This is a genomic window from Eikenella sp. Marseille-P7795 (genome assembly GCF_916618725.1).
In the GTDB taxonomy this organism is placed as follows: domain Bacteria; phylum Pseudomonadota; class Gammaproteobacteria; order Burkholderiales; family Neisseriaceae; genus Eikenella; species Eikenella longinqua.
The window spans coordinates 1-56,438 of sequence record NZ_CAKAJZ010000007.1 but is presented as its reverse complement, the minus strand read 5'-3'; the positions used below and the strand labels follow the sequence as shown (position 1 = coordinate 56,438).

Sequence of the window (56,438 nt, the reverse complement as noted above, 5' to 3'; positions counted from 1 at the left end):
CTGGCCGCCTTCCACGGCCACGCGCAGGGGTTTGCCCGGGCCGATGAGGTGCTGCTGGCCGACAACGTCGTCGAGCGAATGGGGGCGCAGGCGTTCGGCCAGCGGGGCGGCGGGGGCGCGGGAGAAGAGGTCGGGTGCGGTGGTGTCGGTCATGGCGGGCTACCTGAAAGTGCGGCTGCAAGGAAGTTTTGCGAGGCCGAAGCGTAAGGGGCAGGGTGGGGATTTTAGCAAATTCTGCGCGGCGGCTTGTGGTATCATGCGGCGCTGTGGCGGAGGAGGGGTTGCTTTTTTCAGGTAGCCTCTTGCTTTTTCAGGTAGCCTCAGGCAGATGCCGCCGAATCATCCGAATCATCGTCAGCAGCCCCGGGCGGGCTGTTGTTTCTACTGTATTGAATCCATGTTTATGAAATTCCGTTCTCCTTTGATGGCGCTGTATGTGTTGGTGGGGCTGAATGTGTTGGCCTTTGTGCTGATGCAGCTGCCGGGTTTGCCCGATTGGGAAATCCTCGGCTCGCTGTGGCCGATGGCGCATCCCTACTACCGCCCTTGGCAGTGGCTGAGCCATTTGTTTTTGCATGCGAGTTTGACGCATTTGCTGTTTAATATGATTGTGTTGTGGTCGTTTGCGCCGCCCTTGCTGGAGCGCTTCGGGGTGCAACGCTTCCTGCTGCTGTATCTGGCCAGCGGGCTGGCGGGGGCGCTGCTCTACACGGGCTGGAACGAATATTTGATTGCGGGTGGGGTGCGCAATGTGGCCGAGCAGCTGGGGCTGGATGCGGCCACGGTGCGCTCGGCGCTGATTTCGGGCGGGCTGCCGAATGTGCCGGAGGGCTTGGCGCGGGCGTTTTACACGCACTTGCTGGGCGCTTCGGGTGCGGTGTTCGGCGTGCTGACGGCGTTTGCGCTGTGTTATCCGAACGCGCCGCTCACGATTATGTTTCTGCCGATGCGGATTAAGGCCAAGCATTTGGTGCCGGTGGCGGTGGGCTACGAGCTGTTTGCGCAGTTTGGCGGCGTGTCGCTGTTTGGCGACAATATCGCGCATCTGGCGCATGTGGGCGGGGCGGTGTGCGGCTCGTTTTTGGCTTGGTATTGGCTCAGCAGCCGCGAGCCGGTGTCGTTTGCGGATTACCGCAACCGGCGGCTGTGAGGCAGATTTTCAGGTAGCCTCTTGGGCAGTGATACAGGCTACCTGAAAAATATATTGGATGAAAATCAGAATGGGACAGGACAAATCAACGCGGTAGCATTCTGATTTTAATTCACGATAATGGTTGGATTGGAATAGCAGGAAGCAAATATGAAACAAGCCGTCATCGCGCTGGGCAGCAATCTGGAGCAGCCCGAACAGCAGCTGCAAGCCGCGCTGGACAAGCTGGCCGCGCAGCCCGAAGTGCAAGTGCGCGCCGTGTCGTCGTTTTACCGCACCGCGCCCGTGGGTTATGCCGATCAGCCCGATTTTGTGAACGCCGCGGCGCTGCTGGCAACGGATTTGCTTGCAAGCGAGCTGTTGGCGCTGCTGCAAAGCATCGAAGCCGCCGCCGGCCGTGTGCGCACCTTCCGCAACGCCCCGCGCACGCTGGATTTGGACATCATCGACTACGCCGGCCAAACGCTCGCCACCCCCGATTTGCAGCTGCCGCACCCCCGCGCCCACCAGCGCAGCTTCGTGATGATTCCCCTGGCCGAAATCGCCCCGCAGCACATCCTGCCCGGGCAAACCGCCACCGCCGCCGAGCTTGCCGCCGCATTGGGCAACGAAGGCGTGCAGCGTATCGGAGCGGGCGGTTAAACTTTTTCTGCTTCGCAGCAACCCACTTCGTTTATTTCAGGTAGCCTCAGGCGGCACGGCAAAGGCTACCTGAAAAATCCAAACAGAAAGCAAACCATGCAAACAGACTACCGCTACATCGTTGTAGAAGGCCCCATCGGCAGCGGCAAATCCCCGCTCAGCCGCAAGCTGGCCGAGCATTTCGGCTGCACCCTCCTCAGCGAGCAGCCCGAGCAAAACCCCTTCCTCGAACAGTTCTACCTCAACGCCGCCAACCACGGCCTCGCCACCGAGCTCTACTTTCTGCTGCGCCGCGCCGAAGTGCCCAAACTCATCGCCGAAGCCGACGAAATCGGCAACGCCAACCACGGCATGCACCGCGTGGTGAGCGACTTCCTGCTGGAAAAAGACCAGATATTCGTGCCCACCATCCTGCGCGAAGACGAACAGGCGCTGTATTGGCAGCTCAAGCAGAAAGTGATGCCCGAAATCCCCGTGCCCGATTTGGTGATTTATCTGCAAACCAGCGCCGGCGCCGCCGAACAGCAGCTGCGCCAGCGCGGCGACAACCACATCAACCTCTTCCCGCCCGGCTACCTCCAGCAAATCCACGACGAATACCACCGCTATTTCTACCTCTACGACCGCGCCCCCCTGCTCATCGCCAACACCGACGAGCTCGACTTCATCAACAACCCCGAGCACTTCGATCTCTTGCTGCACGCCATCGCCAACCTGCGCGGCAGCCGGCATTACCTCAACCTGAGCGAGCGCTGATTCCGCGCCGGCAAACGCGCCCCGCGCCGAAGGGCTACCTGAAAACGGCAAAGCCGATATTCCCGCCTCACCGTTTTCAGGTAGCCTTTGGTTTGCGCACACGCAGCCGTTTGCCCCACATGCTACCTGAAAAATCCGCAAGCGATTCGGGCGGGATATTTTCAGGTAGCCTTTCTTTGCCTGCGGCATCCGCCGCCGTTTGCCCAAGCGCTGCCGCAAAGCAACCGCAAGCCGGAAAAATCCATCGCGTATTTACTTGTTCTAACATAAAACCCCCGCTGTGGGCTGCGGGTTTTCGTCTATACTTCGCCCTGCATTATCAAAGCTGGATTTAAATTTGAGCGTTGCGCTCGCCATGAGCCGCAAACTTTGTTTAACCTAAACTGAGGGAACTTTGATGAACCTACATGAATATCAAGCAAAAGAGCTGCTTGCCGGCTACGGCCTGCCCGTGCAGGGCGGCATTTTGGCCGTGAACGGCGAGGAAGCCGCCGCCGCATTCGACAAGCTGGGCGGCAAATTTGCCGTGATTAAGGCTCAGGTGCACGCCGGCGGCCGCGGTAAGGCGGGCGGCGTGAAAGTGGTGAAAAGCCGCGAAGAAGCCAGGCAGGTGGCCGAAAGCCTGATCGGTACCAATCTGATTACGTATCAAACCGATGCCAACGGCCAGCCGGTAAACAGCGTGCTGGTGTGCGAAGATATGTATCCGGTGCAAACCGAGCTCTACTTGGGTGCGGTGGTGGACCGTGCCGCCCGCCGCGTGGTGTTCATGGCCTCTACCGAGGGCGGCGTGGAAATTGAAAAAGTGGCCGCCGAAACCCCGGAAAAAATCTTCAAAACCGTAGTAGACCCGCTGGTGGGCCTGCAACCCTGTCAGGCGCGTGAAGTGGCCTTCAAGCTGGGCTTGAAAGACAAGCAGGTGAACCAGTTTGTGAAACTGATGACCGGCGCCTACCAGGCCTTCATCGAAAACGATTTCGCCCTGTTTGAAATCAACCCGCTGAGCGTGCGCCAAGACGGCAGCCTGGCCTGCGTGGACGCCAAAGTGGGCATCGACGGCAACGCCCTGTACCGCCTGCCGAAAGTGGCCGAGCTGCGCGACAAATCGCAAGAAAACGAGCGCGAGCTGAAGGCTTCCGAATTCGATCTGAACTATGTGGCATTGGAAGGTAACATCGGCTGTATGGTAAACGGCGCCGGCCTGGCGATGGCCACCATGGACATCATCAAGCTCAAAGGCGGCCAGCCGGCCAACTTCCTCGACGTGGGCGGCGGCGCCACCAAAGAGCGCGTGGTGGAAGCATTTAAGCTGATTTTGGAAGACAAATCGGTGAAAGGCGTGTTGATCAACATTTTCGGCGGCATCGTGCGCTGCGACATGATTGCCGAAGCCATTGTGGCCGCTGTGAAGGAAATCAACGTGGGCGTGCCGGTGGTGGTGCGCTTGGAAGGCAACAATGCCGAATTGGGCGCCAAGATTCTGAACGAATCCGGCCTGAAACTAACTTCCGCCGACGGCCTGAACGACGCCGCCGAGAAAATTGTTGCCGCGGTAAACGCCTAAGGAGAACAGAATGAGCGTATTAGTAAACAAAGACACCAAAGTATTGGTACAGGGTTTCACCGGCAAAAACGGTACTTTCCACTCCGAACAGGCGATTGCCTACGGCACCAAAGTGGTGGGCGGCGTAACCCCGGGCAAGGGCGGCCAAACCCATCTGGGCTTGCCCGTGTTCAACACCATGAACGAAGCCGTGCGCGAAACCGGCGCTGATGCCTCAGTGATTTACGTGCCCGCGCCCTTCGTGCTCGATTCCATCGTGGAAGCGGTGGATTCCGGCGTGAAGCTGGTGGTGGTGATTACTGAAGGCGTGCCCACGCTGGATATGCTGAAAGCCAAGCGCTATCTGGAAACCAACGGCAACGGCACCCGCCTGGTGGGCCCGAACTGCCCCGGCGTGATTACCCCCGGCGAATGCAAAATCGGCATCATGCCCGGCCACATCCACCAGCCCGGCAAAATCGGCATCATTTCCCGCTCCGGCACGCTGACTTATGAAGCCGTGGCGCAAACCACCAAGCTCGGCCTCGGCCAATCCACCTGTATCGGCATCGGCGGCGACCCGATTCCGGGCATGAACCAAATCGACGCGCTGAAGCTGTTTGAAGCCGACCCGCAAACCGAAGCCATCATCCTGATTGGCGAAATCGGCGGCACGGCCGAAGAAGAAGCGGCGGAATACATCCAATCCAACGTGTCCAAACCGGTAATCGGCTACATTGCCGGCGTTACCGCGCCCAAAGGCAAACGCATGGGCCATGCCGGCGCCATTATCTCCGGCGGCAAAGGCACGGCGGAAGAGAAATTCCGCGCCTTCGAAAAAGCCGGCGTGGCCTACACCCGCAGCCCGGCCGAATTGGGCAGCACCATGCTGGAAGTGTTGAAAGCCAAAGGTTTGGCTTAATCCGGCCTGATTGCCTGCCAAACAGAGGCTACCTGAAAACGCAGCGCAGCGAAGTTTCTGCGCAGCTAGAATTTTCAGGTAGCCTTTTCTTTGCACGGCAGGTATAGTGCCGGTCGTTATTGACACACACAAGGGAGCAAGCAATGTTGTTCTTGATTTTGGCTGTTTTCGCGCTGGGCTTGGCCGGCCTGGGCTATCTATATAAGAAAACGCAGAAGCTGGGGCAAACGGTGTTTGCCGGCATGCTGGCCGGTTTGGCTTTCGGCGCGCTGCTGCAATCATCTGCTGCGCCGGAAACCACGGCGGCGGCGCTGGATTGGATCAACCTGGTGGGCGGCGGCTATGTGCGCCTGCTGCAAATGATCGTGATGCCGCTGGTGTTCGTGTCGATTTTGTCGGCAATCACGCGCCTGAACCAGGCCAGCGCCCTGGGCAAAATCAGCTTCAGCGTGCTTTCCGTGCTGCTGATTACCACGGCGATTGCCGCCTTTATCGGCATCATCATGGTGCAGGTGTTCGGTCTCACGGCGGAAGGCCTGATTGCCGGCGAGCGCGAAATGGCGGCGCAGGCTAATGTGGTGGGGCGCGTGGATCAGGTGAGCAACCTCACCATTCCGGCCATGCTGCTTTCGTTTATTCCGAAAAACCCGTTTGCCGAGCTCACCGGCGCCAACCCCACTTCCATCATCAGCACGGTGATTTTTTCCGCTTTCTTGGGCGTGGCCGCCTTGAGCCTGCGTAAGGAAGACCAAGCATTGGGCGAACGCATCGCGCAGGGCGTGGATACTTTAAACAAGCTGGTGAGCCGCTTGGTGCGCTTCGTGATCCGCCTCACGCCCTACGGCGTGTTTGCCCTGATGCTGAAGATGGCCGCCACCTCGAAATGGACGGATATTTTAAACTTGGGCAGCTTCATCGTGGCTTCCTATCTGGCGATTATCTTGATGTTTATCGTGCACGGCGCGCTGCTGGCACTTTCCGGCATCAACCCGCTGGGCTACTTCAAAAAAGTGATGCCCACCCTGGCTTTTGCCTTCACTTCCCGCTCCAGCGCCGCCTCCATCCCGCTGAACATCGAAACGCAAACCGACAAACTGGGCAACCATTCCGCCATCGCTAACTTCTCCGCCACTTTCGGCGCCACCATCGGCCAAAACGGCTGTGCGGGCATTTATCCGGCCATGCTGGCGGTGATGATTGCGCCCACCGTGGGCGTGGATCCCTTCAGCATGAGCTACATCGCCACTTTGGTGTTTGTGGTGGCCGTGTCTTCCTTCGGCATTGCCGGCGTGGGCGGCGGCGCCACGTTTGCCGCCATCGTGGTGCTCTCCACGCTCAATCTGCCGCTGGAACTGGTGGGCTTGCTGATTTCCATCGAGCCGCTGATTGATATGGGCCGCACCGCGCTGAATGTGAACGGCGCGATGGTGGCCGGCACGCTGAGCAATAAATGGCTGAAGCTGAAAGAATAGGGCCGTGGCCATGAAAAACCGCACCGGAATCGGGTGCGGTTTTTGTTTGAGACAAAGGCGGGGTGATTAAATGCCGGACTGCTTCAGCGCTTCGTAGCCGCCGCGGTTTTGTACATTGGTGTAGCCCAGGCTTTCCAGCGCCTGTTTGGCCGCTTCGGCGCGGCGGCCGCTGCGGCAGTAGAGCTGGATGGGGGTGTGTTTGTCGGGCGCGACGGCGGTGATTTGCCGGGCGATTTGGTCGTGCGGCAGGTTGTGTGCGCCTTGAATGTGGCCTTGGGCGTATTCGGCGGGGCTGTGCACGTCGATCCACACGGCCTGCTGGCGGGCGGCGGCACGGGGCGGCTGGCTGTGGGCGTGGCGCTGGCTGCCGTGGGCGGATGCGGCGGCGGGCAGGGCGGAGAGCAGGACGATGGCGGCGAGGGTGGGGAGTTTGTGCATATTCATGGCGAATCCTTGCGTGGGCGGTTTAAATTTTCAGGTAGCCTCTGGCGTTGCCGTGGAGGCTACCTGAAAGCGTTAGCTTCAACGTAGTTAAAACGAACTGGATTGCTACGGGATTAAAGCTATGGCGGTTTAAAGCGATACGGCTCGGTTTGGTAGTGAGTGTTCTTTTGCGCGTTGGCGTGAGCCGTATCGCTTTTTTCAGGTAGCCTCAGGCGCAGTGCAAGAGGCTACCTGAAAAATGTGGGCGCGGCTTATTCGCGGTTGGCTTCCACGGCTTCCATGGCGCGCAGCGAATAGGTGTAGGCGGCGCCGGCGTTCAGCGAGATGGCGGTGGCGAGCGCGCCGGCAATTTCGCTTTCGGTGGCACCGGCTTTCACGGCGGCTTGGGCGTGCACGGCGATGCAGCTTTCGCAGCGGGTGGTCACGGCCACGGCGAGGGCAATCAGCTCGCGGGTTTTGGCATCCAGCGCTTCGGCTGCGGCGGCGCTATCCAGCGCGGCATAGCCGGCCAGCATTTTCGGGTGTTTTTTGCCCAGGTTGCCGAAGGATTGTTTAACGTGGGCGGCGTGTTTCTTCCAATCTAAAAACATGATGATGCTCCTTGTGTAATGGGGTGAGTTGGAGTAAATATAGCCTGAACGGGTTGTAGCGTCCGTTCGGCTGTTTGATGCGGCGTATTGTGCTACGGAAAATGGAGCGAGGCTTGCCCGATTGTCTCATTCTGTTGCCCGCTTGGATGGCGGGCGGGAAAGCGCGGGCGGAAGGGTAAACTAGGGGGAGGGAATCATGGATGTGTCGGATAAATTGATGTATCTGGCCAGATTGCGCGGCCGGATAGACGTGTGCTGCCGTTTGGGCGGCGGCTTCCATCTCGGGCACGAGGGCGAGCCAGAAACGGCGCGGCTGCACTGGGTGCTTTCCGGCGGCGGCTGGCTGCGCGTGGGCAACGGGCCGGCGGTGGCGCTGCACAGCGGCGACGCGGTGCTGCTGCCGCATGATGCGCCGCACAGCATCGCCGACAGCCTGGAAGGGCTGCGCCAGCCGCCTGGCAGCCCGCATTTGAGCGAACGCGGCGTGTTTACCATTAAAGACTGTGGCGGCAACAGCCTCCAGCTTTTGTGCGGCCAATACCGCTACACGCGCCATGCCGCGCTGTGGCTGGGCATGCCGGAATACCTGCTGCTGCCGTTGCCGGAAATGCGGCAGGTGGCGCTGACCATGCTGGAGGAGGCCGACGGCGCGCGCTACGGCAGCGGCACGGTGGTGAACGCTCTGTCGCAGGTGATGCTGGTGGCGGTATTGCGGCACTACCGGCAGCAGAGCAGCGATCCGTCGTTTTTGTCGCAGCTGGCCGACCCGCGCCTGAATGCGGTGTTGCAGGCGGTGTTGGTGTCGCCGCAGGAAGATTGGCCGGTGGACAGGATGGCGGAGGTGGCCAAGCTTTCGCGTGCGCAGCTGATGCGTTTGTTTAAGGCCGTGGTGGGGGTGAGCCCGCACCGCTTCGTGCTGTCGATCCGCCTGCAGCAGGCGGCGGTGCAGCTGGCCGACAGTGCGGATACGGTGCTGCGCATTGCGCTGGACAACGGCTTTGTGTCGGAATCGCATTTCAACCGGGCGTTTAAGCAGTATTTTGGGCAAACGCCGAAGCAGTATCGGGTGGGGGCGAACCGGTCGGGCTGAGGGGTGTTTTTCAGGTAGCCTTTGGGCTGCCTGATTGCTTGCTGCATCCTTAGTCTGCGAATACATAAAAAGGCTACCTGAAAACCAAATTTCGGTTTTCAGGTAGCCTTTTGCTTGCCAAATTGCTTTAAGAATCAGCGTTTCTTAAATTCTTGCAGGCTGCCGTCCAGTTTGAAATCAACTGAGTATTTGGCGCGCGGGGTTTCGATGGAAGAGGTAATCCAGCGGCGGTTTGGTTGGGCACCCACAGTTGGAAGCTCACGAAATCGAGCTCGGCTTCGGTGGCTTCCACTTCCTTGGCTTTCTCGGCCCAGGTTTGGGCGATGGTGGCCACGGTGGCAAACTTGATGTCGGCCAAGGGGGTAACGTTGTGTTTCATGTCGCCGCCTCCGGAAATCTGCACGGGCTGGGGCTCGCTCCACTGGCCGTTTTCGTAGGTGTAGTGGTCGATGTTTTCCGGCTTGTTCGGGTCTTGCACGTCGATTTCGATGCGCGGGCGGCTGCCGCCGTAGAACTGGATGTTTTGGAAGATGCTCAGGGGCTTGCCTTCAAATTGGGGCAGGGCTTTGAGCGAATCTTCGGCGGCTTGCAGGGCTTCGGCGTTGCTCAGGAAGTTGTCCATAGCGGCAGCTTCGGGCTTGCTTTCAGCTTCGGGTTGGGCGTTGTCTTGGCTTTGTGCCTGGGGTTGGCCTTCCTGCTGGGCAGGAGCCTGGCCTTCGCTTTTGCCGCCGCAGGCGGAGAGGCCGAGCACGGCGGAAAGGCACAACAGCCACAGGCTTGTTTGGATTTCATCAGTTGATTCCTTTTTTGGTTGTTTACTGGGCAGCATCGCTGCTGGGGCGCCATTGTAAAGAATAATCGTTAGTTTTTCAAAAATGGGGAAACCGGCGGAAGGCTACCTGAAAAAATAAAACAGCTTTGCGGCAAGGCAGGGTTGTTTTGTTGTTACGGTCGCAGCATCCTAAAAACTACCCTTTAGTGCTATTGAAAATAATTCTTAATTTTAATAGTATGCCAGTTAATTTAACAAAAGTTAAAAATACACTGATAAAAAATAGGGAAATAAGCTGCTTTGTTTGATTGTTGATGACTATTCTTTGCAGGATATTAACATGAAGCCCCAAGCATTCCGCCCCCGTTTGTTAGTTTTGCTGCTTTCCGCCGCCTTTGCCCATATGCAGGCTGTGGCCGATTCGGCCGTAGCCAAGAACGATGGTGCGTCGCCCGCCGCCGGCGAGCTCGAAACCATCGAAATCAAAGGCCGCAGCCGCGACCAGCGCGGCGCAGACGATGTGTACCGTAAAAACGTGTCCAGCGTTTACGCCGGCCGCGAATACCTAGAACGCTACCGCACCGATGCCGCCAGCGACGTGTTCAAAGGCCTCAACGGCGTGTACAACATGAATACCCGCAATGCGGGCAGCGCGATTACGCCCAATATACGCGGCATCAGCGGCAAAGGGCGCATCCCCGTTACCATCGACGGCACGGAGCAGACCGTGGACGTGTGGATGAACAACTACGGCATTGCCGACCGCAACTATGTCGATCCCGCCCTGTTTCGCAGCATCACGGTGGAAAAAGGCCCGGCCATGACGCGCGGGGTGAAATCCGGCGTGGGCGGCGCGGTGTCCATCCGCACCATCGAGCCTGCCGACATCATCCCCGAAGGCAAGAGCTGGGGCGTGGAGCTGAAAACCGAGTTTTCCAACAACACTGCCGAGCAGATTCAGAATTTCAACGACTACTTGGGCAAAGACTACCGCACCATGCCCGGCAACCCCACTGCCGATGGCGCATCCGGCATGTTGGGAGGCGGCGTACCTTTCACCGGACTCAATTTCTATGGCTCGGATGCCGACAAACCACGCCAAAGCAGCCGTTTTAGCGAATTTAAAAACGACCGTAACCTATTGTTCTCTAACGCCTTCAAACCGATGTTTCAGACGGCCTCATCGCCTACAGCGACCGCCGCAAAGGTACTTATTTCAGCGGCAAGCGCGGCGTGAGCAGGCTACCTGAATAATGCCATATACGACAGCGAAGATCCGCGTGCCTACCTTTCCAACGTCCTGATTCCCGACATGGCCGCGCTCTACCGCCCAGGCGAGCAAGTGCCCAACAGCAACGTGGCCAGCCGCAGCCTACTGCTGAAAAACAACTGGTATCTGCCGCACAAGCAGCAAATCAACCTGCACTACATGGACACCAAAATCCGCTTCGGCGAGATGAACCCCTTCATCAACGCCCTGCTGCTCGGCTACAGCAGCGAATACAATATGCGGCGGCAGCGTTACGACATCGCCCCCGTGCAGGGTATCGATTCCGACATCCGCAACCGCACCTACAAACTCGGCTACCAATGGCAGCCCGAAGGCAGCCGCTGGATAGACCTTAAAGCCGACATCTGGCGCGTGCGCACTAACAGCACCCGCCACCAAAGCGGTGGCCCCGATTTGGCCGTGCCATACGGCGATGCCAAATACGATGCCTGGGCACGCTGCTTCCGCCACAACTTCCAGCCCGACCCCGCACGCGGCATCGCCAGCTGCCAAGAACTGATAGACGAAGGCTATGACCGCAACAATCCGCCCAACAACCCGCCCGTTATCGACGGCGCGAACACCGTATTTTCCGGCGCGGTGCAAACCACCAAAGCCACCCGCACCGGCTTCAACATCAGCAACCGCATGCGCTTGAGCGACAATTTCAGCTTTACCCTTTCCGCCTGACACCAATACGAGAAGCTGGATGAAAGCAGCGAAGTGGCGCAAAACGATAAAGACTTCTTCGGCATCATGGATGCCGTAACCGCGCTCACCAAGCTTACCGGCCTGCGCTCCGGACGGCGCAAGGAATGGGGTGCACAACTGAGTTTCGACTGGCGGCCGACCGAACGCCTGAAAATCGAAGCAGGCGTCCGCTACGACCGATTTTGGGCGTTCGACGACCTGCTCGCCCGCGCCAGCGCCAGCCGCAACCCCGCCTATTCCGTTACTTACAGCGCGGACGGCGGCGACGTGATCAGCGGTATCGCCCTGCCGTATCTGCAAGTGATGACGCCCGAAGAAATCGCCGCCTACAACCGCGCCCGCGCCGCCATCGCCGCCGACCCCGACAATTACGAACCCATTTACCGCGAATTTGAGCAACGCTACGGCTTCTATCCCGACGAGAGCCTGTCGCGCCACGACCAAAACGGCAACACCGGCTATATCGACGGCAACGGTGATTATCAGGCTTTCGATGAAAGCCGCACCGTACTTTACCGCCCGATGCGCCCCAAAATCGTGGAATACGGCAACCGCAAATTCCACGGCCCGGCCTTTGAAAACGGCTTTTTCGACCAGCGCGTGAGCAACCCGCAGGGCAGGCAGGGCAGCTACTACCGCTACCTGCGTATCAGCCGCAGCGCCCGCTTCGGATATTATCCCAATGACGACAACTATACGTTTGATTACGGTTATGAAGCCAGCCAATATTACGAAAACACCGATGATGACACTTCGCCTGATTACCGCACCCGCCGCAACGATATTGCCAGCACGGATCTCACTGCCGAAGCCCATCATCTCTCTACCACGATAACGGGCGATGCCAACTTCCCGCCGGTGAAGCGCCTCAACGGCTCGGCTTGGTCGCCCATGGTCGCCCTCAGCTACGACCTGACCGACAACAGCCGCCTGCACCTGCGCTGGGCGCAAATGACGCGCTTCCCCAGCATCTACGAAGCCACCAATATGAGCTTCGGCGCGGTGTATTTGGATGCCATGCTGCCCTCGTTCGACCTCAAGCCCGAGCGCAGCACCAACTGGGAAGTCGGCTACACCTATAACTTCGCCCCGTTGTGGAGAAAACTACGCGAAGGCGACGTACGGCTCACCTATTTCTCCAACACCATCAAAAACGTCATCGACACCGCCGCCAATAAAGACCTCATCCAATACGACCGCAAAATCACCCGAGGCATCGAGTTGCAAAGCCGCTTCGATTTCGGCCGCTTCTTCATGTCGCTTGGCGGTACTTATCGCTTGAAACAGCAAACCTGCGATGAAAACCTCTCCTTCGCCTACGATATGTACTACAACAGCGTGCCTGCTTGCATCGAAGGCGGCATCGGCGCGACGCGGTTTTATCAGTCCATCCAGCCCAAATATTCCCTTAACCTCGATTTGGGCGTGCGGCTGTTGGGCGAAAAACTCGAACTCGGCGTGCGCGGCATCCACCATAGCCGCCGCAGCAGCAAACAGCACGACCGGCTTATCGAACAAGGCATGGGGCATCTGCTCACTTCCACCGGTACGGCCTACCACTGGCGCGCCTCCACTGTGTGGGATGCCTACGCCCGCTACCGCATCGGCAGGCAATTCAGCCTCAACCTCGGCGTGAACAACCTCACCAACCGCTACTATCTCGACCCGATGAGCAACGTGCCCACCCCCGGCCCGGGCAGGACGGTAACGTTCGGCATCAAGGCCAGGTTTTAGCCGAGCATGAAGTAAAAGACTACCTGAAAAACGAAAGGGCGGTTTGAGCCGCCGGTTGGATGGTGTATGATAAATCGGCGGATGAAACAGCCGCTTAAGGAGGAAAACGATGAATGCGAAACGGATGAAACCTATTTTTCAGGTAGCCTTTTGCGGCCTGCTGCTTGCGGGTTGCGCGATGACGCCGCAGCAGCGTGCGGCCTATGAGGCGGCGCGGGAGCGGGAGATGAAGCAGACGGCGGTGGCGCTGGCGGCGCAGTGCGATAGGCGTGCGGCGCAGCTGATTGCTTTACAGCAGGAGGATTATCTGGGTGTGCCGGATGAGCAGAAGGCCAAGCTGCGGCTGGAATATGCGGACAAGGTGTCGGAGCCGGCGTTTCAGGCCTGCTACCGGATGGCTTGGGAGAATTTGGTGTATCGGGAGCGCTTGGCACAGCTGGAGCGGCGCGAGCGGCGGCGTGAGCTGGAGTGGATGATGTATCGGCCGTATTACCCGTATTGGTGGTAGGGCGGGCTTGGAATTTTTCAGGTAGCCTGTGCCGGCCTTGTGCGGAGAGGTGTTCACCACCATAACAAAATCATCGGAATGCCCGGCGGCAGACGGCCGGGCATTTTGGTTTTCTTTTGCTTTTTAATTGCTTGTGAATGCTGGTGGATTTTGTTTGAATTCAATTGGGAATTGTTTGCATTTTGCTAGAGGGCGGGGATATAATCGGGCAAGTTCAAGTTTATGTAAAGGAGCGGCAGCCATGCTGATTGCCTTGTTGATTATGTTGCGCGAGGGCATTGAGGCGGCGCTGATTGTGGGCATTGTGGCCGGCTTTTTGAAGCAGGGCGGCTACCAGCGCATGATGCCGAAGGTGTGGCTGGGCGTGGTGCTGGCGGCGGGTATGTGTTTGCTGGCCGGCTGGCTGATTTATAAGGAAACCGGCGAGATTCCGCAGAAGCAGCAGGAGTTTGTGGTGGGCGTGATCGGCCTGGTGGCGGTGGCGATGCTCACTTATATGGTGCTGTGGATGCAGAAGGCTTCTAAGTCGATCAAACAGCATTTGCAGCAGTCGGTTACGGCGGCGCTGAACCGGGGCAAGGGCCACGGCTGGGCGCTGGTGGGCATGGCGTTTCTGGCGGTGGCGCGCGAGGGCATGGAGAGTGTGTTTTTCCTGCTGGCGGTGTTCAACCAGAGCCAGAGTGCGGCCATGCCGCTGGGCGCGGTGCTGGGGCTGGCGGCTTCGGTGGTGGTGGGCTGGCTGATTTACCAAGGCGGGGTGCGCATCAATTTGGCGCGCTTTTTCCGCTGGACGGGCATTTTCCTGATTTTTGTGGCCGCCGGGCTCACTGCCGGGGCGTTCCGCGCGCTGCATGAGGCGGGGGTGTGGAATGTGTGGCAGGTGAACCCGTTTGATTGGTCTTCGCCGATGCCGCTGGATTGGTCGGGCGTGCTGCATGAGGATAGCCCGCTGGGCGTGCTGATGGGCGGCTTCTTCGGCTACACGCACCATCCGGTGCTGTCTGATTTTATTCTGTATTTTGCTTATCTGATTCCGGTGTTGTTTCTGTTTTTGCGCGGCAGCAAGCCGGCTGCCGCCGCTGCATCTTCTCCAACCCCTTAAGTTTTGCCATGTGAAAGGTCTTACTATGAAGAAACTGAATCTTACCGCCTTGGCCGTGTTTGCCGCTTTCGGTTTGGCCGCCTGCCAGCCGCCGGCTGCCGAAACTTCCGGCCAGCCTGCCGCTTCAGGCGCGTCTGCCGCTTCCGGTGCCGCCGCCACCCCCAATGCCGACGGCAGCTACAACATCGCGGTGAATGACCACGCCTGCGAGCCGATGGAAATAACCGTGCCCAGCGGCCAGGTAGTGTTCAACATCAAAAACAACAGCGCCCGCAAGCTGGAATGGGAAATCCTCAAAGGCGTGATGGTGGTGGATGAGCGTGAAAACATCGCCCCGACCCTGAGCGATAAGATGACCGTAACCCTGCTGCCCGGCGAATACGAAATGACCTGCGGCCTCTTGAACAACCCGCGCGGCAAGCTGGTGGTTACCGACAGCGGCTTTAAAGAAACCGCTGGCGAAGCCGATATGGAAAAACTGGCACAGCCCCTGGCGGATTACAAAGTATACGTGCAAAACGAAGCCGATCAGCTGGTTACCAAAACCACCGCCTTCGTGAACGCCGTGAAAGCCGGCCGCACCGAAGAAGCCAAAGCCATGTTTGCCGACGTGCGCAGCCACTACGAGCGCATCGAGCCGATAGCCGAGCTGTTTAACGAGCTCGACCCGGCCATCGACGCCCGCGCCGACGACTTCAAGCTCGGCGAGAAAGATGAAGGCTTCGGCGGCTTCCACCGCATCGAGCACTCCCTGTGGACGCTGAACACCACCAAAGGCATGGAGCCCGTGGCCGACAAACTCTTGGCCGACGTGCAGAAGCTGAAACAGGAAATCGACATCCTTACCTTCCCGCCCACCAAAGTGGTAGGCGGCGCCGCCGTGCTGATTGAAGAAGTGGCCAACAGCAAAATCAGCGGCGAGGAAGACCGCTACAGCCGCACCGACCTGAGCGACTTCCAAGCCAACGTGGAAGGCGCGCAGAAAATCGTTGAGCTCTTCCGCCCGATGATTGCCGAGAAAGACAAAGCCCTGCTGGAAAAAGTGGATGCCAACTTCAAACAGGTTACCGACATCCTCGCTAAATACCGCAACGACAAAGGCTTCGAGCCCTACGACAAGCTCACCGAAGCCGACCGCAAAACCTTGCAGGCACCGATTAACACCCTGGCTGAAGACTTGGCCAAACTGCGCGGCATTCTCGGTTTGAACTAATCAGCCCGAAATGTTTGACCCAGTTTAAAAAAGGGAATCCCGTTTTCAGGTAGCCTCTATCGTCCCAGAGGCTACCTGAAAACTTCCCCAGCAGGAGAAACCATGCAACCCAACGACCAGCAACCCCAATCCCCCTCCAAACGCACCCTGTTCAAAGGCCTCGCCGTTGGCGCCGCAGCCGCCGGGCTCGCCGCCTGCGGCATGGGCAGTAAAGAGCAAAATGCCGAAAGCGGCTCCGCGCAAAACGGCGGCAACAGCCCCGAACACCACTCCAGCCAAAGCTTCCCCTTCTACGGCACCCACCAAGCCGGCATCACCACCCCGCACCAACAATTCGCCATCATGGCCGCCTTCGACGTGCTCGCCAAAACCCCCAAAGAACTCGAACACCTCTTCCGCGCCATCACCGCCCGCGCCGACTTCCTCACCAAAGGCGGCGAGCTGCAAGACGGCGACCCCAAACTCCCCCCGCAAGGCAGCGGCATCCTCGGCAAAGTCATCCGGCCCGACGGCCTCACCATCACCCTCAGCGTGGGCAACAGCCTGTTTGACGAACGTTTCGGCCTCGCCCCCCACAAGCCCAAACACCTCCAGGAAATGAAAGATTTCCCCAACGACAAACTGCAACGCGACTGGTGCGACGGCGACCTCAGCCTGCAAATTTGCGCCTTCACCCCCGAAACCTGCCAAAACGCCCTGCGCGACATCATTAAAAACACCGCCCAATTCGCCGTCATCCGCTGGAGCATCGACGGCTTCCTGCCCAAGGCCGAGCCCGGCGCACTCGCCGCCCGCAACCTCTTCGGCTTCCGCGACGGCTCCGGCAACCCCGACGTATCCAAGCCCGAAACCGCCGACGCCGTCTTGTGGAGCGGCGTGGCCGAAAACAGCCGAGACGAGCCTGCCTGGGCCAAAAACGGCAGCTACCAAGCCGTGCGCCTCATCCGCCACTTCGTCGAATTTTGGGACCGCACCCCGCTGCAAGAACAGCAAACCATCTTCGGCCGCGAAAAATACAGCGGCGCCCCGCTGGGCATGAAAAACGAAGGCGACATCCCCAACTACGCTTCCGACCCCGAAGGCAAAACCCTTCCCGCTGACAGCCACATGCGCCTGGCCAACCCGCGCGACCCTGAATTCATGAAGCGGCACCTGCTCTATCGCCGCCCCTTCGACTACTCGCGCGGCCTGGCCAAATCCGGCCAGCTCGACGTCGGCCTCATTTTCATCTGCTATCAGGCCAACCTCGACGACGGCTTCATCTTCGTGCAGAAGCTGCTCGATTTCGAACCGCTCGAGGAATACATCAGTCCCTTCGGCGGCGGCTACTTCTTCACCCTGCCCGGCGCCGAGCAGGGCGGCTACCTCGGCCAAAGCCTGCTGGCCAACGTATTGTGAGGCAGCCAAAAGGCTACCTGAAAAATTTAGCTTCGCAGAAACTCGCGTTGCTCGTTTTCAGGTAGCCTTTTGGTTTTCAGGTAGCCCTTGCGCCCGGCTCAATCAGGCTACCTGAAAAATCTTGGCATGGTCTTTCCGGGTATGGTGCTTTATCATCGCGGCAGACCGTTTTTTCACACTGTTTAAAGGGAGTTCGTCATGCACAAATTCACCCCCATTGCCACCCTGCTGTTGTGGGCAGGCGTTTCCGCCACCGCCCAGGCTTCGCCGCAGCAGCAATGCCTTGCCCTGAAAAACGCAGCCCTGCCCGACACCGCCATCACCAAAGCCGAATGGTCAAACGGCGAAATCGGCGCGGACAAAATGTCGTCGCTCACGGGTGGTTCAACAAGCAGCCAGCAGGCGAAACCGCACTGCATCGTCGAAGGCGAAATCGGCGCGCGCACGGGCGCGGACGGCAAGCATTACGGCACCAAATTCCAGCTTCGCCTGCCTGAAAACTGGAACGGCAATTTTCTGTTTCAAGGCGGCGGCGGGGTGGACGGCTTTGTCGCGCCGGCAGTCGGCAATATCCCCGTGCGCACTTCCACTGCCGCGCCTGCCCTGATGCGCGGTTATGCCGTGGTCAGCATGGACGGCGGACACCCGACACCCACGCCCGATTTCGGCGCAGACCAGCAGGCGCGGCTGGATTTTGCCTACCAGTCCACCGGCAAAGTTACTGCCGTTGCCAAGGCTTTGATTCAAAAAATGTATGCCGCCGCCCCGCAGCACAGCTACTTCATGGGCTGCTCCAACGGCGGACGCGAGGCGATGATGGCCGCCCAGCGTTATCCTTTGGAATTTGACGGCGTGATTGCCGCCAACCCGGGCTTCCGCCTCTCCCGCGCCGCCGTTGCCCAGCAGTGGGATTACCAACAATTCATGAAAATCGCCCCCAAAGACGCGCAGGGCAACAAAATCCTGGCCAACGCTTTGACCCAAGCCGATTTGGATAAAGTCAGCCAAGCCGTGAAAAACCGCTGCGATGCCCGCGACGGCTTGAAAGACGGCATCATCAACGCGTGGGAAAGCTGCGATTTCAAAGCCGAACACGCAGGATTGTCCCGCGCCAAAACCGCCGCGCTCCAAGCCGTGATGGACGGCGCGAAAGACTCGCGCGGCAACCCAATTTACAGCGGCTGGTATTACGACACAGGCTTAAACCAGCCCGACTGGCGCGCATGGAAACTGGGCAGCTCGCAAACCGCCCAGCCCGATTCACGAGGCGTAACGCTCGGTGCAGGCTCGCTGACTTGGTATTTCATGACCCCCGCCGTGCCAAATTTTGATTTGCATAAATTCGATTTCGACCGCGACACGCCCAAAACCTACCAAACTGGTGCGATTAACGACGCGGTTTCCACCGATTTGTCGAGTTTTAAAGCACATGGCGGCAAACTGATTGTTTTAACAGGCGTATCTGACCCCGTGTTCTCCGCCAAAGACCAGGTGGAATGGTTCAAACAGATGAACGCCGACACACAAAACGCCCAAAGTTTCAGCCGCCTGTTTATGGTGCCGGGCATGAACCACTGCGGCGGCGGACAAGCCTTCAACGACTTCGACCTGCTCACGCTTTTAGAAAACTGGCACGGCAAAAACCAAGCTCCCGAGCGCATGATTGCACAAGGCAAGTCCTTCCCGAACAAACAGATGCCGGTTTGCGCCTGGCCGAAAATCGCGTTTTATACTGGCGGGGATGTCGATAAGGCGGAAAGTTTTGAATGCCGCGAATGGCGCTAATGCCATATCGTGAAGGCAAAACAAAAGGGTTGGAACATTCCACCCCTTTTTTGCTGCTTGCCGCTTATGGTTTGTTCATCAGCGGGAAACCCAGTTTCTCGCGGCTTTCCACATATTTGTGCGCCACGGCGCGGCTTAGGGCGCGGATTCGGCCGATGTAGGTGGCGCGCTCGGTAACGGAGATGGCGCCGCGTGCGTCCAGCAGGTTGAAGGTGTGGCCGGCTTTGAGCACGAGCTCGTAGGCGGGCAGGGCGAGGCTGGTGTCTTCCACGGCGAGCAGGCGTTTGGCTTGGGCTTCGTAGTCGTTGAATTGGCGCAAGAGCCAGTCGGCGTCGCTGTATTCGAAGTTGTAGGTGGATTGTTCCACTTCGTTTTGGTGGTAGACGTCGCCATAGGTGATGGTGCGGCCGTCGGGGGTTTGCGCCCACACGAGGTCGTAAACGTTTTCCACGCCTTGCAGATACATGGCGAGGCGCTCGATGCCGTAGGTGATTTCGCCGAGCACGGGGGTGCAGTCGATGCCGCCGACTTGTTGGAAATAGGTGAACTGGGTGACTTCCATGCCGTTGAGCCACACTTCCCAGCCCAGGCCCCAGGCGCCGAGGGTGGGGTTTTCCCAGTCGTCTTCCACGAAGCGGATGTCGTGGACTTTGGGGTCGATGCCGAGCTCGCGCAGGGAATCGAGGTAGAGGTCTTGGATGTTGGCGGGGGCGGGCTTGAGGGCTACCTGAAATTGGTAGTAGTGTTGCAGGCGGTTGGGGTTGTTGCCGTAGCGGCCGTCTTTGGGGCGGCGGCTGGGTTGCACGTAGGCGGCAAACCAGGGCTCGGGGCCGAGCGCGCGCAGGCAGGTGGCGGGGTGGGAGGTGCCGGCGCCGACTTCCATGTCGAGCGGCTGGAGGAGGGTGCAGCCTTGGCCGGCCCAGTAGTTTTGCAGTTTGAAAATGATTTGTTGGAAGGTGAGCATGGTGGTGTGGGGTGAATAAAATAATCGCGCTATTTTACTTGGTTTGCAGGTGAAACAAAACCAAGCTAAAGGCTACCTGAAAAATGGTCGGGTGTTTTCAGGTAGCCTTTTTCAGGTAGCCTCTATGCCGCGGTTTAGGCTTCGGCAAAACGCACGCCGGTGAGCTGGGATTGCAGCACGGCCTGGCGCAGCGCCTGCAAGGCCTGCGGGCGCACGAAGTTGCGGCGCGAAGCCAATACGATGCGCCGGCTGGGCACGGGCGGCTCGAAGGGAATGATGGAAAACAGCAGGTGGTCGTTATCCGTGAGCGAGCTGGAGGGCAGCACGCTGATGCCCATGCCGCTGGCCACCATGTGGCGGATGGTGTTGATGGAGCTGCCTTGCAGGGTGTTGGCCAGCCCGGAGATGCGCTGGCGGGAGGCCAGTTTGCTGCAGCTTTCCAGCACTTGGTCGCGCATGCAGTTGCCTTCGCTCAGGAGCAGCACTTGCTGATCCATCAGCTGCTGCACGGATACTGCGTCCAGCTCTTCAAACTCGTGCCCCTTGGGCACAATCACGAAAAATGGCTCTTCATACAAGGGCTCGGTGATGATGCCGGGCTCTTGGAAGGGTTCGGCCACCACGATGGCGTCCAGCTCGCCTTTTTTCAGCCAGTCGGTGAGGTTGCCGGTGTAGTGTTCTTCCAGCATCAGCGGCATGCCGGGGGCGATGTTGCGCAGCGACAAAATCAGGCGCGGCAGCAGATAGGGCGCCACGGTGAAAATCAGCCCCAGCTTAAACACGCCGGAGAGCTCGTTTTGCTCGGAAGCGGCCAAGTGCTTGATGCGGTCGGCCTCTTCCAGCACGCGGTGCGCCTGCATGATGATGCGCTCGCCGGTGTCGGTGGGCTTAACCTCATTGCTGCTGCGGTCGAACAGCGACACCGAGAGCTCTTCTTCCAGCTTTTTGATGGCAATCGATAAAGTCGGCTGGCTAACGAAGCAGCGCTGGGCAGCGCGGCCGAAGTGGCGTTCTTGCGCCACCGCCACGATATAGCGCAATTCGGTTAGGGTCATGGTTTAGCTTTCTTCGTGTTTACGCTGGATGTCGGGCAGGATGATGTTGAGCTCCAACACGTCCACGCCGTCTTGCGTTTCTTGCGAGATGCGGATGTCGTCGAGCGACACGTGCACATATTTCGACAACACTTCCAGCAGCTCTTTTTGCAGGGTGGGCAGGTAGTCGGGCGCCTGCGATTTCACGCGCTCTTGCGCAATGATGATTTGCAGGCGGTCGCGGGCGATGCTGGCAGATTTGGGTTTCTTGCCAAACAGCATATCGATCAAGGACATGGCTTAACCTCCGAACAGGCGTTGCAGGAAGCCTTTCTTTTCTGCTTCCAAGAAACGCATCGGCCGGTTTTCACCCAACAGGCGCGCCACCACGTCTTTATACGCTTCGGCCGCCGCCACGCCTTCCTGATGAATCACCGGCAGGCCGACGTTGGAGGCTTGCAGGATATTCTGCGATTCGGGAATCACGCCCAAGAGCGGGATGCGCAGCACGTCTTCGATATCGGCCACGGAAAGCATTTCGCCGCTGGCCACGCGCTCGGGGTTGTAGCGCGTAATCAGCAGGTGTTCTTTCACCTGCTCGCCTTTTTCGGCGTGGCGGCTCTTGCTCTGCAAAATGCCCAAAATGCGGTCGGAATCGCGCACGCTGGATACTTCGGGATTGGTGGTAACAATGGCTTCGTCGGCAAAATACAGCGCCATCAGCGCGCCGGTTTCGATGCCGGCGGGCGAGTCGCAAATCACGAATTCGAAATCCATTTTTTCGGTGAGCTCGGTGAGCACGCGTTCCACGCCTTCGCGGGTGAGCGCGTCTTTGTCGCGGGTTTGCGAGGCGGGCAGGATGAAGAGGTTGTCGCAGTGTTTGTCTTTAATCAGCGCCTGGTTGAGTGTGGCTTCGTTTTGGATAACGTTGATCAGGTCGTACACCACGCGGCGTTCGCAGCCCATGATGAGGTCGAGGTTGCGCAGGCCGACGTCGAAGTCGATCACGGCGGTTTTGTGGCCTTTGAGGGCCAGGCCGCTGGCGATGCTGGCGCTGGTGGTGGTTTTGCCTACGCCGCCTTTGCCGGAGGTTACTACGATGATTTTTGCCACGGTAACAGTCCTTTCTGTTCGGTGAATTTGTGGTTTGAAATGGTGTGCGGGCTGCTTGAGGCTACCTGAAAAAGGCTACCTGAAAATTTGAAGCCCTAAATAGTTTGTTGCGTTTGGCGTGTTGCCTTAAATCATGTCGCTGAGGGCGGCGATGGCAAGCCGCTCTTTCTGTAAATATATCTGCACGGCTTGGCGGTGCAGGTGTGGGGGCAGCTGCTGGTCGAAGGTGCGGTAGATACCAGCGATGGAGACCAGCTCGGCCTGCATGGATTGGGCGAAAATGCGGGCGCTGTGCTCGCCGTTGGCGCCGGCCAGGGCGCGGCCGCGCAGGGGGGCATACACGTGGATGTGGCCGTCGGCAATCACTTCGGCGCCTTCGCTCACCAGGCCCAATACGATGAGGTCGGCGTTTTCGGCATACACTTGCTGTCCGGTGCGGATGGGCTTTTCCACTACGAGGGTTTTGCGGTTTCCCGGCTGGGGTGCGGCCGGAGTTTCAGCTGGCCTTTTTTCAGGTAGCCTGCCGGCCTCTTTCGGCTCTTCGCTGTTGCTTATGCCTTCTTCGCAAAAAGCCAGGTGGTGTTCTCGGGCGAGGGTTTGCCACGCTTCGCCGCGGTGGCGCAGGGTGCCGATGGGCAGGCCGTGTTCGGCAAACAGGCCGAGGATGGCGTCCAAATCCAAATCGCCGGGCTCGCTGAAGGCTTGGATGTCGAGCAGAAGCGGCATGTCGCTGAGCTCGGCGTATTGGGCGGCGCGCTCGTTTAGCGTGCGGCGGATGGCGGCTTCTTCGGCGGTGTTGAGCTGGATGGCCAGCGCGTCGAGACGGGCGGATTTGATGTCGAATGCGGGCTTCATCGCGGCGATGAGGGGTTCTATAGAGGTTGAAACGGCTCGCAGTTTACCGTTTTATCTAGGCTTCTTCAAATCTGCGGGCTCAGGCGGGCATGGAGGCTACCTGAAAACTTGGCTTATAATGCGGCCAATTTGTTTTCAGGTAGCCTGTTATCCCTAATATTGAGGCTACCTGAAAAACTTGTTTGGGCGATTAAACGGAAGAACTATGCAGAAACCGATACGGATTTTGGGTATCGACCCGGGCAGCCGGGTAACGGGGTTCGGCGTGATTGATGTGGTGGGGCAGAGCCAGCGCTATGTGGCCTCCGGCTGCATCAAAACCATCCCGGGCGACGAGCTGGCCGGCCGCATCGGCATCATCGTGCAGCACATTGGCGAAATTATCGATACTTATAAGCCGACGCAGGCGGCCATTGAGCAGGTGTTTGTGAACGTAAACCCAGCGGCCACACTGATGCTGGGGCAGGCGCGCGGGGCGGCGGTGGCGGCGCTGGTGTTGCGCGGGCTGCCGGTGTACGAATACACGGCTTTGCAGGTGAAGCAGGCGGTGGTGGGGCAGGGTAAGGCGGCCAAAGAACAGGTGCAGCACATGGTGGTGCAGATGCTGAAGCTTTCCGGCAAACCGCAGGCTGATGCCGCCGACGGGCTGGCGGTGGCGCTCACCCATGCTTTGCGCAATCACAGTTTGGCGGCAAAATTGCAATATGGGATGCAGGTAAAGCGGGGGCGGTTTCAAGTTTAGTGTTGGAGGATTTTCAGGTAGCCATCAGTCGGACGCAGGCCGGTTGCGAGGGTGTTGAAACTAAATTCTCAATGATATGTAGGATTTGAGTGTTTTGGATAGAAATTTAGTTCTTGAGTATTTGACAGGTGGGGAGGGGATGGCGTATAGTTCGCATCTTCGCTGCTTCCACGGCACCGTTTCGAAATTGGTTGGACTGATTGGTTTTGAGACGTGTCGTTTTTATTCGGGAGCGGAATTGTTCTTTAACAGTGAGATTACCGATAAGTGTGGATGTTTCGGCATCCGCACTGCTAAGAGAAGACAAGACGATGTTTTAGACATTGATCTGTTGGTTTCTTTGAAGCAGACCAGAAGTTTAAAGTTAGAGATTGAACATAAGAGTTTGATCCTGGCTCAGATTGAACGCTGGCGGCATGCTTTACACATGCAAGTCGAACGGCAGCGGAGGAGTGCTTGCACTTCTGCCGGCGAGTGGCGAACGGGTGAGTAACATATCGGAACGTGCCGAGTAGTGGGGGATAACCAATCGAAAGATTGGCTAATACCGCATACGCTCTGAGGAGGAAAGCAGGGGACCGAAAGGCCTTGCGCTATTTGAGCGGCCGATATCTGATTAGCTAGTTGGTGGGGTAAAGGCCTACCAAGGCGACGATCAGTAGCGGGTCTGAGAGGACGATCCGCCACACTGGGACTGAGACACGGCCCAGACTCCTACGGGAGGCAGCAGTGGGGAATTTTGGACAATGGGGGCAACCCTGATCCAGCCATGCCGCGTGTATGAAGAAGGCCTTCGGGTTGTAAAGTACTTTTGTTCGGGAAGAAAAGGGGACGGTTAATACCCGTTTCTGCTGACGGTACCGAAAGAATAAGCACCGGCTAACTACGTGCCAGCAGCCGCGGTAATACGTAGGGTGCGAGCGTTAATCGGAATTACTGGGCGTAAAGCGAGCGCAGACGGTTATTTAAGCAGGATGTGAAATCCCCGGGCTTAACCTGGGAACTGCGTTCTGAACTGGATGGCTAGAGTGTGTCAGAGGGGGGTAGAATTCCACGTGTAGCAGTGAAATGCGTAGAGATGTGGAGGAATACCGATGGCGAAGGCAGCCCCCTGGGATAACACTGACGTTCATGCTCGAAAGCGTGGGTAGCAAACAGGATTAGATACCCTGGTAGTCCACGCCCTAAACGATGTCGATTAGCTGTTGGGCAGCTTGACTGCTTAGTAGCGTAGCTAACGCGTGAAATCGACCGCCTGGGGAGTACGGTCGCAAGATTAAAACTCAAAGGAATTGACGGGGACCCGCACAAGCGGTGGATGATGTGGATTAATTCGATGCAACGCGAAGAACCTTACCTGGTCTTGACATGTACGGAACCTTCCAGAGACGGAAGGGTGCCTTCGGGAGCCGTAACACAGGTGCTGCATGGCTGTCGTCAGCTCGTGTCGTGAGATGTTGGGTTAAGTCCCGCAACGAGCGCAACCCTTGTCATTAGTTGCCATCATTTAGTTGGGCACTCTAATGAGACTGCCGGTGACAAACCGGAGGAAGGTGGGGATGACGTCAAGTCCTCATGGCCCTTATGACCAGGGCTTCACACGTCATACAATGGTCGGTACAGAGGGTAGCCAAGCCGCGAGGCGGAGCCAATCCCAGAAAACCGATCGTAGTCCGGATTGCACTCTGCAACTCGAGTGCATGAAGTCGGAATCGCTAGTAATCGCAGGTCAGCATACTGCGGTGAATACGTTCCCGGGTCTTGTACACACCGCCCGTCACACCATGGGAGTGGGGGATACCAGAAGCAGGTAGGCTAACCGCGAGGAGGCCGCTTGCCACGGTATGCTTCATGACTGGGGTGAAGTCGTAACAAGGTAGCCGTAGGGGAACCTGCGGCTGGATCACCTCCTTTCTAGAGAAAAGCGGGGCAGGAGCATCCACACCTATCGGTAATCACACAGATGCAAGAGAAGACCTTGGGTTTGTAGCTCAGCTGGTTAGAGCACACGCTTGATAAGCGTGGGGTCGGAGGTTCAAGTCCTCCCAGACCCACCACCACGCTGAAGCCAGAGGCAGAGCAGTAGAAACGCCCGAGGAGAGAGGTAAGGGGGCATAGCTCAGTTGGTAGAGCACCTGCTTTGCAAGCAGGGGGTCATCGGTTCGATCCCGTTTGCCTCCACCACAGACCCAGCACTTTTCAAATCAAAGCGAACCGCTTTCAGGCCACTTGAAAGCAGCTGGTTTTGATTTGCGAAGCGCAAGCGACGCATCGATCTTTAACAAATTGGCAAGCCGAAATCAATAAACAAACGAAGTAAGAGGGGGTGTGCCCCACTTACTGAAATTTGGGTAATGATTGTATTGACCGGATCCTGAGACAAAAGGCAGGATTCGGACACAACAAGCAGTAAGCTTTATCAGAGTAGAGGCCTTAAGTCCCGACTGTCGTCAACGCAGGGAGGGCAAAGTCAGAAAGGCACTTCAAATGATAGAGTCAAGTGAATAAGTGCATCAGGTGGATGCCTTGGCGATGATAGGCGACGAAGGACGTGTAAGCCTGCGAAAAGCATCGGGGAGCTGGCAATAGAGCTATGATCCGGTGATGTCCGAATGGGGAAACCCACCGTATTTTGTACGGTATCCTTATCCGAATCCATAGGGTAAGCGAAGCGAACCCGGAGAACTGAACCATCTCAGTACCCGGAGGAAAAGAAATCAACCGAGATTCCGCAAGTAGTGGCGAGCGAACGCGGAGGAGCCTGTATACGATAGCTGTTGAGATAGAAGAAGGAAATGGAAAGTTCCGCCATAGTGGGTGATAGCCCCGTATTCGAAATCTCGGTAGTGGTACTAGGTATACGACAAGTAGGGCGGGACACGAGAAATCCTGTCTGAAGATGGGGGGACCATCCTCCAAGGCTAAATACTCATCATCGACCGATAGTGAACCAGTACCGTGAGGGAAAGGCGAAAAGAACCCCGGGAGGGGAGTGAAATAGAACCTGAAACCTGATGCATACAAACAGTGGGAGCCCCAGATTTAAGTATCTTGGTTCTTTCAGCGAGCGAGCAGCGAGCTAAAAGCAGACTAAGGAGTGAAACTGGCAGATTTAAGCAAGATAGCAGGATGCTTAAATCTGGGGTGACTGCGTACCTTTTGTATAATGGGTCAACGACTTACGTTCAGTAGCGAGCTTAACCGGATAGGGGAGGCGTAGGGAAACCGAGTCTTAATAGGGCGACGAGTTGCTGGGCGTAGACCCGAAACCGAGTGATCTATCCATGGCCAGGTTGAAGGTGCCGTAACAGGTACTGGAGGACCGAACCCACGCATGTTGCAAAATGCGGGGATGAGCTGTGGATAGGGGTGAAAGGCTAAACAAACTCGGAGATAGCTGGTTCTCCCCGAAAACTATTTAGGTAGTGCCTCATGTATCACTTCCGGGGGTAAAGCACTGTTATGGCTAGGGGGTCATTGCGACTTACCAACCCATGGCAAACTCAGAATACTGGAAAGTGTGAGCATGGGAGACAGACAGCGGGTGCTAACGTCCGTTGTCGAAAGGGAAACAACCCAGACCGCCAGCTAAGGTCCCAAATGATAGATTAAGTGGTAAACGAAGTGGGAAGGCTTAGACAGCCAGGATGTTGGCTTAGAAGCAGCCATCATTTAAAGAAAGCGTAATAGCTCACTGGTCGAGTCATCCTGCGCGGAAGATGTAACGGGGCTCAAATCTATAACCGAAGCTGCGGATGCACGCTTCATTAAAACAGCTTACCGGAGCGAAGCGACGGAAAGCGCCCATCAAAGTCGAGCGTGACGGATGGTGGAAGCAGAGTTGTTTTAATGAAGCGTGCATGGTAGGGGAGCGTTCTGTAGGCCTGAGAAGGCGTATCGTAAGGTATGCTGGAGGTATCAGAAGTGCGAATGTTGACATGAGTAGCGATAAAGCGGGTGAAAAGCCCGCTCGCCGAAAGCCCAAGGTTTCCTGCGCAACGTTCATCGGCGCAGGGTGAGTCGGCCCCTAAGGCGAGGCAGAGATGCGTAGTCGATGGGAAACGGGTTAATATTCCCGTACTTGATTTAAGTGCGACGTGGGGACGGAGAAGGTTAGGTCAGCAAACTGTTGGAATAGTTTGTTCAAGCCGGTAGGTGGAAGGACTAGGCAAATCCGGTTCTTCGAAACACCGAGAAGCGATAACGAGCATCTACGGATGCGAAGTGACCGATACCACGCTTCCAGGAAAAGCCACTAAGCTTCAGCTTAAATCGAACCGTACCGCAAACCGACACAGGTGGGCAGGATGAGAATTCTAAGGCGCTTGAGAGAACTCGGGAGAAGGAACTCGGCAAATTGATACCGTAACTTCGGGAGAAGGTATGCCCTTCGACGTTAAGCCTTCGCGGCGTAAGCGTTGGAGGGTCGCAGAGAATCGGTGGCTGCGACTGTTTATTAAAAACACAGCACTCTGCAAACACGAAAGTGGACGTATAGGGTGTGACGCCTGCCCGGTGCTGGAAGGTTAATTGAAGATGTGAGAGCATCGGATCGAAGCCCCAGTAAACGGCGGCCGTAACTATAACGGTCCTAAGGTAGCGAAATTCCTTGTCGGGTAAGTTCCGACCCGCACGAATGGCGTAACGATGGCCACACTGTCTCCTCCCGAGACTCAGCGAAGTTGAAGTGGTTGTGAAGATGCAATCTACCCGCTGCTAGACGGAAAGACCCCGTGAACCTTTACTGTAGCTTTGCATTGGACTTTGAAGTCACTTGTGTAGGATAGGTGGGAGGCTTAGAAGCAGAGACGCCAGTTTCTGTGGAGCCGTCCTTGAAATACCACCCTGGTGACTTTGAGGTTCTAACCCAGGTCCGTGATCCGGATCGGGGACCGTGCATGGTAGGCAGTTTGACTGGGGCGGTCTCCTCCCAAAGAGTAACGGAGGAGTTCGAAGGTTACCTAGGTCCGGTCGGAAATCGGACTGATAGTGCAATGGCAAAAGGTAGCTTAACTGCGAGACCGACAAGTCGAGCAGGTGCGAAAGCAGGACATAGTGATCCGGTGGTTCTGAATGGAAGGGCCATCGCTCAACGGATAAAAGGTACTCCGGGGATAACAGGCTGATTCCGCCCAAGAGTTCATATCGACGGCGGAGTTTGGCACCTCGATGTCGGCTCATCACATCCTGGGGCTGTAGTCGGTCCCAAGGGTATGGCTGTTCGCCATTTAAAGTGGTACGTGAGCTGGGTTTAAAACGTCGTGAGACAGTTTGGTCCCTATCTGCAGTGGGCGTTGGAAGTTTGACAGGGGCTGCTCCTAGTACGAGAGGACCGGAGTGGACGAACCTCTGGTGTACCGGTTGTCACGCCAGTGGCATCGCCGGGTAGCTAAGTTCGGGAAGGATAAGCGCTGAAAGCATCTAAGCGCGAAACCTGCCTGGAGATGAGACTTCCCTTGTGGTATAACCACACTAAAGAGTCGTTCTAGACCAGGACGTTGATAGGTGGGGTGTGGAAGCGCGGCAACGCGTGCAGCTAACCCATACTAATTGCTCGTGAGGCTTGACTCTATCATTTGAAGTGCTTTGCGGTGGCTGGCCACCGGAGAGGACGGAAGATAAAGCTTACTGGAAAGAGATACACATTACCCGACGGTCGAACCTTGAGAGAGTTTGGCCGGAGAAGATTGATTGGCCGATAGCGATATCGGCGGCTTGACGATTTGTACAGTTTAGTTTGGCGGCCATAGCGGTTTGGTCCCACGCCTTCCCATCCCGAACAGGACCGTGAAACGAACCAGCGCCGATGATAGTACGGATACCCGTGCGAAAGTAGGACACTGCCAAACACCTATTCCGACACCCCGGCTTAATCAGCCGGGGTGTCAGCCATTCCTAGAGAATGGAAAAATATGGAATTTTGTTGTTTGTAGGTAAAGAACTTGTACAGAAAAGAATGATAATGTATAGTGGCATCACCTGTTTTGATTAAACATCATCCCATTAATCCCCATAAGGAGTCAGGAATGAAAAAGTTTCTCTTTGTTGTTTTTACTTTGCTGAGTTTTTCTTGGGCATTGGCACAAGTTAATATTAATACGGCTACTGCACAAGAGTTGCAGACTTTGAACGGCATTGGCCCAGCTAAAGCTGCAGCAATTGTTGAATACCGTACGGCAAACGGTCCGTTTAAATCAACTGAAGATATCAAAAACGTTCGCGGTATCGGTAATGGGATTTATCAGAAGATTTCTGAAGAGATTACTGTGGGTAACGGCCAAGCTGCCCGTGCTCCTGCTGCAAACCGTCAGGCTGCTCCTCAGCAGCAACAGCCGGCTGCTGCCAAACCAGCTACTCCTGCCGCCAAACCGGCTGCCAACAAACCGTCTGCAGCTAAACCGTAATGTTTTAGCCATTTAAGACACAATCCGCAGAAAGAATAAAAAATCGCTGTATGCTTAATATTTAGGCATACAGCGATTTTTTATTGTGGCTAAGTAGTTTTCAGGTGGCCTGAATAGGTTTTAGGAATGCTTGATTTATTCAGTCAAGTTAGCTGTATCTTGGCTGGGCAGTTGCTTGGGCTACCTGAAAAATCATCACCCTATTCAGTGCTTGCCGAAATGCCGGATACCGGTTTCGCAAACCCAGATATCGAGCCGCATATCGTGGGATTCAGTGGGCAGGCTATCGGTTTGCTGGCAGGCGAAACCGGCGCCGATTTTGAGCGGGCAGAGGCGGTGGCGGGTGGCGGCGAGGGTAACGTCGTAGAAGCCGCCGCCTTGGCCCATGCGGTAGCCGCGGCTGTCGATGCCGATAAGGGGGATGATGATGCCGTGCAGGTTGTGGATGCGGATTTTTTGACCGGCGAACTGAGGGATACGCAGTTTGCCTTTGCGCAGGCGTTCGGGGCGGCCAGAGGCGGGGTAAGGGGTGAACCAGAGGCGTTGTTTGCCGGGCTGGATGTAGGGCAGGTAGAGCTGGGTGCCGCGGGCTCGGGCGGCGGCAACGAGGCCGTTTAACCGCAGCTCGCTGCCGATGGGCCAATACACGGCGAGGCGTTTGCCGCGTTTCAGGTAGCCTTTGAGCAGGCGGTTGATGCGTTGTTCGGCGCGTTGCCGCTTGATTGGTGGAATGGCTTGCCGGGCGCGGCGCAGGCGGCGGCGGACTTCGTGTTTTTCACTTGGCTGGATCATGGTTTTTCGGTTGGAGTTGGGCTGGGGGGATATGATGGCTGGCAGCCTTAAGCCAGCCCTTTTTCATGCGCGTCCAGCTCTCGGGGTCTTCCTGCCAATCCACGGTTTCGCCACGCAGCAGGGATTGCATCATTTTGCCGGTTTCGGCGTCGATTTCCTGGGCGGTTTTGAGCAGGGTGTCGTTGGCAAAGGGCGGGATGTCGGGGTTGTACACTTCGGCCATTTTGTCCATTTGGTAGCGGTCGCGGGCGGCGTAGAATTCGCTCAGTTCTTGCGCTTTGTTGGCATTGACGCCGAGTTTTTCCAGTGCGAGCTTGCCGCTGCGGATGGCGGAATCGGCAGTTTCGCGGATGATGTAGTCGGCGCCGGCATGGTGCAGGTGGTAGGCGTGGATACGGTCGTAGGCGCGGGCGATCACGGGCAGGTTGGGGTAGTGGCGGTGCACGAATTCAACGATGGCGGTGGCCTGCTCACGGTTGCTGATGCAGACGATGAGGAGCTTGGCGTGCGCCAGGCCGATGGAATTGAGCAACTCGGGTCGGGACGCGTCGCCGTAGTAGGTTTTGCTGCCGTATTTGGTGAGGCCTTCCACGGTGTCGGCATGGAAGTCGATAACCGTGGTGTGGAAGCCGCAGGCGGTAAGCATGCTGTTGATTTGCTGGCCGAACCGGCCGTGTCCGAGCAGGATGACCGGGTTTTCTTCTTCGATTATGTCTTGCGGGCGGTCTTGGTTTTCTTCGGCGATGCCGCGCGGCACCACGAGTTTATCGTACACGATAAACAGCAGCGGCGTGAGCAGCATAGAGAGCGCCACCACCAGCGAAATGCGGTCGGACATGGCGCGCGGCAGAACGTGGCTTTGGCGCGCGATGGAGAGCAGCACGAAGCCGAATTCACCGGCCTGCGCCAAGCTCAGCGCCAGCAGCTTGCTGCCCATGCGCGGCAGGCGGAACAGCAGGCCGAGGATGAACAAAATGCTGCCCTTCACCGCCAGCGTGGCCAATGTGATGGCGGCCACCACCCAAAATTCTTTAAACAACAGCGGGAAATTCATGCCCGCGCCCACGGTGATGAAAAACAGCCCCAAAAGCAGCCCTTTAAACGGTTCCAGATGGCTTTCCATTTCGTGCCGGTAGGAGCTGTTGGCCAGCGCCACGCCCGCCACGAAAGCGCCCAAGGCGGGCGAAAGGCCGATGAGCGACATCAGCGTGGCGATGCCCACCACCAGCGCCAGCGTGAACATGGTAAACATTTCGTTTAGCCGGATTTTGCTGATGAAGCGGAACAGGCGCGGCACCAGAAAGCGTACGCCCACCACAATCAGCAGGATGGCGGCAATGCTCACGGCAGCGTGCACCCAGCCCGGCTGGTCGGTGAGCAGGGTTTCGGCGTGCTGGCTGCGGTGGCGCGAGGAAGTGGCCAGCAGCGGCAGCAGCGCCAGCATCGGGATGGCAGCCACGTCTTGAAACAGCAGGATGGCAAAACCGGCCTGCCCGCCCGGTGTGTGCATCAGGTTTTTCTCATTGAAGGTTTGCAGCACGATGGCGGTGGAGGAGAGCGCCAAAATGCAGCCCACCGCCACGCCCATCTGCCAGCTTTTGCCGATGGCCACGGTGATGCCCGCAATCGCCGCCACCGACAAGCCCACCTGCAATCCGCCCAGCCCCAAGAGCTTGTGCCGCAGCTGCCACAGCTTCTGCGGCGCCAGCTCCAGCCCCACCAAAAACAGCATCATCACCACGCCGAATTCGGCAACGTGTTGGATGGATTCGGTTTCCTTGCCGGCCAGGCCCAACACCGGGCCGATGGCGATGCCGGCCATGAGGTAGCCCAGCACCGAGCCCAAGCCCAGTTTTTTGGAGATGAGCACCGCGGCCACGGCGAAGGCGAGGTAGATGAAAGTGTAGAGCAGGATTTGGGTCATGGCGGGAGGAGTGGGCGGGTAATCAAAGTTTTCAGGTAGCCTTTGGGTCGGAAGAGGCTACCTGAAAAATGGCGGAGGCAATATTTTCAGGTAGCCTAAGGGGCTAAGCCTGCCGGGCTTCGGCAATGAGCTTGTCCACCAGCTGCGGCACGCCGTCTTTGGCTTTGGCGGCGGTAATGCTGATGTTGGCCAGGCCGGCGGGCGGGCGCGGATCGACCAGGTAGCACTCGGCTTCGTAGGGCGCGTATTGCAGCAGGCCGGCGGCGGGATACACCTGCATGGAGGTGCCGACCACCAGCACTTTGTCGGCCTGCGACACCCATTGTGCGGCGGTTTCGATCAGCGGCACGGCTTCGCCGAACCACACGATGTGCGGGCGCATGGGGTGGCCTTCCGGGTCTTTGTCGGCGAGGGATTGGTCGCCAGTCCAATCGATTACGTATTGCTCGTTTACGCTGCTGCGGGCTTTGTTTAATTCGCCGTGCAGGTGCAGCACGGTGCGGCTGCCGGCGCGCTCGTGCAGGTCGTCTACGTTTTGGGTGATAATTTGCACTTTGTAGTATTTTTCCAGCTCGGCGAGGGCGAGGTGAGCGGCGTTGGGTTGGGCGGCTTGCGCTTGGCGGCGGCGTTCGTTGTAGAAGTCGATCACGAGCTTGGGATTGCGGGCGAAGGCTTCGGGCGTGCACACTTCTTCCACTTTGTAGCCTTCCCACAGGCCGTCGGTGTCGCGGAAGGTGCGCAGGCCGCTGTCGGCACTGATGCCGGCGCCGGTGAGGACGACGATGGTTTGCATGATGGTTTGCTTTCTGGTGAACGGAACGGCTGCTGTTTGCAGCTAGCCTGGGTGATACGGAAGAGGCTACCTGAAAAATCGGCGTTTGCTTTTTCAGGTAGCCTCATGGTTAAAACCGGCGGTGTTGCAGGGCGGGGAGCTGGCTGCGCACGGTGTGCAGGCGCTGGGGGGAGAGCTCGGCCATGATGCGGCCTTCGCCTTCTGGCAGCTCGGCGAGGATTTCGCCCCAGGGGTCGATGATCATGCTGTGGCCGTAGGTGCGGCGGCCGCTGTCGTGCAGGCCGCCTTGGGCGGCGGCGATGACGTAGCATTGGTTTTCGATGGCGCGGGCTTGTAGGAGGGTTTGCCAGTGGGCTTTGCCGGTGGTGTAGGTGAAGGCGGCGGGCAGGAGCAGCACGTCGAAGGGCTGCTGGGCGCGGAAGATTTCGGGGAAGCGTAGGTCGTAGCATACGCCTTGGCCGTAGCGCCAGCCGTCGATTTCGGCGGAGGGGGGGATGCTGTTGCCGGCTTCGATGGTGTCGGCTTCGCGGTAGCTTTCGCCGATGCCGGTGTAGCTGAAGAGGTGGGTTTTGTCGTAGCGGCTGAGGCATTGGCCGTCGCGGCCGTATACGAGCAGGCTGTTGATGATTTTGCCGCTTTGGCTGGCGAGCAGGGGGATGCTGCCGCCGAATAAGACGATGCGGTGGCGGGCGGCGAGTTCGGCCATGAAGATTTGCAGGGGGCCGCGGCCGAATTGTTCGGCTAGGGCGAGCTTGTCGGTGTCGTGGCGGCCCATGAGCGGCCAGTATTCGGGCAGGAGCACCCAGTCGGCGCCGTCTTGGGCGGCGGCGGCAACTTGCTGCACGACGCTGCGGCGGTTTATGGCGGGGTCGGTGTGGGAAACGAGTTGGATGGCGGCAACGCGGATGGTTTGCATGGCGGGTGTGTCTTTATGCTAAAGGGTTGTAAAAGGGAGGGGCTACCTGAAAGCTTTGGCTTTTGCGAAGCGAAAATTTTCAGGTAGCCTTTGTTTATGCCTGGTGCAGGCGGGTAACGTATTCTACTTCTTCGCGGCTGCCCATGATTACGGCCACGCGCTGGTGCAGGCCTTCGGGCCGAATGTCGAGCATGGGCTCGCGGGCGTTGGTGCTGGCGCCGCCGGCTTGTTCGATGATGAGGCTCAACGGGTTGGCTTCATACATCAGGCGCAGTTTGCCGGGCTTGGCGGGGTCTCGGGCGTCTTTGGGATACATGAACACGCCGCCGCGCATGAGGATGCGGTGGATTTCGGCCACCATGCTGGCCACCCAGCGCATATTGTAGTTTTTGCCGCGAGGGCCGGTGTCGCCGGCGAGCAGTTCGGCAATATATTGCTGCATGGGCGGTTGCCAATGGCGCTGGTTGGACATATTGATGGCAAATTCGCGCGCAGCAGCCGGCACTTGCGGGTTGAGCTGGGTTTGGACAAATTGGCCGCCCGCATCCAGCGTGAATACGGCCACGCCATGGCGCAGGCAGAGCACGAGCTGGGTTTGCGGGCCGTAGAGGACATAACCGCTGGCGATTTGCTCGCGGCCGCTTTGCAGGAAGGATTGGGTGGAAAGCGCGCCTTCGGGCTTTTTCAGGATGGAGAAGATGGTGCCGACGGAGATGTTGATGTCGATATTGGACGAGCCGTCTAAGGGGTCGAACAGCACCAGGTAGCCGCCCTGCGGGTTGGCGGGCACGAACTGCTCTTCTTCTTCGCTGGCCAGGCCGGCCACGGCGGGGTTGGCGCGCAAGGCGTCGATGAGGATTTGGTTGGCGATAACGTCTAGTTTTTTCTGCGCTTCGTCTTGCACATTGCTGCTGCCGGCTTCGCCAAGCACGCCGGCGAGCGCGCCTTGGCGCACTTGGCCGCTGATGGTTTGGCAGGCTTGGGCAAGGGTGGAAACGACGCTGCCGAGCTCGGCGGACAGATGATGTTCGGCGAGGTGTTGCGGGAGGAATTCGGATAGGGTGGGCATGGGGAACTCGGTGGAAGGTTTCGATATAAAGGCTACCTGAAAATATAGGCTACCTGAAAAAATGCGCTTGAAGCCGGCGCTTTGTGTGCGATGGAAACCGTTTTTCAGGTAGCCCTACAGGGCTGGGCTGTATTTTACCCGCCCAAGGCGCGGCTGGGGATAGCTTTGTGGGAAAAATCTGCCATGCCGTGAGATTGCCCGGCTTAGCGGCGCTTGCCGGCGGCGCCGTTGCTGCCGCTGCCGGAGCCCATGATGCGCTCTACTTCGCGCTGGAATTGGGGCGTTAGGCGTTGGCCGGCTTGCTCGTAACGCTGGCTGAGCAGGCGTGCCATTGAAGGCAGCACTGTATTGAGCAAGGTGCTTTGTTTGCGCATTATGCTTTGCCCGAGAGGTGAACTGTTAAAGGCAATCATGGCATCCACTTCTTCCTGCGTATAGATTTGACGCATGGCATCGCGATTGATGCGGCGGATTTCGCTCAACACTTCTTCGGATTGGAGGACTTCGCGGTTCATGTCATTGACGTAGCGTTCGGTGGCATGCTCCAGTTCGGCACGTTGCTTGGAACTCAATCTAGTATGGTCGTTAATGTATCGGGCAACTCTCTGATAGGCAATATTGACTGTTGCTGGAAGGGTATTACGCATCTGGGTGGTGATATTCTGCAGCTCAATCAATCGGTTCAGCGATTCATCTGACGGCGTTTGCGCCGCAGCGGGCAGGGCGGCCAGCAGCAGGCCGAGTGCCGCCGCGCACAATAAGGGAAGGGCGGTTTTAGACATCGTGTTTCCTTAAGATAAGAATGGGCATGAGGCTACCTGAAAAATATCGGGCTGGCAGGGAGGAATCGGCAGCGCCGGAACGGGCTGCCGGAAAGGCGGTTATTGTTCGCCACGGTGGTATTCCCGGGTGAAGAAGCTGCAATCGTCGTGCCCGCGGGGTGCGGCGGGCTGGTGCCGGGCATGCTGCTGCCTGAGGCGCACGGCCAACCACAGCAGCACCACCAAAAGAAGAGAAAGAGGAAGAGATAATTCGAACATCGCTGTTCCCCCGCAAAAGTAGGTTCAGATTCGGTGTTGTTATCTTATTGTTTATTTGATGTTTTATATTTGGTAATGTTGTGGTTTCTTCTCTATTGTTTACGGATTTCCTGTATCTATTGCAAATTATAACTATCTCTTTACATTGAAGTCCAGCCGCTGCCGCGCTGGGCTGCTGGGGCAAAGCTTTTGTGCAACAAGTGAACGACTATGGACAATAAGTATAAATTTATAAAAAATGTATAGAAATACCCTTGCTTTTATGTCTATAAATGTCTATTATCTCGCCATCTGCCACTTTTTTAGATAAATTTAGACTGAAAGTCCATTATGAAACTGGATATCGACCGCTTAATTGCCTATTTCGGCGGGGTGAACGCGCTGGCCGAAGCTCTGCGCCGGCTCGACCCCGACAGCGCCGCCTCCACTGCCGCTATCTATAAATGGCGCACGCGCGGCTCGCTGCCGCTGCACCAGCTCCAGCGCCTGAGCGCCTTGGCCGAAGCTCAAGGCCGGCCGCTGGATTTGAACGCCTTTATGGAGCAGCATTCCGCCTTGCAGCGCATGCCTGCCCAGCCCGGCAGCAACCGTGTGGTGATTTTCGATACTACCCTGCGCGACGGCGAGCAGTCGCCCGGCGCCGCCATGACCAAGGAAGAAAAAGTGCGCGTGGCGCGCCAGCTGGAAAAGCTGGGCGTGGACGTGATCGAAGCTGGCTTTGCCGCTGCCAGCCCGGGCGATTTCGATGCGGTGCATGAAATTGCGCAAACCATCACTGAATCAACCGTTTGTTCTCTGGCGCGCGCGGTGGAAAATGATGTGCGCAAGGCCGGCGAGGCAATTGCCCCCGCGCCGAAAAAACGCATCCACACCTTCATCGCCACCAGCCCCATCCACATGGAGCACAAGCTGAAAATGAAGCCGCACCAAGTGGTGGCCGCGGCGGTGAAGGCGGTGAAGATTGCCAAAGAATATACCGACGACGTGGAGTTTTCCTGCGAAGACGCGCTGCGCTCCGAAATCGGCTTCCTGGCCGAAATCTGCGGCGCAGTGATCGAAGCGGGCGCCACCACCATCAATATCCCCGACACCGTGGGCTATTCCGTGCCTCACAAAACCGAAAATTTCTTCCGCGAGCTGATTGCCAAAACCCCCGGCAGCGACAAGGTGGTGTGGTCTACTCATTGCCACAACGACTTAGGCATGGCCGTGGCCAATTCGCTGGCCGCTGTGCAGGCCGGAGCGCGGCAGGTGGAATGTACCATCAACGGCCTGGGCGAGCGCGCCGGCAACGCCAGCCTGGAAGAAATCGTGATGGCGCTCAAAGTGCGGCACGATTTGTTCGGGCTGGAAACCGGCATCGACACCGCCCAAATCGTGCCCACGTCCAAGCTGGTGTCCACCATCACCGGCTATCCCGTGCAGCCGAACAAGGCAATTGTGGGCGCCAATGCCTTCGCGCACGAATCCGGCATCCACCAAGACGGCGTGCTCAAACACCGCGAAACCTATGAAATTATGTCGGCCGAATCCGTGGGCTTGGCGGCTAACCGCCTGAGTTTGGGCAAACTTTCCGGGCGCAACGCCTTCCGCAGCAAGCTGGCCGAGCTCGGCATCGAGCTGGGCAGCGAAGAAGCGCTCAATGCCGCCTTTGCCCGCTTCAAAGAGCTGGCCGACAAAAAACGCGAAATCTTTGATGAAGACCTGCACGCGCTGGTGTCAGACGAAATGTCTAATCTTGCGCCAGACCGTTACAAATTCGTGTCCCAACGCATCGTTACCGAAACCGGCGAATTGCCGCGCGCCGAAATCGTGTTCAGCGCCAACGGCGAAGAGCAATACGCTGAAGCCACCGGCTCCGGCCCGGTGGACGCGATTTTCAAAGCCATTGAAAGCGTGGTGAAAAGCGGCGCCCAGTTGCAGATTTATTCTGTGAACGCGGTGACTTTCGGCACGGAAAGCCAGGGTGAAACCGGCGTGCGCCTGGCCAAAGGCGGCCGCGTGGCCAACGGCCAAGGCGCCGACACAGACACGCTGGCTGCCGCCGCCAAAGCCTACCTTTCCGCGCTAAACAAGCTGGAAAGCGGCGAGCGGATTAAAGCGCAGGGGGTGTGAACCGGCTGTTTTAATTGAAGAAGAGGCTACCTGCAAACGGATTGGCAAGCACACATTGCCGCCAAATGTTTTCAGGTAGCCTTTTTGTTGTTTTGGGGCTACCTGAAAGCGAAACGAAATTTTCAGGTAGCCTTTATCGTATGCAGTGGGAAAACGTGCCGCCGTTACGGCGCGGGCGTATCGGCTTGTGCCGCTGCCTCGGCGCGCAGAGTTTGCGCCGCCGTTTCGAAGTCGTGCATAAAGTTGCCTTCGCCAAGCAGGGCCACGATGCCGCTGCGGATCAGGCTGCCGCGTACCTGCTCGTTGGCGCCGGACACCAGCACGCGGATGCCGCGCCCCTGCAAGCGTTGGATTACGCGCTCCAGCGTGAGGATGCCGGTCATGTCGATATACGGCACCCAGCGCATGCGCAGCACCACGGCGCGCGGCTGGGTGTGGATGTCGGCCAGGGTTTTCTCAAATTTTTCCATCGCGCCGAAGAAGAAGGGGCCGTTTACGATAAACATCTGCACGTCTTCCGGCAACGCTTCGGCATCGCCGCTGCTTTCGTCTTTGCGCACTTCCACCGCATTGGCCATCTGGCGCAGGAAATGCAGCGTGGCCAAAATCACGCCGATATTCACCGCCACCACCAAATCCACCAGCACGGTGAGGGAAAAGGTGATGAGGAACAATGCGGTATCGGCACGCGGCGCACGGCGCAGCATATTGATGCAGCGTTTGGGCTCGCTCATGTTCCAGGCTACCTGAAAAAGGATGGCGGCCAGTGCGGCCAGCGGAATATTGGCGGCCAAGGGTGCGGCCAGCAGCAAAATCAGCGCCAAAGTGAGAGAGTGAACCACGCCGGCGAGCGGGCTGTTGCCGCCCTGGCGGATGTTGGTGGCGGTGCGGGCGATAGCGCCGGTGGCCGCGAAGCCGCCGAAAAAGGGTGTGATAATGTTGGCCAAGCCCTGCCCAATCAGCTCTTGGTTGGAGCTGTGGCGCGTGCCGACCATGCCGTCGGCCACCACGGCGGAAAGCAGCGATTCAATCGCGCCGAGCATGGCGATGGTAAACGCAGGCAGGATGAGCAGGGAAACCTGTACCCAAGTGAAGGCGGGCAGGGAGAAGCCGGGCAGCTTTTGCGGGATGGCGCCATAGGCTGAGCCGATGGTGGCCACGTCTTTGAAATGAAACAGGCTTTGCAGCAGGGTGGCGGCGATGAGCACCACCATCGGCGAGGGAATGCGCCGCAATTTGGGATGGCGCGGCACGCCGATGAGCAGAGCGAGGGATACCAGCCCCAGCGCGGTGGTGGCCGGGTGCAGCTGCGGCAGGCTGTGCAGCAGCGCGGCAAATTGCTCGTGAAAATGCTCGCCCGACGCCTTGGGCAGGCCGAAAAACGCCGCCCACTGCCCCACCCAAATCACCACGCCGATGCCCGCCGTGAAGCCGAGGATAACCGGCATCGGGATAAAGCGGATCATCGCGCCGAGGCGGAAAATGCCCATTAAAAGCAGAATGATGCCCGCCAGAATGGTGGCGATTTGCAGGCCGTCGAAGCCGAATTTGGCAGTGATGCCCGCCAAAATGGCGATGAAGGCGCCGGTGGGGCCGGCAATCTGCACGCGCGAGCCGCCGCACACCGCCACCACCAGCCCGGCCACAATCGCGGTGTAAATGCCCTGTTCCGGCTTCACGCCGGTGGCAATGGCGAAGGCCATTGAAAGCGGCAGCGCCACCACGCCCACAATCGCGCCCGCCGCCAGGTTGCGCAGCCAGTATTGCCGCGCCAAGAGCCCGGCGCGGCCGGCTTCTATCCAAGCAATCATGTGTTTGCCATCCGTAAAAAGATGTAAATTATACGCCGCTGAAGGAGCGCTGACCAGCGTGGAGGGGCGGATGGTCGGAATTTGGCGGTAGCGGGTTTGGTCGGTATTTTGCCGGCGCGGGGGCGGCCGGTTTCAGGTAGCCTGAAGCTGTATGTATCGGGCAGGCAATCATTCCGATTGTTGGTTGTGGCAGATGTGGGCTGCAAGCGGGTTCACGCGCGGAATGCGGCGTAAATATTTGCTTTTGCCCGCGCCGTTTGCCAGCCGATGCCGGGCGGGATAGCATGCCAATAGATTAATGTTTGGTTTGTTGCAAACGAAGCATAGGGCTACCTGAAAAAGGCCGAGCAGATTTTTCAGGTAGCCTCTAAGCGGGACGGTGGTAAGGCAAGAGGCTACCTGAAAAATGCAAGTTTTAGGCAGCAAAAGCTGCAAGCCTGAATAAACAGCATACGCTTTCGGCAATCGTTTCCCGCATACTAGAATGCGTTGGATTTTTTGCTTTGCAGAAACTTGGCTTTTTGGGAAGCATTGTTTTAATTTTTCTGAAACTGCGCTTTCAGGTATGCCGAAGAAGCGTGCAAACAAACCGGGGTGTGGGTATATGTGAAACCGGAAGAGTGGAAACGGATGGTGGGTGGCGAGGAGGCTTGGCGGGAGCTGGGCTATGAACCGCGGGCAGAAACCTCTAAAGAGGTGGGAACGCGTTATCCGGAAACAGTGGATTTTGAGGGGGTACGATACCACTTTAGCGGTGGCGAAAATAAGCGTGTAGCATGGTATACCAATTTTAAGTTATCTAATAAACCGTATGTCTCATTATGGAGTCAAATACATTATGATGCTGTTAGCAAGACAGTATTGTATAAAGAAACAACTTCCTATCTTCATGAACCATCAATAGATGATGGCCTTATTGTGTTATTTTGGAGCGGGGAAAGAGACTGTCGGACCATATATAAATTAAAACAACGGGAAGTATTTGATCAATTCATATATTTACCAACTAATCCTAAGTAAGATTAAGCCAGTATAGAGTGCAAGTGTTTAGTACGCGGTTTTGGAATCTTTCTGACAACCCGTGTTAAACCAAACAGGAAAGGCTACCTGAAAACGAGCTTCGCAAGTTTCTGCGCAGCGAAAATTTTCAGGTAGCCTTTTGGCGTTTCGGGTAAAGGCTTATGAAGCGGCTTCGGGCGGCGGGCCTGCCTCTGCGTTATCCTGCACAAACTGTGCGCACACTTGGAGGATGTCGCTGCCGAATTTTTGGATTTTGGCTTCGCCCAGGCCGTAGATAGAGGGGAGGTCGGCGGGGGTGGCGGGGCGCTGCTGCACGATGTCTTGCAGGGTGCGGTCGCCGCAGATGATGTAGGCGGGCACGTTGTCGGTGCGGGCGCGTTCGGTGCGCCATTGGCGCAGGGCTTGCCACAGGCGTTCTTCGCGTTCGGTGCGCAGCCATTGTTCACGAGGGGTGCGGGTGGCGGATTTGGCGCGTTTGAGCGGGCGCAGCATGATGTTTTGCTTGCCTTGCAATACGGGGCGGGCGGCTTCGGTGAGCAGCAGGGCGTGGTAGTTTTGCGGGTCGGTGGCGAGGAGGCCTTGGCCGATGCATTGGCGGATTACGCCGCGCCATTCTTTGTCGGAGAGGGCGGTGCCGATGCCGTAGGTGGAGAGCTGATCGTGGCGGTTTTGGCGTATCCAGTCGTCGGCTTTGCCGCGCAATACGTTGATGACGTAGCCGGCGGCGAAACGCTGGCCGACGCGGTAGATGCAGCTCAACAGTTTTTGCACGTTTTCGGTGGCGTCGAAGCGCACGGGGGGGTGCAGGCAGTTGTCGCAGTGGCCGCAGGGGGGGCTGTCTTCGCCGAAGTGGCGCAGCAGGGCGGCGCGGCGGCAGCCGGAGGTTTCGCACACGGCAAACATGGCTTCGAGCTTTTGCTGCTCGATTTGTTTTTGGAAGTCGCTGCTGTTGCCGGTTTGGATGCGTTCGCGCAAGAGGGCGTAGTCGTTGAGGCCGTAGCACAGCCAGCTGGCGGCGAGCTGGCCGTCGCGCCCGGCGCGCCCGCTTTCTTGGTAGAAATGTTCGATGCTCTGGGGCATGTCGAGGTGGGCGACGAAGCGCACGTCGGGCTTGTCGATACCCATGCCGAAGGCCACGGTGGCCACGATGATGAGGCCTTCTTCGCGGGTGAAGCGGTGTTGGTGTTCGTTGCGCTCTTCCATGCTGAGGCCGGCGTGGTAGGGCAGGGCGCGGTAGCCGTGTTCGCACAAAAAGGCAGCGGTATCTTCCACTTTTTTGCGGCTCAGGCAATAGACGATGCCGCTTTCGCCGCTAGGGCGGTGGCTGAGGAAGTCGAGCAGCTGCTTTTTGCCGTTGTTTTTTTCGATAATTTGGTAGTAGATGTTGGGGCGGTCGAAGCTGGCGACGAATTCGGGGGCGTTTTCCAGATGGAGGTAGTGTTTGATGTCGGCGCGGGTTTCGGCGTCGGCGGTGGCGGTGAGGGCGATGCGGGGGATGGCGGGGTAGCGCTCGGCGAGGAGGCCGAGCTGTCGGTATTCGGGGCGGAAGTCGTGCCCCCACTGGCTCACGCAGTGGGCTTCGTCGATGGCGAAGAGGCTGATTTCGGTGTGGTCGAGAAAGCGCAGGAAGCGTTCGCTCACCAGGCGCTCGGGGGACACATAAAGCAGTTTCAGGTAGCCTGCTTCGATTTCGTCGGCGGTTTGGCGGATTTGGCTGCTGCCGATGCCGCTGTGCACGCTGGCGGCAGCCACGCCTGCGGCTTGCAGGGCGGCCACTTGGTCGTCCATCAGGGCAATCAGCGGGGACACCACAACGGTCAGCCCGCGCCGCATCAGGGCGGGGATTTGATAACACAATGATTTGCCGCCGCCGGTGGGCATGAGCACGAGCAGGCTTTCGCCGCCGGCCAGCATATTGACGATTTCTTCCTGCCGGCCGCGGAAGGCGTGGTAGCCGAAAACGTCGCGCAGAATGCTGAGGGCGGCTGGCTGGGGCATGGGTGGGTTTTCCGTTGGCGGGGTTTGTTGGATATAATGGCGCGGATTTTATAGCGTTTGAAGGCTACCTGAAAGGATTTTTATGCGATTGAGCAGATTTGTGCCGCTGTGTGCGGCGCTGGCGTTGGCGGGCTGTCCGAGCATGGGCGGGCCGAGCCTCGGCGGCAGTTGGAAGGAAAACGGCGTGAGCCCGAACGGCAATGTGCGCCACGAAATCGACACCGCCAGCATTCAGAAAACCGGCAGCCGCGCAAGCTTCCGCGAGCGGATTACCGTGGCCAACCCGAAAACCGAGCATTATGCAAACACGCCGCATTTTAAAACGGCGGTAAACCAATGGCAGGTGGATTGCAGCGCGCGCACGCGCCGGCTGGTGTCGGTGGAGATGTGGGACGCTTCGGGCAACAAGCTGGCCTCGCACCAATACGGTATGAGCAGGCAGGCGGTGCCGGTGGTGAAAGGTTCGGCCGGCGGCAGGCAGTTTGAAGCGGCTTGCGGCCGTTCGTTGTAAACAACCAGGAGGGAATGATGATGAAGATTCGTATGATTGCGGCCTTGAGCCTGCTGGCTGCCGCCGCGCCGGCACTGGCGGAAGATGCGGCGCAAACCGAGCTCTTGAGCGCGCAGATGGCCTATCAGGAAGCGCTCAAGGCGCGAACCGACAACGGCAGTCGTGTGGCCACGCTGCGCAGCCGCTTGGAATCGGCGCAGGCCACCGTGCAGCAGAAACAGGCGGAAATCGTGCAGCTGCAAACGCAACTGAACGAGGCCGACGTGGCGGCGCAGCAGTCGAACAGCACGCTGGAAGAAGCCGGCCGCCGGCTGGATGCGGCTTGGATGGCGGTGCGCGGGCAGCGTTAGTTTTTGCCCGAACGGTGTGAGCTTTGCAGGAACTTGCCTTCCTGCGGAAAGCTCGTTTTCACTGCGTTGAAGCCGATATTTTCAGGTAGCCTCTATGTGAGATGGGAGGCTACCTGAAAAATATAGTGGATTAAATTTAAACCAGTACAGTGTTGCCTCGCCTTGCCGTACTATCTGTACTGTCTGCGACTTCGTCGCCTTGTCCTGATTTTTGTTAATCCACTATAATTTTGCCCGGCCTACCGCAGGCAAGCACAACAAAGGCTACCTGAAAACCGGAAGTGGTTTAACTGCGTTGAAGCGCACGCTTTCAGGTAGCCATAAGCAAACAGGCAGACCGCAAAGTCTGCCTGTTTGCTTGTATCGGCCGTAAGGCTTAGTTGCCGAATACGGAGCGGTTGCCGGAGAATACTTGGCTGGTGTAGTCGCAACCGGCGCTGCTGTTTTTGCAGCCGGGGATGGTTACGGTGAGGGTGTAGCGGCCGCTGCGGTTGGCGCGCCAGCCGAACATGGGGCTGTCGTCGTCTTCGGTGTTGGCCTGGATGGTTTGGCCGTTGGCGGCTTTCAGGGTGAGGTCGATGTTGTCGCACTCGCGGTCGCAGTCGGCGAAGAAGCTGTAGTATTTGCCGGCGGTGAGCTGCACGTGGTGGGTTTTCTGCTCGCCTACTTTGGCGCGGCCGCTGAACAGGTTGGTTTGGCGGGCACCGCGGTCTTTGCTGCGTACGGCGGTGGTGTTGAATTGTTTGGCTTCGGCCAGCCAGCCGTCTTGATCAACAGCTAGGGCGGGGGCGGCAATCAGGGCGGCCAGGGCCAATACGGTGAATTTCTGCATGTTGTTTCCTTTGGTTTAAGTGAAAAGGTGGTGGCATTATAATGTAAACTAGAGAAATACTCTATTTTTTTGTGTTTTTAAAATCATTGCATTAGATTGTTTGTAAAATAATGGTCGGTGTGTGTAAGGCGGGGAAAAAGGCTACCTGAAATTTCAGGTAGCCTTTTGGCTTTAAGCGCGAGGTTTATTCAAATACGGCTTTGTTGCCCACGAATACTTGGCTGCTGTATTCGCATTGGGCGGAATCGCATTTGGGGACGGTAACGATGAGGGTGTAGCGGCCGCTGCGGTTGGTGCGCCAGCCGAACATGGGGGAGTCGTCGTCGTTGGTGTCTTCTTTGATCACGCGGCCGTCGGCGGCTTTGAGGCTGAGGTCGATGTCGGTGCAGTCGTAGCCGCAGTCGGCGAAGAAGCTGTAGTATTTGCCGGCGCTGAGCTGCACGGTGTGGCTTTGGGATTGCTCTTTAGCCAGGCTGCCGTTGAAGATTTGGGCTTGGCGGGCTTGGCGGTCTTTGCGGTGTACGATGTCGCGGTTCATTTTTTGGGCGCGGGGCAGCCAGGGGCTTTGCTCGAAGGCTTGGGCGCTGTAGTCGCAGCCGGCGCTGTCTTGGCAGGCGGGCATGCTGACGGTGAGTTTGTATTCGCCGCTCTGGGCTACGTTCCAGCTGATGATGGGGTTGTCATCGGTGTCGGTGTCTTGTTTGAGGGTTTGGCCGCTGCTGTCGGCCAGGGCGAGGTCGAGGTTGGAGCATTGGCGGTCGCAGTCGGCGAAGAAGGAGTATTGTTTGCCGGCTTCGAGGCGGATGGTGTGGCTTTCGCTGCGGCCTTGGCGCAGTTTGCCGGTGAAGAGCTGGATTTGGCGGGCGGCATCGTCGCGTTCGCGTACGATGTTGCGGTTGATTTGCTGGGCTTCGGCCAGCCAGCCGTCGTCGGCGGCGAAGGCGGGGGCGGCCAGCAGGGCGGCGATGGCGGTGAGTGTGAGGTGTTTCATTTTGGTTTGTCCTTTTGTTTGGTTAAAGGGGGGGAAAGGGTACAGCGGCGGGGATTATAAGCAAAATGTTTGTGGTTTGCTAAGGATTTTTAAGGCGGGAAGTGCTGTGGATAGGCAGGAGGCTACCTGAAAAATGGGGCGGTATATTTTTCAGGTAGCCTTTGTGTGGCTGGAAGGGGCTACCTGAAAACGCTGCGGCAAAAAAGCCGCCCGAGATGAATCGGGCGGCTGTTTCTCTAGCTGTTTTCAGTTGTTTTATCGGGGCTTATTTGCCGGATTTCAAAATGCGGCGGATGAAGATGAGCATGCCGCTGATGAAGAAAGCCAGGCCGAGGAATTCGCCTGCGGTGCCCCAGTTTTCGAGGTTCAGCGCCAAGGGGGCGTCGGAGCCGCCGTTGGTAACGGAGAGGGCGATAATCAGCGCCATCACCACGCCGATCAGGCTTTCGCCCACAATCAAGCCGGCGGCAAACAATGTGCCCACGCGGTCGGCGTTTTTCACTTTTTCTTCATCGTGGCGGATGCGGTGCTTGATGATGGCGGCCATGATGGCGCCAATGGCAATCGGCATATTGATGGCGGGCGGCAGGTAGATACCCATGCCCACGGCCAGGGTGGGCAGCATCAGCTTGGAGCCGCTGCGTTTGAGCACTTCGTTTAGGATGATGAGCACCACGCCGATGCCGATGCCGGTAAGGATGTAGCCCCATTGCAGCGAGTGGGAGAAAATGGCTTTGGCGATGGTGGTCATCAATGTGGCCTGCGGGGCCGCCAGGGCTTGGCTCGGGTCCATATCCGGGCGGGGCATGGCGCCGGTGAAGCCGTAGGCGGCGTAGAGCAGCTCGAGCACGGAAGACACCACGAATGCGCCCACCACGCAGCCGATAATCAGCGCCACTTCTTGACGCCACGGGGTGGCTTTAATCAGGTAGCCGGTTTTCAGGTCTTGCAGGTTGTCGTTGGAGATGGAAGCCACGGCCACCACGGCGGAGCCGCAGAACAGGGTGAGTGCCACCAGGAAGTTGCGGTTGCCTTCGTCGGCAAACAGGTTGGTGGCGCTGCCGATGCCCAGCAATACCAGCGAAATGGCCACCACAGAAATGATGCCGATGCCGGAAATCGGGCTGGAGGAAGAGCCAACCAAGCCAGCCATATAGCCGCAGGCGGCGGCTACCAGGAAGCCGATTACGAAAGCCAGCAGTGTACAGGCAAACACCAGCAGCCAAGCCGTGCCGGTGGGCAGGTTGGCGGCTTCAACGAAGTGGTAGAAAGAGAAGCCCAACAGCAGCAGCATGCCCAGCGCGTAGGCAATCATGGCTTTGGGCGACAAGTCTTGCTCCACGCGTTCGAGGGCGGCCTGTTCGCTACCTTTGATGGCGCGGAACGACATTTTCATGCCTTCGAGGGTGGGTTTGAGCAGGGTAATCAGTGTCCAGATGGCGGCAATACCGATGGTGCCCGCGCCGATGAAGCGCACTTTTTCTTTCCACAGCTGCATGGCGAAGCCCACCATTTCCATATCGGCCGGCTGCGGATTGGTGGCGGAGAAATAGGGAATGGCGATGCCCCAGGCAATCACAATGCCCACCAGCATGGCAATACCGCTGGCCAGACCCACCAAATAGCCCGCGCCCAAAAGCGCCAGCGAGAAGCCCATCGGGATTTGGAAGATGGAGGCGCCGGCTTTAAACCAATAGCTCGCGCTGTCGGCCATCACGCGCAGGCCGTTGCTGGCAAAGCTGAAAATGCCGGAAATCACGCCGCCGGTAACGATTTCGCCGATGCCGCTGTCGCCTTTTTGGCCGGATTCGGCATTTTCTTCGCCCACCACGCCGTCGCCGCTGCCCACTTTCAAAATTTCAGCCGCAGCCACGCCTTCGGGATAAGGCAGATCGCTTTTCACCACCATGGCATAACGCAGCGGGATGGTGAAAATCACGCCGAGGATGCCGCCGGCCATACACAGAAGCGTGGTTTGCCAGAACGGGAAGCCGCTCCAGTAGCCGCTCATCAAGAGACCGGGCAGGATGAAGATTACGGAAGACAAGGTGCCGGCGGCGGAAGCCTGCGTTTGCACCATATTGTTTTCCAAAATATTGCTACCTTTGGCGAATTTCAAAATCGCCATGGAAATCACGGCAGCAGGGATAGATGAAGCAAAAGTGAGGCCGACCTTCAGCCCCAAATAAATATTGGAAGCGGTGAACACCACGGTGATCAACGCGCCCAATATCATGCCGCGCAGGGTGAGCTCCCTGTAGTTGGCATACGGGTCGTGAGCGGATAGAGACATTTTCTTTACCTTTGGTTGAAACGAGGTTGCATTTTTTTTCGATATTCCGATTGTGTCAATAGGAAATTAGCAAATGTAAATTATTCTTTACAATTTACCGAAAAGAAGCAGAAAAGTAATAATGCATGATTATCCGGTCTGTTTTGTGTTTGAATTTTATTTATTAAAAATATCAGAAAAATATTGCAGATAAGGAGATCGTTAATCAGGAAATGCTTGTCTTGGCTGATTTCAAAATTAACATAAACTTACTTTTTGATAGGGGAATGTATGGAACGGAAAGGGGAAGGCAAACGGAAAATCCTGAGCAGAAAAGGCGGCAAATCTTGGCAAATCATGCCACACGCCGCTGCTTGGTATTGCAGTGAATGGAACCCGCGATAAAAGGCTACCTGAAAAATACCGGCTTCCGAGCGGAAGGGTTTTTCAGGTAGCCTATTTGGCGTTTGGTGCTTACAACACCGATTTCACCGTATCGACCACATTCTCCACGGTGAAGCCGAATTCTTTAAACAACAGCTCGGCCGGGGCGGATTCGCCGAAGCGGTTGATGCCGACCACCGCGCCGTTCAGACCGACGTATTTATACCAGCCGTCGGCGTGCCCGGCTTCCACGGCCACTCGCGGCAGGCCTTCGGGCAGGACTGCGGCTCGGTAGGCGGCGTCTTGGCGGTCGAACACGTTGGTGCACGGCATGGAAACCACACGCACGGCGATGCCTTGTTCCGCCAAAGCGGATTGCGCATTCAGTGCCAATTCCACTTCCGAGCCGGTGGCGATGATGACCGCTTTTGCTTCGCCTTCAGCTTCGCGCAGCACATAGCCGCCGCGTTGGATATCGGCAAGCTGTTGTTCGCTGCGCGCTTGGAATTTCAGGTTTTGGCGGCTGAAAATCAGGCATGAGGGATGATCTTTGGCTTGGATGGCTTCCGACCACGCCACCAGCGATTCGGCGGTGTCGCAGGGGCGCCATACGTCCATGTTCGGAATCAGGCGCAGGGTGGCGGTTTGCTCGACGGGCTGGTGGGTCGGACCGTCTTCGCCGAGGCCGATGGAATCGTGGGTGAACACGAATACGGGGTTGATTTTCATCAGCGCAGCCATGCGCAGGGCGTTGCGTTCGTATTCGCTGAACATGAGGAAGGTGGCGCCGAAGGGCTTCACGCCGCCATGCAGCGCCATGCCGTTCATGATGGCGCCCATGCCGAATTCGCGCACGCCATAGTGGATGTAGTTGCCGCCATGCTCGCGCGTTACGGATACGCTGCCCGGCCAGTCGGTGAGGTTGGACGGGGTGAGGTCGGCGGAGCCGCCCACCAGCTCGGGCAGCGCTTTGGCCAGGATGGCGATGCTGTTTTGGCTGGCTTTGCGCGTGGCGACGGTTTCGGCTTTGGCGCACACTTCCTGCAAGGCTGCTTGAATATAGGCGCTGAAGTTTTCAGGTAGCCTGCCTTCCATGCGGCGCACGAATTCTGCGGCTTCGGCAGGATATTGGGCTTGGTATCGGGCGAAGAGTTCGTTCCATTCGGCTTCGAGTTTGGCGCCTTTGGCTTTGGCGTCCCAGACGGCGTAGATTCCCTGCGGGATTTCAAACGCGGGGTGCGCCCAGCCCAAGTGTTTGCGCGTGGCTTCGATTTCGTCCGCACCCAGGGGCGCGCCGTGGGTTTTGTGGCTGCCTTCTTTGTTGGCGCTGCCTTTGCCGATAAGGGTTTTGCAGCAGATGAGGGAAGGTTTGCCGGTTTCGGCGCGGGCGGCTTCGATGGCTGCCTGGATGGCGGCGGTATCGTGGCCGTTTACATTGGGGATAACGTGCCAGCCGTAGCTTTCAAAGCGTTGCGGGATGTTTTCGGTAAACCAGCCGTCCACTTTGCCGTCGATGGAGATGTTGTTGTCGTCGTATAACACAATTAGCTTGCCCAAGCCCAAGGTGCCGGCGAGCGAGCAGGCTTCGTGCGACACGCCTTCCATCATGCAGCCGTCGCCCATGAAGACGTAGGTGTGGTGATCGACGATGTTCAGGCCGTCTTTGTTGAACTCGGCGGCGAGGATTTTTTCCGCCAATGCCATACCCACGGCGTTGGCGATGCCTTGGCCGAGCGGGCCGGTGGTGGTTTCCACGCCGTCGGTGTAGCCGTATTCGGGGTGGCCGGGGGTTTTGCTGTGGAGCTGGCGGAAGTGTTTCAGGTCGTCGATGGAAACATTGTAGCCGGTGAGGTGCAGCAGGCTGTAAAGAATCATCGAGGCGTGGCCGTTGGAGAGGACGAAGCGGTCGCGGTTGTGGAATTGGGGATTGGCGGGGGTGTGGCGCAGGAATTTGGTCCACAATACTTCGGCCATTTCCGCCATGCCCATCGGGGCGCCGGGGGGGCCGGAATTGGCTTTTTGGATGGCATCAACGGAGAGGAAGCGGATGGCGTTGGCAAGCGGGGAAGGCATGGTGTGGTTCCTAAGTGGTTGGTTTGGAAAAGAGTGAGGCTACCTGAAAAATATGGCGGGCTACTCGCCGCCCAGCAGACGGTAGTTTTCGTAAACGGATTCAATCAGCGGGGCGAAATCATCGGCGGCAAAGTGGGAGTGGCCGATGCCGATAAGCTGGCTTAAAGGATCATCCATATCCACGGCTTCGGCATCTTCGACGGTAACGAAATCCTGCCGCGCCCGCGCTATCATGCCCTGCACATATTTCGCGCCTGCGCCGAGGCCGGTGAATTTGCCCGCCACATAGGCGTCGATGTCGTCGGCATCCATAAAGCACACCAGGCGGCCGAAGCCGAAGCAGTAGCCGTAGAAGGTGAAGCCCATCACTTGAAACAGCAGTTCGTTTTGCACATTCCAGCGCGGGTCGGCGGTGAGGGTGGAGAAAAGGCGGTTTGCTTTATCGTAGAAGGCTGCCTGCATGGTGTTTCCGAGGGTGTTGGTTGGCGAATGCCGCAAAACGGCGCAAATTATCGCACTTTGGGGCGGCGGTGTTCAAATCATCGGGCAAGTCGCTAGGCGAACAATTTTTCCAGCGCGGCTTCGATGTCGCGGCGCACGAGGGCTTTGTCGCGGTTGCTGTTGATGAGGGCGTAGCGTTCGGGCGCGGCAGCGGCGCGGGCGAGGTAGCTTTGGCGCACGCGGGTGAAGAAGTCGGCTTCTTCCTGCTCGAAGCGGTCTTTGTTGCGGCTGCGCTCGATGCGTTCGAGGGAAACTTCGAGCGGCACGTCGAGCAGGATGGTGAGCTGGGGGCGCAGGCTGCCCTGCACCCATTGTTCGAGTGCGGCAATATCGGCTTCGGGCAGGCCGCGGCCGCCGCCTTGGTAGGCGAAGGTGGCGTCGGTGAAGCGGTCGGACACAACGGATACGCCGCGCTCCAGTGCGGGCAGGATGACGCTTTCGATGTGTTGGGCGCGGGCGGCAAACATGAGCAGGGTTTCGGCGCGCAGGCCGGCTTGGGTGTGGGGGTTGAGCAGCAGGCGGCGCAGGGCTTCGCCCAAGGGCGTGCCGCCTGGCTCGCGGGTGAACAAGACGGGGCGGCCTTGCGCGGCAAACCATTCGCGGATGACGGCGAGCTGGGTGGTTTTGCCGGCGCCGTCGATGCCGTCGAGGGTGATGAAGTGGGCGGTCATTTTTAACTCCGTTGAAGCGTTGCTTTTAGGTGGCCTGTTGCGGGGGGATGGGCTACCTAAAAAATGTGTGGGTGGGGTTTCAGGTAGCCTTTTGGCGGTTTGGGTGGTTTGTGTTGTTTTCAGGTGGCCTTGGTGCAGGGAGGAGGCTACCTGAAAACGTTTGGGGCGAGAATGGAGGCGAATGTATCCGCGCTTTCCCATGCTTCGGCTTCGGTCATGGCTTCGCCGTTGCAATAATATTGGTTTTTGTCTTTGCCGTAAGCCCAATCGTAACCTTGCGGGCGGGTAAGTTGCACTACTTGGAAGGTGTCGTGGTCGGCTGCTTTGAGGGGCTTGTTCTGGTAGTAAATGCGTTTGTCGTCTTTGGAGTAGTCGTGCGTGAGTTTTTGCCAGGTGGCGGGATTGGCTCCGGGCAGGATGCGTGCTTCGTGGAAAACGTGGCGCTCGTCTTTGGCAAAAATGCCGTCGTTCATGGATACGAAAGTGGCGGGGTCAGCTTTGGGTAGGATCTTTATCCTGCCGTCGAAGTTGTAGTATACCTGCCGGCTGTCTTTGGCATAGCCTGCGGGAACGGGCGTGAGCACGATTCTTTTGATGCCGTCGGTAAACTCCCTATGCCAGTCCCAGTTGTGGCTGAAATCGAACTTGGCGAGGCCTTGGTCGCACACTTCAAAGGTTTGGCCGTCGGCAAGCTCGAGGCGGCGGTTGGTTGCCCAAATGGCTTGGTAGTCGGTGGCGTAGCATTCGTTGAGCACGTGGAAGTGGTCGGGTTTGGCGCCTTTGAGTTTGCGCCACATGATGTAGCAGTGTTTGTCGTCTTGGGCGAAAAGGGAATTGAAATAGATGAAGGTTTCGGGGTTGGCTTTTTTGATGGGGCGGTAGCGGTAGAAGACTTGTTTGCCGTTGGTCCAGTAGCCGGCGATTTCTTGGGTGTCTGCGAGATAGAAGCGCGGGTCGGTGCCGATATCCCAATCCAAATCGTGGGGATTGATGTTGTGGCCGATAAAGGGCGGTTTTTGGGCGGCGGGTTTGGGCATGAGCTTCTCTTGCGCGGAGGATGCTGCTTTGTTTGGTTTCGGCTAGGGCTACCTGAAAAATGTGTGGGTAGGTTTTCAGGTAGCCTTTGGCTGGATAGAGGCTACCTGAAAAATATGCGGGGTTTCAGGTAGCCTTTCGGTTTTAGGGTTTGCTTGGCTGCTCGGGGGGCTCGCTTTCGGTGGGAGCTTGGGCTTCGGTTTTCAGGTGTTTGCGCAAGACGATGCCTTGGGCGATGAGGAAGAACACCATGAGGATGAGCTGGCCGTAGCTTTTAAAGTGGATGAAGAGGTTTTTGGCTTGCTCGGAGGCGTCGTAGTGGTAGAGGCCAAACCAGTAGTGCAGGGCGGCGAGCAGGAGGAAGAAGGCGGCCCAGGCGAGGGTGAGGCGCTGCCAGCCGCGCGGGCTGAAATGGAAAATATCTTTGGCCACGGGCTGCATCAGGGGTTTGCCGATGAGGGCGCTCACGGCGAGGGCGAGGGCGAAGCTGAGGTTGATGATGGGGGTTTTCCAACGCAGGTAGAGGTCGTCGCGCAGGAGGATGGTGGCGCCGCAGAAGAGGATGGTGAGCAGGAGCACCACCCATTGCTGTTTGGTGAGCCGCCATTGCTGGCGGGCGAGGTGGATGCCGTACACGATGAGGGTGCTGGCCAATACGGCGGCGGCGCCGGCCAAGAGGCCGAATTTCTTGGAGGCGATGAAGAAGGCGATGAGGGGGATGAGGTCGAGCAGGGCGGTCATGTTACGGCCTTTTTAAGATGTAGCGGCGGACGTTGGCGTTGTGTTCGTCGAGGGTGTGGCTGAATTCGCTTTTGCCGGTGTCGTCCATGCGGGAAACGAAATAGAGGTAGGTGGCGTTGCTGGGGTGGGCGGCGGCTTGGAGGGCGGCTTCGCCGGGCAGGGCGATGGGGGTGGGGGAGGCCGTCGCGGGTGTAGGTGTTGTAGGGGGTGTCGCGCTGGAGGTCGGCGCGGCGGATACGGCCGCGGTAGGCGCTGCCCATGCCGTAGATGACGGTGGGGTCGGTTTGCAGGCGCATGCCTTGGTTGAGGCGGTTGACGAATACGGCGGCCACGTTGGCGCGGTCTTCTTCGTGGGCGGTTTCTTTTTCGATGATGCTGGCCATGGTGAGCAGCTCGTAGGGGTTTTGATAGGGCAGGTTGGGGGCGCGGTCTGCCCAGGCGCTTTCGAGCTGGTTTTGCATGCGCTGGTAGGCGAGGCGGTAGATTTGCAAATCGCTGCTGTCGTAGTCGATTTCGTAGCTGTCGGGGAAGAAGCGGCCTTCGGGGTGCCGGCCTTGGGCGTCGGAGGCGACGGCGGCGAGGAGTTGTTGGTCGCTCCAGTTGGCGGTGTCGTGGCGGATGTCGGCGGTTTGGTTGATGCGGCGGCGCATTTGGGCAAAGCTCATGCCTTCGATGATGCGCACGGTAACGGTGTCGGGGCGGCCGTTTTTGAGGTGGCGCAGGATTTGCCAGGAGGAGGCGCGGGGCTGGAGGCGGTAGTTGCCGGGCAGGAGCTGGTTGTGGGTGCCGGTGAGGTAGGCGGCGGCCACGAACACCCAGCGGCTGTAGATGGCGTCGTTGGCGGCGAGGGTGCGGCTCACGCTGGCGATGCCGCTGCCGCGCTCCACGCGCAGGCGTTGGCTGCCGGTGTCTTTGGGGGCGAAGAGCAGGCCGGCAAACAGGGCGATGGCGGCAAAAAGCAGGATGAGGGTGGAATAGAGGATTTTTTTCAACATGGTTCGGTGGTGGCCGATTAAAGGGCGGCAGTATAGCCCAGGGTGGGGCGGATGCGAAGCGGCGGGGCGGGTTTTGCTTGGGTTTGCGGTTTGGGGATTATCGTTTCCGCGTGGCAGCAGCCCGGCCTTGGCTGTGCCAGGGCATGGTTTTCAGGTAGCCTGCTGCGGGAAAGGGGCTACCTGAAAAATAGGGGCTTCAGCTTTTGGCCAGATGCTGCTGCAACTGTTTGAGCGTGGCCCAGGCTTGGGCTTTGAGCTCGGGCTGCCGCAGCAGGATGGCGGGTGGGGAACGATGAAGGCGGGGATGCCGGGGCGATTTGGGCGGTGAGCCATTGCTGCACGGGTCGTAGAAGCTGTTGCCGAGCAGCAACAGGGCCCGGGGCTGAATCCAGGCGGCTTCTTGGCGGATAAAGGCGGCGCAGCGCACTTGCTCTTCGGGGGTGGGTTGGAGCGAGATGCGGGGGTGCAGCGCTGCCAGGCGGTGCGGAAAACTGCTCGGGCGCAAGGCGGATGGCGGCGAGCATGTTGTCGAGCAGCTGGCCGTGGCGGCCGCCGAGCAGCTGGCCGGCTTCGTCGTCGCTGGGGCGGGGTTGCGGCTGATGACCATGAGTTGGGCGGGCACGGCGCCGCGGCCGCTTAGGGCTTGTTTGCGCTCGTTGTGCAGTCGGCAGGCGGTGCAGGCGGCGGCGTGCTGCTGCAAGCTGTTGGTGTCGGCGAAGGCGGGGAAGGGCTGCTCGGCCCATAGTTTTTGCACGAGGGCAAGGGGGCTGGCAGCGGGGGCGGCTTGGCTGCGGGTTTCGTTTTGATACGGCTGCGGGGTGGCCACGGCGGCGAGCACGTCGGCGCGGTGGCCTTGGGGCGCGGGCTGGGCAGCGCGGGCTGCCGGGCTCGGGCGGCTGGGTTTTTCAGGTAGCCTGTGGCTGGTGTGGGGAGCTGGCGGCTCGGCGGCGGTGCTTGGGCGGTGCGGGTGTTCGCTGGGCTCGTTTTTGCCGTGCGAAAACTCATGGCTTTCGTTTTTGCTGCGCGAAAACTCGGTATTGCCGTTTTTGTTGTGCAGGAACTCGCTTTGCTCGTTTTGGCGAAACTCGCTTTGCTTGTTTTCAGGTAGCCTTTGGGGCTGGGCGGCGGTGGGGTATGCGCCGCGTTTGAGCCACATCGGGCCGAGGTCGAGGGCTTGGTGCAGGTGCAGATAGCGGCTGCTCAGCATAGTTTCTCCATCAGCAGGGCGTCTTCGCGGCTGCCGTCGGGGCGGGGGTAGTAGCCGGGGCGGCGGCCGCTGGGGATGAAGCCGTGTTGTTGATACAGGGCGAAGGCGGCGCGGTTGCTGCTGCGCACTTCGAGGAAGATGCGGCGGATGTGTTTGGCGGCGGCTTGTTTGAAGAGCTGGCCG

At 58.2% G+C, this 56,438-nt stretch carries 51 protein-coding genes, 2 tRNA genes, 3 rRNA genes and 1 pseudogene (1 of these 57 running past the window's edge); 26 read left to right on the top strand and 31 right to left on the bottom strand.

What is annotated here, in order from left to right:
* Window positions 1-153: the 5' end (the start) of a replication-associated recombination protein A gene (locus tag LG371_RS10055; protein ID WP_225748398.1), read on the bottom strand. It extends 1,185 nt beyond the left edge of the window; only the first 153 of its 1,338 coding nucleotides appear in the window; it begins with the start codon at window positions 151-153; its stop codon lies beyond the left edge, outside the window.
* 250 nt (window positions 154-403) lie between these two features.
* Between LG371_RS10055 and LG371_RS10050 the strand changes: the two genes are divergently transcribed.
* The 3 genes from LG371_RS10050 to LG371_RS10040 all read left to right on the top strand — a co-directional run bounded on the left by LG371_RS10050 (window position 404) and on the right by LG371_RS10040 (window position 2,548).
* Window positions 404-1,150 carry a rhomboid family intramembrane serine protease gene (locus LG371_RS10050; protein ID WP_179945900.1) on the top strand — a complete coding sequence of 249 codons (747 nt, stop codon included), beginning with the start codon at window positions 404-406 and terminating at the stop codon, window positions 1,148-1,150.
* A 150-nt stretch (window positions 1,151-1,300) separates the two neighbouring features.
* The gene (gene folK, locus LG371_RS10045) at window positions 1,301-1,792 is read left to right on the top strand and encodes a 2-amino-4-hydroxy-6-hydroxymethyldihydropteridine diphosphokinase (RefSeq protein ID WP_067592413.1); all 492 of its coding nucleotides are present in this window, start codon (window positions 1,301-1,303) and stop codon (window positions 1,790-1,792) included.
* Window positions 1,793-1,888: 96 nt separating this feature from the next.
* Window positions 1,889-2,548 (top strand): deoxynucleoside kinase, encoded by a 660-nt coding sequence (locus tag LG371_RS10040; RefSeq protein WP_067592416.1) that lies wholly within the window; start codon window positions 1,889-1,891, stop codon window positions 2,546-2,548.
* A 76-nt stretch (window positions 2,549-2,624) separates the two neighbouring features.
* On the opposite strand, the gene LG371_RS10035 is transcribed toward LG371_RS10040, so the two are convergent.
* Window positions 2,625-2,816, bottom strand: a complete 192-nt coding sequence (locus LG371_RS10035) for a hypothetical protein (RefSeq protein WP_156503510.1) — start codon at window positions 2,814-2,816, stop codon at window positions 2,625-2,627.
* A 129-nt stretch (window positions 2,817-2,945) separates the two neighbouring features.
* Between LG371_RS10035 and sucC the strand changes: the two genes are divergently transcribed.
* The 3 genes from sucC to LG371_RS10020 all read left to right on the top strand — a co-directional run bounded on the left by sucC (window position 2,946) and on the right by LG371_RS10020 (window position 6,485).
* Complete coding sequence (gene sucC / locus LG371_RS10030; protein WP_067592419.1) at window positions 2,946-4,112, top strand: ADP-forming succinate--CoA ligase subunit beta; 1,167 nt, start codon at window positions 2,946-2,948, stop codon at window positions 4,110-4,112.
* Window positions 4,113-4,122: 10 nt separating this feature from the next.
* Entirely contained in the window at window positions 4,123-5,013 is an 891-nt protein-coding gene (sucD, locus tag LG371_RS10025; protein WP_225748397.1) for a succinate--CoA ligase subunit alpha, read from the top strand.
* A gap of 143 nt (window positions 5,014-5,156) precedes the next feature.
* Window positions 5,157-6,485, top strand: a complete 1,329-nt coding sequence (locus LG371_RS10020; RefSeq protein ID WP_067592424.1) for an L-cystine transporter — start codon at window positions 5,157-5,159, stop codon at window positions 6,483-6,485.
* Between the two features lie 66 nt (window positions 6,486-6,551).
* Here the strand turns inward: LG371_RS10020 and LG371_RS10015 are convergent, their stop codons facing one another.
* Together LG371_RS10015 and LG371_RS10010 are read right to left on the bottom strand one after the other, a co-directional pair.
* Window positions 6,552-6,929, bottom strand: coding sequence for a rhodanese-like domain-containing protein (locus LG371_RS10015; RefSeq protein ID WP_225748396.1), 378 nt, complete (start codon window positions 6,927-6,929; stop codon window positions 6,552-6,554).
* Window positions 6,930-7,180: 251 nt separating this feature from the next.
* Window positions 7,181-7,519, bottom strand: a complete 339-nt coding sequence (locus LG371_RS10010; protein WP_225748395.1) for a carboxymuconolactone decarboxylase family protein — start codon at window positions 7,517-7,519, stop codon at window positions 7,181-7,183.
* Window positions 7,520-7,721: 202 nt separating this feature from the next.
* Between LG371_RS10010 and LG371_RS10005 the strand changes: the two genes are divergently transcribed.
* Window positions 7,722-8,609, top strand: a complete 888-nt coding sequence (locus tag LG371_RS10005; RefSeq protein ID WP_225748394.1) for an AraC family transcriptional regulator — start codon at window positions 7,722-7,724, stop codon at window positions 8,607-8,609.
* Between the two features lie 127 nt (window positions 8,610-8,736).
* Here the strand turns inward: LG371_RS10005 and LG371_RS10000 are convergent, their stop codons facing one another.
* Entirely contained in the window at window positions 8,737-9,375 is a 639-nt protein-coding gene (locus LG371_RS10000) for a hypothetical protein (protein ID WP_225748393.1), read from the bottom strand.
* A 346-nt stretch (window positions 9,376-9,721) separates the two neighbouring features.
* Here LG371_RS10000 and LG371_RS12440 point away from each other — a divergent pair, with 346 nt between their 5' ends.
* The 8 genes from LG371_RS12440 to LG371_RS09970 all read left to right on the top strand — a co-directional run bounded on the left by LG371_RS12440 (window position 9,722) and on the right by LG371_RS09970 (window position 19,102).
* Complete coding sequence (locus LG371_RS12440) at window positions 9,722-10,618, top strand: TonB-dependent receptor plug domain-containing protein (protein ID WP_370632687.1); 897 nt, start codon at window positions 9,722-9,724, stop codon at window positions 10,616-10,618.
* 75 nt (window positions 10,619-10,693) lie between these two features.
* Entirely contained in the window at window positions 10,694-11,341 is a 648-nt protein-coding gene (locus tag LG371_RS12435) for a hypothetical protein (protein ID WP_370632686.1), read from the top strand.
* A gap of 33 nt (window positions 11,342-11,374) precedes the next feature.
* On the top strand, window positions 11,375-13,096 hold the full coding sequence (locus LG371_RS12430) for a TonB-dependent receptor domain-containing protein (RefSeq protein WP_370632685.1): 1,722 nt from the start codon (window positions 11,375-11,377) through the stop codon (window positions 13,094-13,096).
* Window positions 13,097-13,205: 109 nt separating this feature from the next.
* Entirely contained in the window at window positions 13,206-13,604 is a 399-nt protein-coding gene (locus LG371_RS09990; RefSeq protein ID WP_082890744.1) for a hypothetical protein, read from the top strand.
* Between the two features lie 241 nt (window positions 13,605-13,845).
* A complete protein-coding gene (efeU, locus tag LG371_RS09985; protein WP_067592430.1) occupies window positions 13,846-14,706 on the top strand; it encodes an iron uptake transporter permease EfeU in 861 nt (286 codons plus the stop codon).
* A gap of 25 nt (window positions 14,707-14,731) precedes the next feature.
* Window positions 14,732-15,919, top strand: a complete 1,188-nt coding sequence (gene efeO, locus LG371_RS09980) for an iron uptake system protein EfeO (RefSeq protein ID WP_225748392.1) — start codon at window positions 14,732-14,734, stop codon at window positions 15,917-15,919.
* A gap of 102 nt (window positions 15,920-16,021) precedes the next feature.
* Complete coding sequence (gene efeB / locus LG371_RS09975) at window positions 16,022-17,317, top strand: iron uptake transporter deferrochelatase/peroxidase subunit (RefSeq protein WP_067592432.1); 1,296 nt, start codon at window positions 16,022-16,024, stop codon at window positions 17,315-17,317.
* Between the two features lie 198 nt (window positions 17,318-17,515).
* Entirely contained in the window at window positions 17,516-19,102 is a 1,587-nt protein-coding gene (locus tag LG371_RS09970) for a tannase/feruloyl esterase family alpha/beta hydrolase (protein WP_225748391.1), read from the top strand.
* 64 nt (window positions 19,103-19,166) lie between these two features.
* Here the strand turns inward: LG371_RS09970 and glyQ are convergent, their stop codons facing one another.
* The 5 genes from glyQ to minC form a co-directional block, all read right to left on the bottom strand.
* Window positions 19,167-20,066 (bottom strand): glycine--tRNA ligase subunit alpha, encoded by a 900-nt coding sequence (glyQ, locus tag LG371_RS09965; RefSeq protein ID WP_067595350.1) that lies wholly within the window; start codon window positions 20,064-20,066, stop codon window positions 19,167-19,169.
* Between the two features lie 134 nt (window positions 20,067-20,200).
* Complete coding sequence (locus tag LG371_RS09960) at window positions 20,201-21,121, bottom strand: hydrogen peroxide-inducible genes activator (RefSeq protein WP_067595347.1); 921 nt, start codon at window positions 21,119-21,121, stop codon at window positions 20,201-20,203.
* Between the two features lie 3 nt (window positions 21,122-21,124).
* Window positions 21,125-21,397 (bottom strand): cell division topological specificity factor MinE, encoded by a 273-nt coding sequence (gene minE / locus LG371_RS09955; protein ID WP_067595344.1) that lies wholly within the window; start codon window positions 21,395-21,397, stop codon window positions 21,125-21,127.
* Between the two features lie 3 nt (window positions 21,398-21,400).
* Window positions 21,401-22,213 carry a septum site-determining protein MinD gene (gene minD, locus LG371_RS09950; RefSeq protein WP_225748390.1) on the bottom strand — a complete coding sequence of 271 codons (813 nt, stop codon included), beginning with the start codon at window positions 22,211-22,213 and terminating at the stop codon, window positions 21,401-21,403.
* 126 nt (window positions 22,214-22,339) lie between these two features.
* Window positions 22,340-23,068, bottom strand: a complete 729-nt coding sequence (gene minC / locus LG371_RS09945) for a septum site-determining protein MinC (RefSeq protein WP_067595337.1) — start codon at window positions 23,066-23,068, stop codon at window positions 22,340-22,342.
* A 205-nt stretch (window positions 23,069-23,273) separates the two neighbouring features.
* Here minC and ruvC point away from each other — a divergent pair, with 205 nt between their 5' ends.
* The 7 genes from ruvC (at window position 23,274) to LG371_RS09910 (ending at window position 30,214) form a co-directional block, all read left to right on the top strand.
* The gene (gene ruvC / locus LG371_RS09940) at window positions 23,274-23,810 is read left to right on the top strand and encodes a crossover junction endodeoxyribonuclease RuvC (RefSeq protein WP_067595334.1); all 537 of its coding nucleotides are present in this window, start codon (window positions 23,274-23,276) and stop codon (window positions 23,808-23,810) included.
* Window positions 23,811-24,183: 373 nt separating this feature from the next.
* Window positions 24,184-25,724, top strand: a 16S ribosomal RNA gene (locus tag LG371_RS09935).
* Window positions 25,725-25,790: 66 nt separating this feature from the next.
* Window positions 25,791-25,867 (top strand) — tRNA-Ile (locus tag LG371_RS09930).
* A gap of 51 nt (window positions 25,868-25,918) precedes the next feature.
* Window positions 25,919-25,994: transfer RNA gene (locus LG371_RS09925), tRNA-Ala, on the top strand.
* Window positions 25,995-26,304: 310 nt separating this feature from the next.
* Window positions 26,305-29,381: ribosomal RNA gene (locus LG371_RS09920) — 23S ribosomal RNA — on the top strand.
* Between the two features lie 165 nt (window positions 29,382-29,546).
* Window positions 29,547-29,659 (top strand): 5S ribosomal RNA (rrf, locus tag LG371_RS09915).
* Together the 16S, 23S and 5S rRNA genes with 2 tRNA genes alongside form the textbook arrangement of a ribosomal RNA operon.
* Before the next feature lie 177 nt (window positions 29,660-29,836).
* Window positions 29,837-30,214, top strand: a complete 378-nt coding sequence (locus tag LG371_RS09910; RefSeq protein WP_067591174.1) for a ComEA family DNA-binding protein — start codon at window positions 29,837-29,839, stop codon at window positions 30,212-30,214.
* A 204-nt stretch (window positions 30,215-30,418) separates the two neighbouring features.
* Here the strand turns inward: LG371_RS09910 and LG371_RS09905 are convergent, their stop codons facing one another.
* The 7 genes from LG371_RS09905 to LG371_RS09875 all read right to left on the bottom strand — a co-directional run bounded on the left by LG371_RS09905 (window position 30,419) and on the right by LG371_RS09875 (window position 36,748).
* On the bottom strand, window positions 30,419-31,003 hold the full coding sequence (locus tag LG371_RS09905; RefSeq protein ID WP_067591576.1) for a 5-formyltetrahydrofolate cyclo-ligase: 585 nt from the start codon (window positions 31,001-31,003) through the stop codon (window positions 30,419-30,421).
* On the bottom strand, window positions 30,990-32,930 hold the full coding sequence (locus LG371_RS09900; RefSeq protein ID WP_225748389.1) for a monovalent cation:proton antiporter-2 (CPA2) family protein: 1,941 nt from the start codon (window positions 32,928-32,930) through the stop codon (window positions 30,990-30,992). Before LG371_RS09900 ends, LG371_RS09905 begins: the two co-directional genes overlap by 14 nt.
* 103 nt (window positions 32,931-33,033) lie before the next feature.
* Window positions 33,034-33,723 (bottom strand): Sir2 family NAD-dependent protein deacetylase, encoded by a 690-nt coding sequence (locus LG371_RS09895; RefSeq protein WP_067591177.1) that lies wholly within the window; start codon window positions 33,721-33,723, stop codon window positions 33,034-33,036.
* Between the two features lie 109 nt (window positions 33,724-33,832).
* Entirely contained in the window at window positions 33,833-34,639 is an 807-nt protein-coding gene (locus tag LG371_RS09890) for a carbon-nitrogen hydrolase family protein (protein WP_067591180.1), read from the bottom strand.
* A 94-nt stretch (window positions 34,640-34,733) separates the two neighbouring features.
* A complete protein-coding gene (locus LG371_RS09885) occupies window positions 34,734-35,708 on the bottom strand; it encodes a class 1 fructose-bisphosphatase (RefSeq protein WP_225748388.1) in 975 nt (324 codons plus the stop codon).
* Between the two features lie 203 nt (window positions 35,709-35,911).
* Complete coding sequence (locus LG371_RS09880) at window positions 35,912-36,490, bottom strand: DUF2059 domain-containing protein (protein WP_067591186.1); 579 nt, start codon at window positions 36,488-36,490, stop codon at window positions 35,912-35,914.
* Between the two features lie 99 nt (window positions 36,491-36,589).
* Window positions 36,590-36,748, bottom strand: coding sequence for a hypothetical protein (locus tag LG371_RS09875; protein WP_156503479.1), 159 nt, complete (start codon window positions 36,746-36,748; stop codon window positions 36,590-36,592).
* A 330-nt stretch (window positions 36,749-37,078) separates the two neighbouring features.
* Between LG371_RS09875 and LG371_RS09870 the strand changes: the two genes are divergently transcribed.
* On the top strand, window positions 37,079-38,863 hold the full coding sequence (locus LG371_RS09870) for a 2-isopropylmalate synthase (RefSeq protein ID WP_225748387.1): 1,785 nt from the start codon (window positions 37,079-37,081) through the stop codon (window positions 38,861-38,863).
* Between the two features lie 164 nt (window positions 38,864-39,027).
* Here LG371_RS09870 and LG371_RS09865 read toward each other — a convergent pair whose 3' ends face one another.
* Both LG371_RS09865 and LG371_RS09860 read right to left on the bottom strand, forming a co-directional pair.
* Complete coding sequence (locus tag LG371_RS09865; RefSeq protein WP_225748386.1) at window positions 39,028-40,674, bottom strand: SulP family inorganic anion transporter; 1,647 nt, start codon at window positions 40,672-40,674, stop codon at window positions 39,028-39,030.
* Window positions 40,675-40,842: 168 nt separating this feature from the next.
* A complete protein-coding gene (locus LG371_RS09860) occupies window positions 40,843-41,262 on the bottom strand; it encodes a hypothetical protein (protein ID WP_225748385.1) in 420 nt (139 codons plus the stop codon).
* A gap of 6 nt (window positions 41,263-41,268) precedes the next feature.
* Between LG371_RS09860 and LG371_RS09855 the strand changes: the two genes are divergently transcribed.
* Complete coding sequence (locus LG371_RS09855; RefSeq protein ID WP_225748384.1) at window positions 41,269-41,694, top strand: hypothetical protein; 426 nt, start codon at window positions 41,269-41,271, stop codon at window positions 41,692-41,694.
* A gap of 159 nt (window positions 41,695-41,853) precedes the next feature.
* Here LG371_RS09855 and recQ read toward each other — a convergent pair whose 3' ends face one another.
* Window positions 41,854-43,692, bottom strand: a complete 1,839-nt coding sequence (gene recQ / locus LG371_RS09850; RefSeq protein WP_225748383.1) for a DNA helicase RecQ — start codon at window positions 43,690-43,692, stop codon at window positions 41,854-41,856.
* Window positions 43,693-43,774: 82 nt separating this feature from the next.
* On the opposite strand from recQ, the gene LG371_RS09845 reads away from it, so the two are divergent.
* Both LG371_RS09845 and LG371_RS09840 read left to right on the top strand, forming a co-directional pair.
* A complete protein-coding gene (locus LG371_RS09845; RefSeq protein WP_225748382.1) occupies window positions 43,775-44,203 on the top strand; it encodes a surface-adhesin E family protein in 429 nt (142 codons plus the stop codon).
* A gap of 14 nt (window positions 44,204-44,217) precedes the next feature.
* Window positions 44,218-44,553, top strand: a complete 336-nt coding sequence (locus LG371_RS09840) for a hypothetical protein (protein WP_225748381.1) — start codon at window positions 44,218-44,220, stop codon at window positions 44,551-44,553.
* 376 nt (window positions 44,554-44,929) lie between these two features.
* Here the strand turns inward: LG371_RS09840 and LG371_RS09835 are convergent, their stop codons facing one another.
* The 11 genes and pseudogenes from LG371_RS09835 to LG371_RS09785 form a co-directional block, all read right to left on the bottom strand.
* The gene (locus tag LG371_RS09835; protein WP_067591201.1) at window positions 44,930-45,385 is read right to left on the bottom strand and encodes a hypothetical protein; all 456 of its coding nucleotides are present in this window, start codon (window positions 45,383-45,385) and stop codon (window positions 44,930-44,932) included.
* A gap of 184 nt (window positions 45,386-45,569) precedes the next feature.
* Entirely contained in the window at window positions 45,570-46,376 is an 807-nt protein-coding gene (locus LG371_RS09830; protein ID WP_067591204.1) for a hypothetical protein, read from the bottom strand.
* A 265-nt stretch (window positions 46,377-46,641) separates the two neighbouring features.
* The gene (locus LG371_RS09825) at window positions 46,642-48,669 is read right to left on the bottom strand and encodes an OPT family oligopeptide transporter (RefSeq protein WP_225748380.1); all 2,028 of its coding nucleotides are present in this window, start codon (window positions 48,667-48,669) and stop codon (window positions 46,642-46,644) included.
* A 453-nt stretch (window positions 48,670-49,122) separates the two neighbouring features.
* Complete coding sequence (tkt, locus tag LG371_RS09820) at window positions 49,123-51,105, bottom strand: transketolase (protein WP_225748379.1); 1,983 nt, start codon at window positions 51,103-51,105, stop codon at window positions 49,123-49,125.
* A 60-nt stretch (window positions 51,106-51,165) separates the two neighbouring features.
* Window positions 51,166-51,567 carry a hypothetical protein gene (locus LG371_RS09815; protein ID WP_067591213.1) on the bottom strand — a complete coding sequence of 134 codons (402 nt, stop codon included), beginning with the start codon at window positions 51,565-51,567 and terminating at the stop codon, window positions 51,166-51,168.
* A 92-nt stretch (window positions 51,568-51,659) separates the two neighbouring features.
* Window positions 51,660-52,277, bottom strand: a complete 618-nt coding sequence (tmk, locus tag LG371_RS09810; protein WP_067591216.1) for a dTMP kinase — start codon at window positions 52,275-52,277, stop codon at window positions 51,660-51,662.
* A 146-nt stretch (window positions 52,278-52,423) separates the two neighbouring features.
* Window positions 52,424-53,314, bottom strand: a complete 891-nt coding sequence (locus LG371_RS09805; protein WP_067591219.1) for a DKNYY domain-containing protein — start codon at window positions 53,312-53,314, stop codon at window positions 52,424-52,426.
* A 142-nt stretch (window positions 53,315-53,456) separates the two neighbouring features.
* Window positions 53,457-54,053, bottom strand: a complete 597-nt coding sequence (locus LG371_RS09800) for an inner membrane-spanning protein YciB (protein WP_067591222.1) — start codon at window positions 54,051-54,053, stop codon at window positions 53,457-53,459.
* A gap of 1 nt (window position 54,054) precedes the next feature.
* Window positions 54,055-55,048, bottom strand: a pseudogene (gene mltG / locus LG371_RS09795) (endolytic transglycosylase MltG).
* A 196-nt stretch (window positions 55,049-55,244) separates the two neighbouring features.
* Complete coding sequence (locus tag LG371_RS09790) at window positions 55,245-56,255, bottom strand: hypothetical protein (RefSeq protein WP_225748431.1); 1,011 nt, start codon at window positions 56,253-56,255, stop codon at window positions 55,245-55,247.
* On the bottom strand, window positions 56,249-56,438 hold a 190-nt coding region (locus tag LG371_RS09785; protein ID WP_370632683.1), incomplete at its 5' end, for a GNAT family N-acetyltransferase. The genes LG371_RS09785 and LG371_RS09790, both read right to left, overlap by 7 nt.

Bases quoted from the DNA above. Each gene is read 5' to 3' on its own strand.
- LG371_RS10050 (WP_179945900.1), top strand. From the start codon at position 404: ATGAAATTCCGTTCTCCTTTGATGGCGCTGTATGTGTTGGTGGGGCTG.
- folK (WP_067592413.1), top strand. From the start codon at position 1,301: ATGAAACAAGCCGTCATCGCGCTGGGCAGCAATCTGGAGCAGCCCGAA.
- LG371_RS10040 (WP_067592416.1), top strand. From the start codon at position 1,889: ATGCAAACAGACTACCGCTACATCGTTGTAGAAGGCCCCATCGGCAGC.
- LG371_RS10035 (WP_156503510.1), bottom strand. From the start codon at position 2,816: ATGTTAGAACAAGTAAATACGCGATGGATTTTTCCGGCTTGCGGTTGC.
- sucC (WP_067592419.1), top strand. From the start codon at position 2,946: ATGAACCTACATGAATATCAAGCAAAAGAGCTGCTTGCCGGCTACGGC.
- sucD (WP_225748397.1), top strand. From the start codon at position 4,123: ATGAGCGTATTAGTAAACAAAGACACCAAAGTATTGGTACAGGGTTTC.
- LG371_RS10020 (WP_067592424.1), top strand. From the start codon at position 5,157: ATGTTGTTCTTGATTTTGGCTGTTTTCGCGCTGGGCTTGGCCGGCCTG.
- LG371_RS10015 (WP_225748396.1), bottom strand. From the start codon at position 6,929: ATGAATATGCACAAACTCCCCACCCTCGCCGCCATCGTCCTGCTCTCC.
- LG371_RS10010 (WP_225748395.1), bottom strand. From the start codon at position 7,519: ATGTTTTTAGATTGGAAGAAACACGCCGCCCACGTTAAACAATCCTTC.
- LG371_RS12440 (WP_370632687.1), top strand. From the start codon at position 9,722: ATGAAGCCCCAAGCATTCCGCCCCCGTTTGTTAGTTTTGCTGCTTTCC.
- LG371_RS12435 (WP_370632686.1), top strand. From the start codon at position 10,694: ATGGCCGCGCTCTACCGCCCAGGCGAGCAAGTGCCCAACAGCAACGTG.
- LG371_RS09990 (WP_082890744.1), top strand. From the start codon at position 13,206: ATGAATGCGAAACGGATGAAACCTATTTTTCAGGTAGCCTTTTGCGGC.
- efeU (WP_067592430.1), top strand. From the start codon at position 13,846: ATGCTGATTGCCTTGTTGATTATGTTGCGCGAGGGCATTGAGGCGGCG.
- efeO (WP_225748392.1), top strand. From the start codon at position 14,732: ATGAAGAAACTGAATCTTACCGCCTTGGCCGTGTTTGCCGCTTTCGGT.
- efeB (WP_067592432.1), top strand. From the start codon at position 16,022: ATGCAACCCAACGACCAGCAACCCCAATCCCCCTCCAAACGCACCCTG.
- LG371_RS09970 (WP_225748391.1), top strand. From the start codon at position 17,516: ATGCACAAATTCACCCCCATTGCCACCCTGCTGTTGTGGGCAGGCGTT.
- glyQ (WP_067595350.1), bottom strand. From the start codon at position 20,066: ATGCTCACCTTCCAACAAATCATTTTCAAACTGCAAAACTACTGGGCC.
- LG371_RS09960 (WP_067595347.1), bottom strand. From the start codon at position 21,121: ATGACCCTAACCGAATTGCGCTATATCGTGGCGGTGGCGCAAGAACGC.
- minE (WP_067595344.1), bottom strand. From the start codon at position 21,397: ATGTCCTTGATCGATATGCTGTTTGGCAAGAAACCCAAATCTGCCAGC.
- minC (WP_067595337.1), bottom strand. From the start codon at position 23,068: ATGAAGCCCGCATTCGACATCAAATCCGCCCGTCTCGACGCGCTGGCC.
- ruvC (WP_067595334.1), top strand. From the start codon at position 23,274: ATGCAGAAACCGATACGGATTTTGGGTATCGACCCGGGCAGCCGGGTA.
- LG371_RS09910 (WP_067591174.1), top strand. From the start codon at position 29,837: ATGAAAAAGTTTCTCTTTGTTGTTTTTACTTTGCTGAGTTTTTCTTGG.
- LG371_RS09900 (WP_225748389.1), bottom strand. From the start codon at position 32,930: ATGACCCAAATCCTGCTCTACACTTTCATCTACCTCGCCTTCGCCGTG.
- LG371_RS09895 (WP_067591177.1), bottom strand. From the start codon at position 33,723: ATGCAAACCATCGTCGTCCTCACCGGCGCCGGCATCAGTGCCGACAGC.
- LG371_RS09890 (WP_067591180.1), bottom strand. From the start codon at position 34,639: ATGCAAACCATCCGCGTTGCCGCCATCCAACTCGTTTCCCACACCGAC.
- LG371_RS09885 (WP_225748388.1), bottom strand. From the start codon at position 35,708: ATGCCCACCCTATCCGAATTCCTCCCGCAACACCTCGCCGAACATCAT.
- LG371_RS09880 (WP_067591186.1), bottom strand. From the start codon at position 36,490: ATGTCTAAAACCGCCCTTCCCTTATTGTGCGCGGCGGCACTCGGCCTG.
- LG371_RS09875 (WP_156503479.1), bottom strand. From the start codon at position 36,748: ATGTTCGAATTATCTCTTCCTCTTTCTCTTCTTTTGGTGGTGCTGCTG.
- LG371_RS09870 (WP_225748387.1), top strand. From the start codon at position 37,079: ATGAAACTGGATATCGACCGCTTAATTGCCTATTTCGGCGGGGTGAAC.
- LG371_RS09865 (WP_225748386.1), bottom strand. From the start codon at position 40,674: ATGATTGCTTGGATAGAAGCCGGCCGCGCCGGGCTCTTGGCGCGGCAA.
- recQ (WP_225748383.1), bottom strand. From the start codon at position 43,692: ATGCCCCAGCCAGCCGCCCTCAGCATTCTGCGCGACGTTTTCGGCTAC.
- LG371_RS09845 (WP_225748382.1), top strand. From the start codon at position 43,775: ATGCGATTGAGCAGATTTGTGCCGCTGTGTGCGGCGCTGGCGTTGGCG.
- LG371_RS09840 (WP_225748381.1), top strand. From the start codon at position 44,218: ATGATGATGAAGATTCGTATGATTGCGGCCTTGAGCCTGCTGGCTGCC.
- LG371_RS09835 (WP_067591201.1), bottom strand. From the start codon at position 45,385: ATGCAGAAATTCACCGTATTGGCCCTGGCCGCCCTGATTGCCGCCCCC.
- LG371_RS09830 (WP_067591204.1), bottom strand. From the start codon at position 46,376: ATGAAACACCTCACACTCACCGCCATCGCCGCCCTGCTGGCCGCCCCC.
- LG371_RS09825 (WP_225748380.1), bottom strand. From the start codon at position 48,669: ATGTCTCTATCCGCTCACGACCCGTATGCCAACTACAGGGAGCTCACC.
- tkt (WP_225748379.1), bottom strand. From the start codon at position 51,105: ATGCCTTCCCCGCTTGCCAACGCCATCCGCTTCCTCTCCGTTGATGCC.
- LG371_RS09815 (WP_067591213.1), bottom strand. From the start codon at position 51,567: ATGCAGGCAGCCTTCTACGATAAAGCAAACCGCCTTTTCTCCACCCTC.
- tmk (WP_067591216.1), bottom strand. From the start codon at position 52,277: ATGACCGCCCACTTCATCACCCTCGACGGCATCGACGGCGCCGGCAAA.
- LG371_RS09805 (WP_067591219.1), bottom strand. From the start codon at position 53,314: ATGCCCAAACCCGCCGCCCAAAAACCGCCCTTTATCGGCCACAACATC.
- LG371_RS09800 (WP_067591222.1), bottom strand. From the start codon at position 54,053: ATGACCGCCCTGCTCGACCTCATCCCCCTCATCGCCTTCTTCATCGCC.
- LG371_RS09790 (WP_225748431.1), bottom strand. From the start codon at position 56,255: ATGCTGAGCAGCCGCTATCTGCACCTGCACCAAGCCCTCGACCTCGGC.